Here is a 54,334-nt window from a genome sequence, read left to right as displayed (position 1 = left end):
AGCGCCGCCGCCGATGACGACCGAACGGTACGAAACCTTCCTGCCCTATGCCGTGGCGCTGGGCGTGGAAAAACCGTGGACGAAGCATTTCGAGCGGCTGATCCCGGAAGAGGCCGCCGCCTACAATCCCGGCTGGACAAACATGTCATCCGGCGGATTCCGCAATATCGGCGAGATGACCAGCGGCATGGTCAACACGATGAGTTCTGGCGTGTCGAGCGCCATGCCCCAGAGCTCCAGCTCGTCGGGGTCCGGCGGTGGCGGCTCCTCGGGTGGCGGCGGCGGCGGCGGGGGTGGCGGCGGCTGGTAGCGGCTTGACCCGCCTTGGCCTGCGGGCGTAGTTTCGCAAAAGAACAATTCCAGAACGGAAGGCCTGCTCGCCATGCGTGACGGCAACTCATTCGACCTTGATGCGAGCCTGCCGCAGACGCGGGCGGGCGAGATTGCGCGCGGCACGCTGCGGCTGCTGGCGGGACTCGGCTATTTCGGCGTGACGGAAATGACGCTGGCGAACAATCGCCGGGCGGACATTGCCGCCGTCGGCCCGGCCGGCGAGATCGCCATGGTGGAGATCAAGTCGTCGGTGGCCGATTTCCGGGCGGACTCGAAATGGCCTGACTACATGCCTTTCTGCGACCGGTTCTATTTCGCCGTGATGGCGGACTTCCCGCAGGACCTGATCCCCGAGACGGCGGGCCTGATCGTGGCCGATGCCTTTGGCGGGGCGGTGATACGCGAGGCCCTGGTCGACAAGCTGGCGGGGGCACGCCGCAAGGCCGTGATGCTGCGCTTTGCCCGTCTTGCCGCCGGCCGCCTGCAGGCCGGGCAGGATGCGGGCTGGACGGCGGCACAAGTCTCGCATACCTGACGCCCCAGATGAGCCACGCCTATCCCCTTGCCCGTACTGTCACCGAAGCGCTGGATCCCGGCGCCAGGGCCGCGCGCACGCGCGCCGATGCCGAGGCGATCGCAGGCGGCATGAAGGTGGAATCGCTGCATACCGAATGGCTGAACCTGAGCGAGGCCGACGCCGACGCCCAGATAGCGGCCAATGCGGGCGGCATCGCGCACGGCTTCCTGCAGCGCTACGAGGACGACAAGGGCGCCCCTGTCGTGGCCGTGACCTATTGGCGGCTGGTGGAAGAAGTGAAGGCGAAGAAGGCCGCAAAAGCGCCCAAGCCTGAACCGGAGCCCAAACCAAAAGAGGCCGACCATACCGACGACCTCTATTTCCGCTCGGGCCGGACCAAGCCGTCACGGCGCAAGCGCTGGGTCGACCCGCGCCAGATGGACCTGTTCATCGAGGCAGAGTCCTAGGCCTCGACGAGGCTCCAGCCGCCCTTGCCGGCGAGCTTGCGGACGATCAGGTAGAGTAGCAGGCCGACCGGGCCGAACATCAGCGTGAAAAAGAGGCAGGCCACGAGCGCGAGGTGGGGCACGTTGCGACGTGCCGCATCGCGCGCTTGCCAGGCACCGACGAAAAGATCGAACACGAGATAATGCGACCAGCCGACGAGGATGCCGAGCGGATGGGAGAAGAGCTGGGACACGCCGGCGGCGCTGGTGAAACTGCCGCCCTCGGCGCCCATGCCGAAGAAAAGCGTCATCGACAGGGTGACGATATAAAACACGCCGAGCGCAAGCGGGTAAAGGCCGGAATGCACGAGCATCTTCGTAATGTTCGAGCGCGGCAGCACAGCGAGCAACAGCCACGCCGGCATGACGCTGAGATTGATGAGCGTGTACAGGGTTTCGTATGTCATGCCTGTCCCCTCCCTTTTGAGCCATCCTGACCCGGCCGCGACGCGGGCGCAAGGCATTCGCGCCTGCACGTGCGGCGCCTCTGGCGGGCGCTTTCGGGGGGGGACGGATTTTCAGGGCTGGGGGATGGGTCAGGTATACGGCAGGGGGAGGCATTCAACGCGTCCGCAGTCCCGGCGCATGCCGGGACCTCGTGCGGCAAGACCGGACCGAAGGGAGAGAGGCCCCGGCCTACGCCGGGGACACGGATTTATTGCCTCATCGCCGCTGAGGGCGCGCGCCAGCCGAACCGAGACCCGCGCACGAACATGCGACGCACCGGGCGCATCCTCGACCCAGCGGACATGGACATTGCCATATCGGTCTGCACCGATCAGCAGGCCCCGGCCCGTCGCCTGGCGCCAGCGCTCGATGGCGCGCAACTGCCACCACAGCCACGGCCAGAACAGGACCATGACATGGGCATAGAGGGGCGCGTGAAGCGGGTTCATGCCGCCCATTATACTCCGGGACCGGAGGGGTGGGACAAGTTTTCGGGAAAGCGCGTGGGGGCAATGGTTTCCGGGCGACCTAGGCCCGGACAAGCAACCGGGACTAGACCAGCCCCGGCGCGAACTGGACAAACACGTAGGCGCCATAAGCTAGGAGCATTGCGGCTGCCGGTATTCGGCCGATGTTCCGGGCAAACACGAGGGCGACACCAAACAGGACGGCGATGGCCAGCATGACCGGAATGTCAAAGCGCAGGAACTGGTCGGCCACCGGTATTGGCGTGATCAGGCTGGCAATCCCCAGAATGCCGAGAATGTTGAAAATATTGGAGCCGACGATGTTTCCGAGCGCGACATCGGTCTTGCCGCGGTAAGCTGCCAGGACGGATGTCGCGAGCTCGGGCAGGCTGGTGCCCACGGCAACGATCGTCAGGCCGATAACGGCTTCTGATATGCCCGATTGCCGGGCGATGGCGCTGGCGCCGTCGACCAGCCAGCCGGCCCCGAGGAACAGGACCACGAAACCGCCGAGCAAGCTCGCGGCCGCGAGTGCGATGTTGCCTGCCGGGCGGCCTGTCTCCTGCTCGGTGCTGGCGCTCGGCGCGGCACGTTCCTGAAGAAAGGCGAACACGAGATAGGCGATCAGGGCAATGACGAGGGCGCCACCGGCCAGGCGGGATACAAGGCCAAAGGCGGCCAGCGCAAACAGCGCCACAGACGCCGCGATCATGACGAGCGCATCCCGCTTGACCGACGGGCTCCAGCCTGCCGGCGGGCGCACGAACGCCGCCAGTGCCACGATCAGGATCACATTGGCGATGTTCGATCCGACGACATTACCGATGGCGATTCCCGGCTGCCCGCCAAGGGCTGCTTTCACGGACACGAGCAGTTCGGGCAGCGACGTGCCGAACCCGACAATCGTCAGGCCGATCAGCAGTTCCGATATGCCGATGTTGCGCGAAATCGTTACGGCACCGCGCAGCAGAAGCTCGCCGCCGAAAAACAGCCCGCACAAGCCTGCGGCAATCAATAATAGCTCGAAACCCATGGTCGACCCCGTTCTGGACGGCCTTCATGTCCTTCCGGATCTTGTTCGAATTGTGATTTTGGACTCCGCACACTGAGAGTATTTTTTTGCAGGCCGGCCTTGAAACCGTGCTGCCGGATACATGCCCGTCCCCCGGAGCCTGCCGCATTGGATGGTGCCGCATGGCATTGGCGGCCCTCAGCCTGCGGCGGCTTGCCTCGTGGTGATGGCTTGCGCCGGGCGGGCAATCGGGCTGGAGTGAGGGATGGACACGCCTCCCGAAACCGCCCCGATACCTGAACCAACACCGCCGAAACACCTTTCCAACCGGGACCTTTATGTCCTGTCGGTGGCGACGGCCGTGGTGACGGCGAACGCCTATTACATCCACCCGATTATCTCACGTGTGGCTGACGATTTCGGCATCAGCCATGCGATGATCGGCATGGTGCCTGCCTTTAACCAGATCGCGCTGGCGCTGGGCATATTGCTGTTGCTGCCGCTGGGCGACTGGGTCAGCAACCGGCGGCTGGTCTCGGTGTTCGTGGCCGGCCAGTTCCTGTCTGTGGCCCTGATGGCCTTCGCGCGGGACTATTGGCTGTTCGTGGCAGGCTCGACCGTGCTCGGCTTTTTCACCATCGCGCCCTATTTGTTGCCGACCTATGTGTCGAAACGCGTGGCGCCCGGAGACCTTGGCCGGGCAACCGCGATCCTGACGACCGGGATTATCGGCGGCATATTGCTGGCGCGGGCGGGGGCGGGCGTGCTGGGCCAGTATCTCGGCTGGCGCAGCGTGTATTTCGTCGCCGCCACGCTGATGCTGGCCGTGAGCATTGCCCTGCCCCTGATCATGGAGAAGCGCGATTCCCGCACCGTGGCCGCGCCGGGACAGAGCTATGCCGGGCTGCTCCTGTCGATCGGGCCGATCGTGCGCCGGAACCCTGAAATCCTGCTGTCGGGCACGATCCAGGCGCTGGGCTTCGGCATCTTCCTGTCGGTCTGGATGGGTCTTGGCCTGCACCTGACCAGCCCGGCCATGGGATACGGCGTCGATGTGGTCGGCTATCTTGCGCTGTTTTCGGTGTTCAACCTGCTCACAACCCCACGCCTTGGCGCCTGGGCCGACCGGGTGGGGCCGAAGCGCGCGCGCCTGACCGTGGCGACCACACAGCTGGCCGGCGTGGCACTGCTGTTCTTTTTCGGGCACAGCCTGTGGCTGTTGATGATCCCCATCGTGATCATGAATGTTGGCGGGCCGCTGATCGATATCTGCAACCGCATGACCTTCCTGAACAAGGCACCGGAGATCCGCACGCGCCTGATGACCGTCTATATCGTGATGATGTTCATTGGCGGCGGCGCGGCCAGCTGGGCCGGGACAGCGGCCTATGACCGGGCCGGCTGGCACGGCAACGCCCTGCTGGCGCTGGGCATGGCGGTGTGCCTGTGGGCGCTGTGCGCGCTGAGCGCGCGGGGGACGAAGAAGGACGCGAAGGCGTGACGCCGCTGGCGGGCCGCTTGCTGGCGCTTGCCACTGAGGCGGTCGATTCGGGCGCGCGGGTCATCTTCATTGCCGGGCCGCAGGGTGTCGGCAAGTCGACCGCCATGGCGGCGCTGACAGAGGCGATCTCCGGATCGGTCGCGCTCGCGCTGGACGACTTTTACCTGACACGCGCCGAACGGGAGGCGCTTGCCCGCGACGTGCATCCCCTGTTCGCAACGCGCGGGCCGCCGGGCACGCATGACATTGCCTTGCTGAGGGAGACGCTGACGCGCCTGATGGCGGCCGGGCCGGATGAGCGCATTCGCGTGCCGGTCTTTGACAAGGCCGCTGATGACAGGCGCGCGCCGGACGACTGGACCGTGGTGCAGGGCGCGCCGCGCGTGATCTTCTTGGAGGGCTGGCTACTCGGCGTGACCGCAGACCCGGCAGCGGCAGAGGCGCCGCCGCTCAACGCGGTGGAGGCGGAAGATCCGGATGGCACATGGCGAGCGTACCAGGAGGCACAACTGGCCGGGCCGTATGCGCGCCTCTGGGACATGGCGGATGCGTTTCTCTATCTCGATGCGCCCGGCTTTGCGGCGGTGCAGGACTGGCGGATCGAACAGGAAGAAACGACGCGGGGCCTTGCGCCCGGCACGCTGGACGATGCCCGACGCGACTGGGTGGCCCGTTTCATTCTGCACTACCAGCGGCTGACCGAGCGCCTGCTGGCGGGGGAGCGACGGCCCGGCGCGGCGATTGCCGTGGACCGCTTCCGGCAGCCGGTGTGAAAGCAACCGTTAGCCCTTGCAAGGGGTGCGTCTACCCATCCGGATTGAGATCGTTCTTTATCCAGTGCGCCCTCGATGGTTCGCCAAGAATATCATAGCTGCATTCAGCGCTGATCATCCGGATATGCCTGATTTCCGGCCGGTCCCGCCCTCGCCACTCCGGCAGCTGCTCTTTCCAGGGTGATGCGATTATTTCCAGCAGGGGGAAGAAGCTCGGTTTGCCCTCTTCAAATCGCGGTGCATCCGACCAGTTGGCATGCAATCCGCCAAAAAGATCAACGTCCACGTCGGCGTCAACGGCGACCCCAAGCAGGTGGTCAAATTCGATCCGCAGGGCTGAGAGCCCTTCAACTACCGGCCGAGCGTCGGTCAATACTTTCCGAAGCCGCGGGTTGGTTTCGTCAATTTGCACCGAGCCGGGCTCAAGCAGTTTCTCGGGCACAAGGTCGAAAAAGCCCTGCTTGCCATCAATGCTAGCGCGGATATTGCGCAGCGGCGCCGGAATGTCCCCGAACTCTGTAACGCGAATGATCTTCATGACATTGCCTCCGGGCCATGATCGAAGAGCATTCCAACCAGAAATCTAGACCCGCGCTTTTACGGCCTCGGCAACCGCGTCGGCGGTGATGCCGAAATGCTTGTAGAGTTCCTTGTAGGGGGCGCTTGCGCCGAAACTATTCATGCCGACAAAGCCGCCATCATGGCCGATCCAGCGGTCCCAGCCGAAGCGGACGCCGGCTTCGACCGCCACGCGGGGCACGTCGCCGCCGAGGGTGGCCTGCTGGTATTTCGCGTCCTGCGCTTCGAAGAGTTCCATGCACGGCATTGAGACGACGCGGACCTTCACGCCATCTTTCGCCAGCTGGTCCTGCGCGGCGAGGGCGATCTCGACTTCCGAGCCGGTGGCGATGATCACGGCCTGGGCCTTGCCCTTGCAGTCTGACAGGACGTAGCCGCCCTTGGCGGAAAGGTTTTCGTCGTCATGCGTGGTGCGGGCAGGCTTCAGGCCCTGGCGGGTGAGCGCCATCGTGGCGGGGCCTATGTCATTCTCGAGGGCGAGTTCCCAGCACTCGGCCGTCTCGACGCCGTCCGCCGGGCGGAAGACGTGCATGTTGGGCATGGCGCGCAGGCTGGCGACATGTTCGACCGGCTGGTGCGTGGGGCCGTCTTCGCCGAGGCCGATGGAATCATGGGTCATCACATGGATGACGCGCGTGCCCATCAGGGCGCCGAGACGGATCGCGGCGCGGCTGTAATCGGCGAATACAAGGAAGGTGCCCGAATAGGGAATGATGCCGCCATGCAGGGCCATGCCGTTCATCGCGGCGGCCATGGCATGTTCGCGCACGCCGTAATGGATATAGCGGCCGCCCCAAGTGTCGGGGGTGAGGGCCGTGGTGTGCGAGGTCTGGGTATTGTTCGAGCCGGTAAGGTCTGCCGAGCCGCCGATCATTTCGGGCACGAGGCCGGTAATGACTTCCAGCGCGGCGCCGCTCCACTGGCGGGTGGCCTTGGTCTCGCCGCCTTCGACGACGGCCTTCTTGTGCTTGACCAGCGCCTTGCCGAGATTCTTGGGCAGGCGGCCGGCGATGGCGGCATTGAACTCGCCCTTTTTCGGGGAGGCGGTGAGGCGCTTTTTCCAGGCGTCGCGCTCCGGCTTGCCGCGGGCACCGGCTTTCGCCCATGCCTCTTCAATGGCCGCAGGCACTTCGAACGGCGCATGCGGCCAGCCGATATTCTCGCGGATGCCGGCAATCTCGTCGGGGCCATAGGGGCCGCCATGCGCCTTGCCGGTGCCGGCGAGCTTGGGCGCGCCGAAGCCGATGATGGTTTTCACGGCGAGGAAGACGGGCTTTTTCTGGGTCTGGGCCCATTTCAGCGCGGCGGCGACGTCTTTCTCGTCATGGCCGTCGACCTTGCGGGTGACCCAGCCGGAGGCCTCGAATCGGGCGCACTGGTCTGTATTGTCGGTCAGGCCGATGCCGCCATCAATGGTGACGGCATTGTCGTCGAACAGGACGATCAGGCGGTTGAGCTTCAGGTGCCCGGCCAGCGTGATCGCTTCCTGGCTGATGCCTTCCATGAGGCAGCCGTCGCCAGCGATGACATAGGTCTTGTGGTCGACAAGGTCGTCGCCGAAGCGGGCATTGAGGTGGCGTTCGGCGATGGCCATGCCGACGGCGGTGGCAATGCCCTGGCCGAGCGGGCCGGTCGTGGTTTCAACGCCGACAGTGTGGAAATTCTCCGGGTGGCCGGGCGTGGAGGCGCCCATCTGGCGGAAATTGCGGATATCGTCGCGGCTGACCGATTTGTAACCGGTAAGGTGGAGCAGCGAATAGACCAGCATCGAGCCGTGCCCGGCGGACAGGACGAAGCGGTCGCGGTCGGCCCAGGTCGGATCGGTGGGATCGTATTTCAGGAATTTGCGGAACAGGACCGTGGCCGCATCGGCCATGCCAAGCGGCAATCCGACATGGCCAGACTTGGCCGCCTCTACCGCATCCATCGACAGGGCGCGTATGGCGTTCGCCATATCCCGGTTCGTCACAGCCATTCTGCTATCTCCAAAAGCCTTCAAACGTCGTAGGCCAGACTCCTGCCACAACGTCAAGCCGCTTGGCGGATGGCTGCAATACCGTTAGTTCATTGATGATATGACCGATCTCGACCCATCTGCCCGCCGCCTTGATGCGGCCCTGTCGCGCCTCGAGGGCGCGCTCGACTCGCTGATGTCGCGAACAGGCGACCCGGCGGTGATGCGCGCGGAACTGGCCGCACTGGCCGAAGACCGCGCCCGCATGGCCGAAGAGCTGGACGGCTCACTCGCCCGCGAGGAGGAATTGCAGGCCCTGGCCGACGAAGCGAGCGAGGCCCTTGGCGCCGCCATCGAAGAGGTCCGCGCAGCCCTCGGCAAGGATGGCGGACACGTGCAGGAAGAGCCGGAATAGATGGCGAAAGCGGACATTACCCTGCGCGGCCGGGCCTATTCCGTCGCCTGCGCGCCCGGGCAGGAGACCCGTATCCAGAAGCTGTCGGAACAGCTGAACGCGCGGGTGGACCAGATTGCCGGGGCGGTGGGCGACATTGGCGAGGAACGCCTGCTGCTGATTGCGGCGCTGGCCCTGCTGGACGAGCTGGACGCCTCGCGGCGCGCCGTTCCCGGCATTGCCGACACAGAGAAAAAAGTAGCTCAAATGCTGTCGAAAGCCGCCGAACGGATCGAGGCGCTGGCGGCGCGGATCGAGGGCGGGCACTGAGGCCGGGCGCGCCGCGACCCTTTGCGCATGGCCGTTTGCGGATTCCGGGCCCATATTGGCCGCTGACACAGCCGGAAAGGCGCCAAACATGCAACTCTTCCTGTCCATCGCCTTCTATATCGGTATCGCGGCCCTCGTGATCGTCCTCGGCTTCGGCATCGCCAACCTCGCCCGGACGGACGAGAACCAGGCCAGCCGCTCGAACAAACTGATGCGCCTGCGCATTTTCGTGCAGGCCATCGTGATCGCCATTCTCGTGGCGCTCGGCCTGTTTGCCGGGGCATTCAAGATCGGCTTCTAGGAGACCCCATGGTCAAGCTCGACAAGATTTACACCAAGGCTGGCGACAAGGGCAAAACCCGCCTGTCGACCGGGGAGCCGCTCGACAAGTGGCACCCGCGCGTGGCCGCCTATGGCACCGTGGACGAGGTGAACGCGGCGCTGGGCGTGGCGGCGCTGCATGCCGAGGGCGAGATGCTGGCGGCGCTGCGCCGGGTGCAGAACGACCTGTTCGACCTTGGCGCGGACCTCGCGACGCCCGACCGCGGCGACAAGCTGGAATGGACGCCGCTGCGCATTGTCGAGGCGCAGGTCAAGCGCCTCGAGACCGAGATCGACGCGATGAACGTGAATATCGCGCCGCTGGACAGTTTCATCCTGCCGGGGGGCAGCCCGCTCGCCGCGCAGCTGCATGTCGCCCGCACCCTTTGCCGCCGGGCCGAGCGCCAGATCGCCGAACTGTTCGGTCTGGAGGATGAAGTGGTGAGCGCCGAGGCGCTGGCCTATGCCAACCGCCTGTCGGACTGGCTGTTCGTGATCGGCCGCGTGGCGAACAATAATGGCAGGGATGATATCAAGTGGGTGCCGGGGGCGAACCGGTAGCGGAGCACGCAATACGCGCCAACATACCTGTTTTCGGCGTCAGAGCGGGACGCGCAACCACCAGACCCGCGCGCGGGCTTCAGATTCAGCAGTTTCCGCAGAATCGTAGATACCGCAACTCGGCCCGAGCAAACCCCAATCACCATTCTTGGCGCTCTGGTGCTTGTATGTATAGGACCCATCCGATCGTTTAACGATGTGGATTCTATTGCTCCCTCGTTCCAACAGTTTCACTGATCGGTCTTCCATGAAGTGAAGTATCAACGATCACAGACCTATGGCTAGCCAGAACAGGCCAGAAACAAATGCCGCTCTTGGCTAAAGCGCCCAAATTCCTACTTCCGCATCGCGTCGCGTGTGTCGGCCATCAGGGCGAAGAGGCCGAGGACGGGGGTGACGACGCCGTCGTCACGATACTCCCGGTAGAGAGAATCGACATTGACGGCGATGCGCTCGGCGTCGCCCCAGCTGGCATAATCGCCGAGCGCAATATCGAGCGCGGCTTCGCGCACTTCCATCCCGGCATCGAAGCGCTTGCGAGCCTCGGCATCTATATAGGCGAGGTATTCGGCGACGCGGCGCACGCCTGCCTTGTCCGTGATCGGACCATGCCCGGGCACGATGACATCGACATCCATGTCGCAGATCCTGTCACAGGCGCGGATCCAGTTCGATACCGGCCCGGCCCACATCAGCGGCGTGCCGTCGATGAACAGGATGTCGCCGGTGAACACGGCGCGGTCTGACGGCACATGCACGAGCACGTCGCCTGCCGTATGCGCCGGGCCGACCTCGATCAGCTCCACCGCCTTGTCGCCGACCTTGAGGTCGAGCTGGCCGGAAAAGGTGCGTGTGGGGGCGCGTTCCCTGACTCCGGCAAAATCGAACATGCCGAAAATCTCGGAGAAATAGGCGCCCGCCGCACCCATGTTGGGGGCCATTTGCAGCAATTGGGCGAGCAAGGCCGGATTGACGTCTTCCATCTCGCGGGCGCTGGCCTCCGACGCGATGATCTCGGCATGCTGGCAGCAGCCATTGCCGTGCGTATGGTCGCCATTGGCATGCGTGTTGACGATCACGCCGATATCGTCCGGCGCGAGGCCGGTGGCGTCGCCCATGGCCTTCAGCATGTCGGCAGTCAGCTTCATGTCGAACAATGTGTCGACCAGCAGCGACTGGTCGCCATCGACGATCAGGCCCGCATTCGACCAGCCCCAGCCGCCATCCGGCTGCAGCCAGGCATAGAGGCCATTGCCGATGTCTTTCAGGCCGTGTGAATAGTTCCAGCGCCCTGCCATCGCGCGTCCTCCTGATTTTTCCAGTATCAAGGCAGGCTTGGCGCCTGCGCGCAAGGTCAGAAGCGTTCGAGCAGGCGGCGCAGGTATTCGCGCTCTTCCTCATCCTCGGCGTCATTGTAGCGGCGGCGCAACTCGTCGAGAATGTCCTTGGCGCGCTGGCGTTCGCCGGCGTCGGGGATGTCGACATTCTCGCCATTGCTGCCGCCGCCCGAGGCATTGCGGCCAAACGGATCGGTCGCATTGCCGGGGTCGCCTTCGCCCGTGCGCGCCGCGCGGACTTCGTCGAGCGCCTTGGCAAGGCTGCTGGACTGTTCCGACAGGAGTTGGGTGGCAAGTTCCTGGTTGCGGGCGGCGCGGCGCTCATTGCCCTGCGCCAGCGCATCCTCGGCGCGGCGCTGGGCGCGGCGGATATCTTCGAGCGCATCCGGGTCGATACGGCCTTCGAGCGCGTTCTCGCCGGACTCGCCGCCCTGGCCGAGGCCTTTCTCGCGGGCGAGCTTCTCGACGAGTTCGCCGAGGCGGGCCTGGCGTTCGGCAAGCGTTTGTTCGGACGGGCGCCTGCCGGGGCCGGAGCCGGTTTCGGTATTCTCCGCCGAGTCGGTTTCACCCGACCCCGTGCCGGGCGTCTCGCCGGCCTGCGAGCCGTTGCCCGCCTGCTGGCTGCCCGATGCGTCGTCGCCGCCCGGCTGGCCTTGCTGCTGGCCCGGCTGGGTGCCTGCCTGCTGGCCGGGCTCCGTGCCCTCGCCCGGTTGTTCGCCGGGGCGTTCGCCGCGCTCCTGCGCCAGCGTGTCGTCGTTCAACTGGCGCTGTTCGCGCAGGATATCCGACAAGCGTTTCATCGCATCGGTGAGTTCCTGCTCTTCCGGCGGCAGGTCTTCGTTCTCGGCCTGCTCTCCGGGCATGCCCGGCATGCCCTTGCCCGCGCCGCCGCCCTTCTGGAATTCGAGGTTCTGCAACATGTTGGTGATGTCGGAAAGCAGCTGGCGGGCCTGGTCGGTGGCACCGGTCTCGGTCAGGTCCTGCAGGGCCTGCAGCATGTCCTCGAAATCCTGTCCGCCGAGATTCGGCCCGCTGGCGGAAGCCTGCCCGTCTTCGTTCGAGGGCGGCGCTTCCCCGCCATTGGCCATGGCTTCGGCCATCTTGGCGGCAAGGTAATTGTTCGCTGCGTCGCGGAACGCTTCCATGCGGCGCTTGATTTCATCTTCCGAAGCGCCGTCGCGCAGGGCCTGTTCGAGCGCCCGGCGGGCCGCTTCGAGGCGGCGCAGGGCATCGGCGGCACTGCCATATTCCGATTTCAGCGCGAGCGCCCAGAGCAACGGATCGATCGCGTCTGCCTCTTCCTTGGTACTGGCGGCAGACAGGACGCCCTGCGCCGTGCGGAAGGTCAGGAAGGCCGCGATGTTCGGCATGTAGCGCTCACCCTGCAGGGTGACCGCATCCAGCATCAGGGCGGCCTTCTGGACACCCGGCGGGGCGGCGGCGAGCCGGTTGGCGGCATTGGTGTTGAGGGCGTCCTGCTGCAGGGTCTGGTCGTTCTTCGGCAGCGCGGCATAGGCGCCGGGCTCGCGCAGGACGGTGACGCGCACTTCCTGCGCCACCCTTGCGATGGGTTCGAGGAAGAGTTTTTCCGGCAGGATGAAGGGCACGGTCTCGCTGGTGCCCTCCTGCCCGGCCCCATCGGTGGCGACCAGACGGACATTGACCGGAAGGCCTGCCCAGCGGTGGCGGGTGAGGTCAAGCTGGACCGTATCGGACCCTTGCGTCGGCGACACGCCCGGCAGCGGCACGGGGACACGGTCTTCAGCGTCCGGTGCGGCGGGGTTGGGGTCGCGCAGAGAGATGGCGAGCTCCAGCCGGGTCACGCCATAATCGTCGGTAGCGCCCCAAGTGAACACGATCCGGTCCTGCGTCCCGATTGACGGGATCGCGACGAATTTCACGGTCGGCGGATCGTCCGGCGAAGCCAGCAGGCGCCATGCGGCGCGCTCGCCCCACCATCGCACGGAAAGGCGCGTGTCTTCCATCACCTTCGCCTTGGCCTCATACGCGCCGTCCGGCGTTGCCAGGAAAGCTTGGGCACGGGTCTTGCGGCCCTTCATGACGAGGCGCGGGGCGGAGTGGGCCTGGGTGCGCAGGGTGACTTCCGAGCCCTTGGGCACGCGCACGCCATCAAGGCCGGGCTTCAGGAAGATCGGCGCACGGCCGGTATGTTCGGGCGGTGTGATCCAGGCTTCGACCACCATGTCGTCGGCGCCCATCAGCGCGCCATAATCCGGCGAGAAGGCCCGCAGAACGCGGCCCGGCGCATCGCTCCACGCGATGATCGCAATGGCGGCCAGCGCGGCGGGCAGGATGACGCGGAGGACATAGGGGTCAAGCGCTTTCCAGGCGGCACGCAGAGAGGGCGGGCGCAGGTTGCCAAGTTCGGCCAGCAGGCGGTCGCGATGGTGGCGCCACAGGCGCTGGGCACCGCGCGACGGGTCGGCAGGCCGGTCCGTCAGCGAGGTCAGCGGGCGCAGGTCCGACTGGCGGTCGAGCGCGTCGCGCGCAAAGGTGCGGCTGACCGGCCGGTAGCGCCGGAGGCCCCGGATCAGCAGGAGGGCGCCGCCGAGGAAGAAGACCAGCGTCATGACGGCGCCGATGGCCGGCTGGAGCCGGTCGAACACGCCCGCCAGCGCCATGGCGAAGAACAGGCTGACAAAGACGAATAGCGGCCAGAATGCGCGGCCAAGCGCCAACAGCGTCAGTTTCCGCCATGTCGCGGAAACCTTGGCGTCGATCGCCTTCATGCCGTTCGGGTCAGCCAATCGGGTACCTGCTCCAACTCTACCATTTCATCGAAGGTCGGACGCCTCCGCACGATGTCGAACTTTTCGCCGTGCACCAGCACTTCCGGCACAAGCGGCCTGGCATTGTAAGCCGAAGACAGGACCGCGCCATAGGCCCCCGCTGACATGAATGCGAGCCGGTCGCCGGGCGCGACGGCCGGCAACTGGCGCCCGACGGCGAACTTGTCGGTCGACTCGCAGATCGGGCCGACCACGTCATAGGTGGCCTGTCCGGCATCCGGGCCCGGCTCGGCCAGCGGCAGGATGTCATGGTGGGCATCATAGAGCGCCGGGCGCATCAGGTCGTTCATGCCGGCATCGAGGATCAGGAAGGTGCGGTCAGGCGCCGGCTTTTCGTAGAGGGCCGTGGTCAGCAGGACACCGGCATTTCCCGCGATCACGCGGCCGGGCTCGAGGATGACCTGAACGCCGAGACCATCCGTGACTTCGGCGATCATCCGGGCATAGGCCGAGGGCGGGGCGGGCGTATCGCCCGCCTTGTAGGGGATGCCGAGACCGCCGCCGACATCGATGCGGCTGATCGTGTGGCCGGATGCGCGCAGGCGCTGGGTGAGGCCGACAATCTTTTCGAAGGCCGCGCGCATCGGCACGAGGTCGCCGATCTGGCTGCCGATATGCACGTCGACGCCGACAACGGCGATGCCGGGCAGGGTCGCTGCTTCCGCATAGAGGGCTTCGGCCTCGCTCCACGGGATGCCGAACTTGTCGCCCTTCTTGCCGGTGGAGATGTTGGGGTGTCCGCCGGCGGCGACGTCCGGGTTCACGCGCAGGGCAATCGGTGCGGTCTTGCCGAGCGCGCTGGCAACGGCTGAGAGAAGGCGAAGCTCGCCGGCGCTTTCGACATTGAACTGGTGGATGCCCTTGGCGAGCGCCAGGTCCATTTCGGGCGCGGTCTTGCCGACACCGGAAAACACGATCCGGCTGGCTGGAATGCCCGCCTTCAGGGCGCGCTGCAGTTCACCGCCGCTGACCACGTCGGCACCGCAGCCCTCTTTCGCCAGTGTCGACAGGACGGCGAGATTGCCATTGGCCTTGACCGAATAAGCGATCAGGCAGTCCTGGCCCTCGAAGGCCTCGGCAATGACGCGCGCGTGGCGGGTGAGCGTGGCGGAGGAATAGACATAGCAGGGCGTTCCGACCGTGTCCGCGATGGCAGCGAGGTCGACGCCTTCGCAATGGAGGCTTCCGCCCTGGTAGGTAAAATGATGCATGCGAGTTCGTTCTATTCCACTTCACCGAGGCCGCCATCATCGACGGGAATGGTGGGCAGGGTATCCGGCACGATGCCGCCCCATTGATTGATACGCTCGCCATCCGGGTTCTCCGGCACTACCGGTACCGCGAGCGGCAGAACCGGCGAGGCGGGCGCGGTGACCCTGTAGGGACCTGACTGGCAGGCCGCGAGCAGGAACGCGCCTGCCCCGATCCGCCAGGAACGCGCGAGCGGCCTCAGCACGATCAGTTTCCGTCGGCCCCGCCGAGCAATTCGTCGTCGGCATCGTCGGTTCCGGCGGATTCGCGCTCAGGCAGCGGCGGCAGGTCGGATTCGGCTTCGCCCGGCAAGTCAGCCGGTTCCGCTGCCGAGTCCGGTTCACCCCACAGGGGCGCCGGGCGCTTCAGGTCGCCGGTCAGGCCACAGGCTGAGAGGGTGCTCGCGGCCAGCAGCGCCGCAGCGAGCAAAAGGGGACGTTTCATCGTGTTACTCCAGTCGCAGTCTCTGTTTCCACTGTGCCACTTGTTCGGCGACGCGAACAGGGCTTGTGGCCCCATAAGATGTCCGGGATGAGGCAGACGCCTCAACTGTCAGCACATCATAGACCGCCTTCGAAATACCTGCATGCACGCCCTGCATGTCGACCAGGGCAAGATCGGCGAGATCGCAGGATTTCGCCTCGGCTTCCGCCACCAGCGCGCCCGTGATGTGGTGCGCCTCGCGGAAAGGCAGGCCGAGCTCGCGCACGAGCCAGTCGGCGAGGTCTGTGGCCGTGGAAAAGCCCTTTGCCGCAGCCGCCCGCATGGCGTCCGGCTTGAACCGGATCGTCTCGATCATGCCGGTCATGGCGCGAACACAGAGATTGAACGTGTCGAAGGCTTCGAAAGTGAGGCGCTTGTCGTCCTGCAGGTCCTTGGCATAGGCGAGCGGCAGGGCCTTGATGGCGCCCTGAAGCGCGCTGTAATTCGCGGTGACCAGCGCCGCCTTGGCGCGCACGAGTTCAGCCGCGTCGGGATTGCGTTTCTGCGGCATGATCGAACTGCCGGTCGACCATGCGTCGGTCAGGGTCGCAAAGCCGAATTGCGGGCTGGTCCAGAGCACGATTTCCTCGGCAAGGCGCGAGAGATGTGTCGCGGCGATCGAGAGACCGGCGAGGGCTTCGAGGGCGAAATCGCGCGAGGCGACGGCGTCGAGCGAATTCGCCATGGGCCGGGCAAAACCGAGGGCTTCAGCCGTCATGTCGCGGTCGATGGGAAACCCGGTGCCGGCAAGTGCGGCAGCGCCGAGCGGGCTTTCATTCAGGCGCACGGCGCAGTCTGCGAGCCGCGAGCGGTCGCGCGAGGCCATTTCGACATAGGCGAGCAGGTGGTGGCCGAGAGTGACCGGCTGGGCAGTCTGGAGATGGGTAAAGCCCGGCATGATGGTGGCGGCATGCTCGTCAGCGCGCCTGACCAGCGCAGCCTGCAGGCCAGCGACCAGCGCCCCTGCCCCGTCGAGCGCGCTGCGCGTCCAGAGCCGGAAGTCGGTGACAACCTGGTCGTTGCGCGAACGGGCCGTGTGCAGGCGCCCTGCGGGCGCTCCGATCAGCTCCTTCAGGCGCGCCTCGACATTCATGTGAATGTCTTCCAGTTCGCGGCGATACGGGAAGCTGCCATCGCGCAGCTCGCCCAGCACGCCGTCGAGTCCGGACTGGATCGCCTCGTTATCGTCCTGGGAGATGATGCCCATTTCGGCCAGCATGTCAGCATGGGCGCGGCTTCCGGCGATGTCTTCCTCGGCCATGCGCCGGTCCACATCCAGCGAGCAATTGATCTCGTCCATGATCTCGGACGGGGTCGCGGCAAAGCGTCCTCCCCACATTGTCTGGCCTTTGCCCTGGTTCATTGCCATATCCTTTTTCCGACGCGAGGAGACCGTCCCTGATGACCCGCCTAGCTTTTATCGGCCTCTTCTTGGTCGCCCTTGTCGCAATTGTCTATGTGCTGATCAGCGCAGCGGGCGGAAAGCCGCCGTCCAATCCGCTTGAACGCTACGCCACGGGCGACATGACGAAGCTGAGTTTCGCGTCCGCTGGCGAGCCGCAACCGACCGACAACCTGTTCGCCGCCGATGGCACACCGGTGACGCTGGCAGCCTGGAAGGGCAAGACCGTGCTGGTGAATTTCTGGGCGACATGGTGCGCGCCGTGCGAACGTGAAATGCCGTCGCTAGGCGCCCTGCAGGCGGCACGCGGCGGCGACCGGTTCGAAGTGGTCGCCATCAGCGTCGATGGCAGCGAGGACAAGGACTATGCCGTCAAACGGCTTGGTGAGCTTGGCGCGGCCAATATTTCCTTCCATATCGCACCGCCGGAAGACTACGAGATCGTCTATGGCGCGGGGGTCAAAGGCTTCCCCACCAGCATCCTTTACGGGCCGGACGGCAAGGAAATCGCCCGGCTGGCGGGCGATGCCGACTGGTCGTCCCTCGAAGCGATCAGCTTTATCGATGCGGTCCTAGCGAAGGTCGGATAATTCCAGTTTCACGCGGGAGACCTGTGCGGCAATCTCGCTGACGGGTGCCGGCGTGCTGTCCGCGAGGGGGCCAGTCGCTGGCCACATGCGCACCAGCAGTTCGAGTTCCATGACCAGAGGCTCTGATTCCGGCGTGCCGAGGCGTTTGGCAATGTCGCGGGCGACGACGGAGAAGCCATAGGCGTCCTGGTATTCCCCGGCATTGTCGATCACGCCGTTCACGACGCCGACCTTGTATTCCTCGATACACGTATCCATCAGGAAATCGATCTGGCCGACCGGATCGGCATTGGCGTTTTCCTGCAGCAGCTTGATATTGGCTTCAGCAGCGTCGAGCTGGGGCGCAATCTCTTCAGCCGATTTTCCTGCTTCGAGTTCGGCAGACACTTTCTCGAAGATCGCCGCGTCGAATCCGAGGGCGTCGATGCCGGCGCGTTCGGCGGCATGGGTTTCGGACACGGGGTGGAGCAGGTGACGCGCGGCCTGTTCGGGCGCGCCAGCACGGTAGAGCGCGAGGCCTGCCTCGACATGGCCGGACATGAAGGCGATCCGCTTGTCGACAGGCAGGGTGGCCATGTCGGCATGGCCTGCCATCGCACCGCCTTCACCGCCGCCCTCACCGCCTTCACCAGCAGGAGACGCCTGGGGCGATGATACACTGGCCACAGGCGCGCCGGCCTCACCAGCTTCGCCGCCAGGTCCGCCACAGGCGACGAGGCCCGTTGTCCCGAGCAGGGCGGCGCCGAGGCCGAGACCGATCCAGCGTTTTGGGGTGTATGTCATTGTCGCAGCTCCGGAGTTTCGATTGCGCCCGGAACCTACGCCCGATACGCTGGTTACTGCAAGTCATTCTCAATAGGATTTCGGGATTTTTACAGTTCATGTTCCTCACGATTGCCAGCCTGCTGAGCCCGCGCGACCTGGCGCGTATCCGGACGAAAGCCGAGGCGCTGGACTGGGTCGACGGCACACGGACAGCCGGGGGCCGGGCGAGGAGCGTGAAGCACAACCAGCAGGCCAATCTCAGGTCAGTGCCGGGAGAGGCCCTTCATGACTTCCTGATGCAGGCGATTTCAGGCCATCCGGTTCTCAATGCCGCGGCCCAGCCCGCCCGGTTTTCACGCCTCATGCTCAGCCGCACAGGGCCCGGCGACTATTACGGGCGGCATGTCGACAATGCCCGCGTGGGATCAGGCGAGGACCGGGTGCGCACGGACATGTCGTTCACGCTCTTCCTCAGCGACCCGGAGAGCTATGACGGTGGCGAACTCGTGGTGGAATCGCACGGCGGCGCCCATGCGGCCAAGCCTGCGGCGGGCGATCTCGTGCTCTATCCGTCGGGTGACATCCATGAAGTGCGCCCGGTGACACGCGGCGAGCGGCTTGCCTGTGTCGGCTGGATCGAATGCGCCGTGCGCGACCCGCAGGCGCGCGAAACCCTGTTCGAGCTAGAGAATTTGCGCGCTGCGCTGGCGGCGAAACTGGCCGCCGACGATCCGGAGCACCTCGTCCTCGACAAGGTGATCGCCAACCTTGTCAGGCGCTGGTCGGACGACTGAGACTCAGAATGCGACAGGCGCTTTTGCCTGACGGGCGCACCAGTCAGGCTTGCGGTCGCCGCCGTCATAATCCCAGGCCCTGTGGGTGCCTTGAGCGATCAGTGTGAGCGCAACGTCCATGCCGTCAACTTCAAGATCAACCACCATGCGGCCATAACGGTCCGGCCCGTATTCCTGCGCAACCCTGACCGTCTTGCCGCGCGTCAGATCAACGGCGGCTTGCTTGGCTTCATAGCCCTGGATCCGCTCGGATTCGCACTTGGCACCGCCACGCTGCTTCATGCTGCCGGTTTCCGGGGAATCGACATCGTGGAGGCGGAATTTCGTGCCGTCCGGCAGGCGGCCACTGTCGCCGTCAGACCAGTAGACGGCCGCCGGCCCGTCGGTTGCCGCCTGCGCAGCGAGGGCCACAATGCCGGCGCCGGACGCCAGGACGAGCGCTGCAACCAGCCAGGGCGGAGCCGTGAACTTGCGTGCCATGAAAGCCTCCTCGAATGAGGGGGCGAATCTGGGCCGCAGGGGTTAAGCAGGGATTAAGGCCGGGCGCGCCAGCCGGCATTCACCCGGCGTGGCATGGAGGTGATTTGGAGGTGGCACGACCGCCTAGCGTGTCGGGACGGGGAATTCGCCGGAATAGTCGTAGAAGCCCTTGCCGACTTTCTTGCCGACCCAGCCGGCCTCGACATATTTCACCAGAAGCGGACACGGCCGGTACTTGGTATCGGCAAGGCCGTCATGCAGGACCTGCATGATCGAGAGGCAGGTATCGAGGCCGATGAAGTCTGCCAGCGTCAGCGGGCCCATCGGATGGTTGGCGCCGAGGCGCATGGCCGTGTCGATCGATTCCACCGTGCCGACGCCTTCGTACAGCGTGTAGACGGCTTCGTTGATCATCGGCACGAGGATGCGGTTGACGATGAAAGCCGGATAATCCTCGGCATTGGTCGTGGTCTTGTCGAGACGGCCGGCAAAGGTGATGGCGGTTTCGTACGTGTCCTGGCTGGTGGCGAGGCCGCGGATCACTTCCATCAGTTTCATCAGCGGCACCGGGTTCATGAAGTGCATGCCGATGAACTTGTCGGGCCGGTCGGTGACCGAGGCGAGGCGTGTGACCGAAATGGACGACGTATTGGTGGCGAGATAGGTGTGGGCCGGAACGATCTCGCAGATCGAGCGGAAGATATGTTCCTTGATTTCGCGCTTTTCCGTGGCCGCTTCGATGACGATATCAGCCGCCTCGTGAGCCTTGATGGAGGCGGAGGTCTTGATCCGCTTGAGGCCGGACTTCATGGCCTCGTCGGTGATCATGTTGCGCAGGACCTGGCGATGCATGTTGCCTTCGATCGTGGCGACGCCCTTGGTGAGCGCCTCGTCGGAAATATCGGTCATGATCACGTCATAGCCGGCCAGGGCCGCGACATGCGCGATGCCATTGCCCATCTGGCCTGCGCCAATAATGCCTACCGTTTTCAGCTCTGCCATGTGCGTTTCGTCCTGAACGTGCAAGTTTTGTTACATCACGCTCTTATCCTTTTTGTGCAGTGCGTCAAAGCGCAAGCTTAATTGCGCAGATCGGCCTGCGTTGCGCGGCGTGTGTGGCGTGCGGGGCACAGGCGCAAAAAAGCCCGGCGCACGGGCCGGGCTTTTCGAAATGCGTTGTGTATCAGGCGCCTAGAGGGCGTCTGTCAGTTCCGGAACGGCGACGAAGAGGTCTGCCACGAGACCATAGTCGGACACCTGGAAGATCGGGGCTTCCTCGTCCTTGTTGATGGCAACAATGATCTTGGAATCCTTCATGCCGGCCAGGTGCTGGATCGCGCCGGAAATGCCGACGGCGATGTAGAGCTCCGGCGCAACGATCTTGCCGGTCTGGCCGACCTGGTAATCGTTGGGCGCGTAACCGGCGTCGACGGCGGCGCGCGAAGCGCCGACAGCGGCACCGAGCTTGTCAGCGAGTGGCACGATGAGGCGGTTGAATTCCTCAGCCGAACCGAGGGCCCGGCCGCCGGAAACGACGCGCTTGGCACCGGTAAGTTCGGGACGATCCGATTTCACCATTTCTTCCGAGACGAATTCCGACTTGAACGGGCCGGACGGCGCGGCGGCGTCTTCAATCGACGCCGAACCATCATTGCCGGCGGCCGCGAAGGCCGTGCCGCGCACGGTGATGACTTTCTTGGCGTCGGCCGATTTGACCGTCATGATCGCGTTGCCGGCATAGATCGGACGCACGAACGTGCTCTGGTCGACAACATCGATGATCTCGGACAGTTGCATCACGTCGAGCTTGGCGGCGATGCGCGGCGCGATGTTCTTGCCGGTGGTCGAGGCGGCGATGAAGACGGCGTCATAGTTTGCCATCAGCGGCACGACGAGCGCTTCCATGGCTTCAGCGGTCTGCTTGCGCAGGGTCTCGCCTTCGGCCTTCAGGACCTTGCGGACACCGGACACCTTGGCCGCTTCCGGGGCCACAGCGCCGGCGTTTTCGCCCGCGACGAGAAGATCGATGTCGCCGCCGAATTTCGCAGCAGCGGTGACAACCTTGTGGGTCGCGTCCGACAGGCCGCCATGATGATGTTCAGCAATTACGAGTACGGCCATTACACAGCTCCTGCGGTCTTGAGTTTGGCAACCAGCGTCGCGACGTCTTCGACCTTCTCGCCCGCTTCGCGCACGGCGGGCTCGGTGACGGAGACAACGGTGAGACGCGGCGAGATGTCGACGCCATAATCTTCCGGCGATTTCTCGTCGATCGGCTTCTTCTTCGCCTTCATGATGTTCGGCAGCGAGGCGTAGCGCGGCTCGTTGAGGCGAAGGTCGACCGTGACAACGGCTGGCAGCGCCAGCGAGACGGTCTGCAGGCCGCCATCGACTTCGCGCGTGACTGTCAGCTTGTCGCCCTCTTTTTCCAGCTTGTAGGCGAACGTGCCCTGCGGCCAGTCGAGCAATGCCGCCAGCATCTGGCCGGTCTGGTTCGAATCGTCGTCAATGGCCTGCTTGCCGAGGATGACCAGGTCGGGCTTCTCTTCGGCGACGACCTTGGCGAGCAGCTTGGCGACAGCCAGCGGCTCGACGGTGGCGTCGGTCTTGATCAGGATGCCGCGATCAGCGCCCATGGCGAGCGAGGTGCGCAGCGTTTCCTGGGCCTGCTGGGGCCCGATCGAGACAACCACGATCTCGGTGACCGTGCCGGCCTCTTTCATCCGAACGGCCTCTTCGACGGAAATCTCGTCGAACGGGTTCATGGACATCTTGACGTTGGCGAGGTCGACCCCGGTCTTGTCCGGCTTGACGCGGACCTTCACGTTATAGTCGATCACGCGTTTGACGGGCACGAGGACCTTCATGCGGTGCTCCCTTATGGTTTCGGAGGTTTGACGTATTGGCCGCGTGACTAAACGTCCGCCGCGAAAGACGCAAGGTTTACGTTGACGTTCAGGTCAATTTGGCGCGCTTTTCCTTTCGCGCCTAGCCGTCGGCCCCCTTCGCCATCAGCTCGGCAAGGGCCTTGCCGGTGGCGGCGCCTTTCAGGAAGCCGAGCGTTCCTGTAGCCATGAGTTCCTCGCCAGCCGCCACCAGAGCGCCATAGGCCGTGTTGGACAAGGCCGAGCCCATGCTGACGCGTTTCACTCCCAGCGTCTCAAGCTCCGCCATCGGCACGAAGCCGCTGCGCGGGCCCATCAGCACATTGACCGGACGGTCGACGGACGCGAGGACGGACCTGATATCGTCCATGGTCTTCAGGCCGGGCGCGTAGAGCACATGGGCGCCAGCTTCCTGATAGGCCTGCAGGCGGGCAATCGCGTCGGCGAGATCCCCGTTCCCGGTGAAGAAGTTTTCGGCCCGGGCGGTGACGAGGAAGGGAAATGGCAGCGCATTGGCGGCCTCGACAGCGGCGCGGACGCGATCAACAGCCGCTGCAATCTCGTACTGCGGATTGCCCGCATCGCCGGTGAAATCCTCGATCGAGCCGCCAACAAGGCCGGCTTCCGCGCCCAGCCGGATCGTCTCGGCGCAGGTATCCGGCCCGTCGCCGAAGCCGTTCTCGAGGTCAGCCGTCAGCGGCAGGGGCGTGGCTGCACAGAGCTGGCGGACATGGGCGAGCTTGAGATCGCGGGTGATATGATAGTCGGCAACGCCTGTGCTGGCGGCAAAGCCCGCGCTGGTCGAAGCAAGCGCCTTGAAGCCGAGCCCGGCAAGGATTCGAGCCGAACCCACGTCCCAGGGGTTTGGCAACACAAACATGCCCGGGCGGTCATGCAGGGCCTTGAAGGCAAAAGCCTTGTCTTTTTGCGGTGTCATTCGCGTCCCTCCATCTGCGAACCCATTTGTTCACATGGACGCCAACGCGCAAGCCACCCGAAACTTGCGATTCCGGACGGCGCCTATTCCGGCGGTTCGAGATTGCGCGCCAGCACGTCACCGGAGAGGTAGAGCGAGCCACAGATCAGGATACGATCCGCACCGGTGGCCGCCGCTGCCGTGATGGCCGAATTGAGACTGTCGCAGACGGAGACATTCAGCCCGGCCGTGCGGGCCGCTTCGGCCAGGTCATGCGGCTCGGCGCCGCGATGGCCGGGCGCATTGGGCAACGTGAAGACGTCAGGCTTCAGGTGCCGGAACGGCAGGAAGAATCCGGTCGCGTCTTTCGAGGCGAGCATGGCCGTGACGAGGACCGTCTTGCCGGGCAGGTGCTTGAGGTGGCGCGCAATCGCCCTCGCCGCATGCGGATTGTGGCCGCCATCCAGCCAGACTTCCGCGTCGGGGGCGAGCGCCGTGACCGGGCCGGGCTTGAGGCGCTGCATGCGCGCGGGCCATGTCGCCGTGCGCGCGCCTTTGAAGATTGCGGCCTGGTCGATCCGGGTCGAGTCGCCGAACAGCTGCATCGCCATCGCAGCGAGGGCGGCATTGCCGCGCTGGTGCTCGCCGATCAGGGAAATGTCCTGCGGCATGGCATCGATGAAATGCGCCTTCAGGCGGTAGAGCGGGGCGTCGAGCCGGGCGGCCTCTTTCGCGATCACCTCGTCGCAGACCTTGCGCTGGATGGCGGTGAGGACCGGTCGGTGCGGGCGGATGATGCCGGCCTTTTCGCCCGCGATCTTGCGGATATCGGAGCCGAGGAAGGCCTTGTGGTCGAAGTCCACCGGCGTGATCACGCAGAGCGCCGGTTCCTCGATCACATTGGTCGCGTCATAGCGCCCGCCAAGGCCGACTTCGAGGATCAGCAGGTCTGCCGGGACTTCGCTGAAGGCCAGCAAGGCCGCTGCCGTGGTCGCCTCGAAATGCGTGATCTGGAGGCCCGTCAGGGCTTCGAACGTGCGGTCGAGCCAGGCGATCAGGCGCGCGTCGTCGACTATCTCGCCGGCCAGCCGGATGCGCTCGTTGAAGCGCACCAGATGCGGCGAGGTGAAGACATGGACCTTGAGACCTGCCGCTTCGGCCATGGCGCGCATGAAGGCCGAGGTCGACCCCTTGCCATTGGTGCCTGCAACATGGATGACCGGCGGCAGCCGGTCCTGCGGACGGCCAAGCGCCTCGAGCGCCGCCTCGACCCGCCCGAGCGAAAGCTCGATTGTTTCTGGATAGAGCCCTTCGAAACGCTTCAGCGCTGCGGCAAGGGCCGCACTGTCTCCGATCAAGCAGACTTGCCCTTGGACACCGGCGGTTTAGGCGCGTGGGTTTTCGGCTGGCTGAGCGGCGTTATGGAGAAATCCTCCCGCCGTCGGGAATTGGGCATGAGATGTGTCAGTATCCGCGCGAGCGTCGCCTTCAGCTTGCGCCGGTCGACAACGATATCGACCTGGCCTTTTTCACGCAGGAATTCCGACCGCTGGAAGCCCTTGGGCAGGCTTTCGCGGATCGTCTGCTCGATCACGCGCGGACCGGAGAAGGCGATCATGGCGCCCGGCTCGGCGACGTGAATGTCGCCCAGCATCGCGTAGGAGGCCGAGACGCCGCCCGATGTCGGGTCGGTCAGCACGACAATATAGGGCAGCTTGGCATCGGCCAGCTCATTCACGGCCAGCGTGGTGCGCGGCATCTGCATCAGGCTGAGCGTGCCTTCCTGCATGCGGGCGCCGCCGGACGCGGTGCAGACGACAAAAGCCGCCTTGCGGGCGAGTGCCATCTGGGCCGCCGTGACGAAGCCTTCGCCAGCGGCCATGCCGAGCGAGCCGCCCATGAAGTCGAAATCCTGGACAAGGACGACGGTCGGCACGCCGCCGATCTTGCCATAGGCGGCAACCATGCAATCGTCCTGGATCAGGGGCGCGCCGCCATGCTCGGTCTCGCGCTTTTCGCGGGCGGCGATCTTGGCCTTGGCCGCCTTGATGCGTGCCGGATAAGGCTTGTCGTCCTTGAATTTCAGAGGGTCCGTCGGCACAGCCGGCAGGGCCAGCGGCTCCCAGCGCTCGTCGTCGAACAGGAGGCGGCAGCGGGTGCGCGGGCTGATGCGCATGTGTGCGCCGGCGGGCGTGACCCACCAGCTTTCTTCCAGATCGGCCCTGTAGACGAGTTCACCGGACGCCGGGCATTTGACCCAGAGGTCGTCGGGCGTTTCTTTCTTGGCGAGCATGGTTTTCAGGCCCGGCGGGGTGACCTTGGTAATCCAGTTCATGCCTCAACTCCTTAAGACCGTAACAGTCCCTACGCTTTGGCGACTGCAGCCATCGCTGCGGTCAATTCCCCTGCAAGTGCGCCCATTCCCCGCGGCGCTTCAGAATGATCACCCGATTCGTGGGCTGACCGGGCATGCTCCACGAAAGCGGAGCCAACGACAACCCCGTCGGCGATTTTAGCCATTTCTACAGCCTGTGCACCATTTTTCACCCCGAATCCAACACATACCGGCAGTCCTGATACACGCCGCACCATTTCGACATTCCCGGCAATCGCCTTCGGATCGGCAGAACCGGCACCTGTAACACCGGTTACAGCAACGAAATAGATGAATCCCGAGGCGCCTTCGGCCACCTTGGCCATGCGGGCCTCATGCGTAGTCGGCGTGGCGAGGCGGATGACGGAAAGATCATGCTTGGCATACTCGTCGCGCAGGACCTGGTCTTCTTCCGGCGGCAGGTCGACAAGGATCGTGCCGTCGATGCCAGCCGCATGGGCGGCCTCGGCAAAGGCGCCGTAGCCGAGCGAATGGACCGGGTTGGCATAGCCCATCAGGATCAGCGGCGTGTCCTGGTCGGTCTCGCGGAAACGGGCGGCCAGCGCCAGCACATCGACCAGCTTCGTATGATTGGCAAGCGAGCGGAGGCCCGCAAGCTGGATGGCCGGACCATCGGCCATCGGGTCGGTAAAAGGCGCACCGAGTTCGATAATGTCAGCGCCATTGTCGCGCAGCGCGCACATGGACTGGAAGCTTGTTTCCAGGTCCGGGTCGCCGGCCATCAGGTAGGCGACGAGCGCTGCGCGGTGTTCGGCCTTAACCTTGTCAAAGCGCGCGGTTATTCGGGAAGTGGGCATTCAGGTATCCGTATTCTCGTTGACCCAGGCCGCGTAGGAGGCTGAGGCATGGGCACAGGGCAGGGCGACGATGGCCGGCACGTCATAGGGATGGATGTCGCCTACCAGCGCCTCGATATCATTCCAGCGCGATTCCGGCGCCTTCATCCAGAGAACGAACTCGAAGGCATGTTCGACGACGCCCTTCCAGCGATAGGTCGAGGTCACCGGTCCTTCCAGGTTGGCGCAAGCCGCGAAACGTTTTTCGACAGCGGCGTCGGCAATCTCTTCGGCAACGCGGCGCGAGGGGCAGGTAATGCGGATGAGGAGGAGATTGGTCATTGTGTGAATCCGCAACTGGTTGATCGATCGAGATTGAAGGTGATCATATCTATTTCGTCGGATTCCGGAGTGCCACAGGCACCGGACGTGTCAAACAGCACTCCGCGTTGGCTACTTGCCTCAATATTGCTGTCGCATATGTTTTGATCCGGGTCGGCCAGAGCCACAAGACGCTCGAACTCCGCGTCCAGGCCGTCAGCCTTTCCGTCGGTCCGCAGGAGGCAACCGTCGAATAGGCTCGCCGAAGGCCCCGATTTTGGGTCGAAACTCCCTGCCCGGCAGGGTGAACGAAATGCGAAACCCTCGCTCGGAGAGAACCGGACGGCATTTTCGGCCGCGTTTTCTGCTCCTGCAAATTCCGGCAGGAACGAGATGGCTAACATGATTGCGCCTAGTCGCAGCCTCACATGTCCACTCCCAGCGCCTTGGCCACGCTGAACACGTCCTTGTCGCCGCGGCCGCAGAGATTCATGATCAGGAGGCCGTCCTTGTCCATGCCGTCGATTACATCACCGAGGCGGGCAATGGCGTGGGCGGGTTCGAGCGCCGGGATGATTCCCTCAAGCTGAGTACATAACTGGAATGCAGCGAGCGCCTCGTCGTCAGTACAAGATAGATACTCAGCCCGGCCCGTATCGCGCAAGAAGGCATGCTCCGGCCCGATGCCCGGATAGTCCAGCCCGGCGCTGATCGAGTGTGCGTCAAGGATCTGGCCGTCATCGGTCTGCAGCAGGTAGGTGCGGTTACCGTGCAGGATGCCGGGCTTACCGCCATTGAGGGCCGCGGCATGTTCGCCGGTCTCGATGCCATGACCGGCAGCCTCGACGCCAATCAGGCGGACGCCCTCGTCATCGATGAAGGGATGGAACAGGCCGATCGCATTCGAGCCGCCGCCGATACAGGCCATGACCGCGTCCGGCAGGCGGCCCTCGCGCTCAAGGATCTGCGCGCGGGCCTCGATGCCGATGATGCTCTGGAAGTCGCGGACCATTTCCGGATAGGGGTGCGGGCCCGCCGCCGTGCCAATACAGTAGAACGTGTCGTCGACATTCGTCACCCAGTCGCGCAGGGCCTCGTTCATGGCGTCCTTCAGCGTGCCCGTGCCCGAGGATACCGGCACGATCTCGGCGCCGAGCAGGCGCATGCGGAATACGTTCGGCTTCTGGCGCTCAACGTCTGTCTCGCCCATGAAGACCACGCATTTCAGGCCGAAGCGGGCGCAGATCGTCGCCGTCGCCACGCCGTGCTGGCCGGCGCCGGTCTCGGCAATGATGCGCGTCTTGCCCATGCGCATGGCGAGCAGCACTTGCCCGAGGCAATTATTGATCTTGTGCGCGCCGGTATGGTTGAGCTCGTCGCGCTTGAAATAGATTTTCGCACCGCCGAAATGGTTGGTCAGGCGTTCGGCGAAATAGAGCGGCGACGGGCGACCGACATAGTGGGCCCACATGTCATCCATCTGCGCCTTGAAGGCCGGGTCGAGCTTGGCGGCGCGGTATTCCTTTTCGAGGTCGAGGATCAGCGGCATCAGCGTTTCGGCGACATAGCGTCCGCCGAACTCACCGAAACGGCCATTGGCGTCCGGCCATTTGTCCCAGGTATTGCGCAAGTCCATTTCTCAAGCCTCTTTGGCGGCGCGGAGAAAGGCCCGCACCAGCTCCCTGTCCTTTAACCCCCGTACCCGCTCGACGCCAGAGGCGACATCGACGGCTGTCGCACCTGTCGCGGCAATGGCTGCAGCGACATTGTCCGGGGTGAGGCCGCCGGCCAGCATCCAGGGCTTCGGCGCCTGCCAGCCTTCAAGGATCGCCCAGTCGAACGTCTGGCCATGACCGCCCGTGCGATTGGCGCCCTCGGGCGGCTTGGCGTCGATCAGCAACCGGTCAGCGGCCGTGTAGGCACGGGCATTGTCAAGGTGAACACGGGCCGAGACGCCGAGCGCCTTCCAGACCTCAAGACCAGTACGCGCCTTGATGCCGGCCAACCGTTCGGGCGTCTCGGCGCCGTGTAATTGCAGCACGGGAAAGCCTACAGCCGCGACCGCGTCGATCTCGGCATCGCTCGCATCCACCAGAAGCGCCACGGGCACCGCTTTGCCGACCTGCATAAGAAGGCTGGCCGCTGCCTCGGGCGTCACCTGTCGGGGGCTGCCTGAAGCGAAATTAAAGCCGATCCAATCGGCGCCTTCGCGGGCCGCAAAGCCGACAAGGTCCGGGTCGGTCAGTCCGCAGATCTTCACACTCACCATGGACGGGCAGGTGCGGGATAGCAGCGCCCGCGTCAAGCCAAGCTTGCCGACGCCCGGGCTTGCCTAGTCGTTGGAGGCGCGCTTGTACGCAACCGGCAGGTCTGGATCGGGACTGGCATGGCCTTGCGCCAACTCGATGAGTTTCCTGAGTTTTTGCAATTGCGGCCCGAGGGAGGTGTTTTCCGCAGGCGGTCTTGCCAGCCTGCATCCGCTGTATGGCCACAGGTTTTCACACGTCTCATGGCACGCCGGTTGCGCCAGATATCAACATCCGGTCAATTGCGATGCGGATTATCTGCCAACGCGCACATCAGGCTATTTAACAACAACTCCAATGCGAAGATCAGAAGCCTTGCTGGAACGGACAACTAGCGACAGAATAGTTCATGCAATCATTTTGTTGATGAAGCCAATAACAAGCTCAACCGCCTGTAATTCTGAATCGCCATAGATTTTTGAATTGAAAGTACCGTCTGAGCCCTCAATGCTGAATGTGCATTCCCACATTGACTTGTCGGGCATTAAAACCGGTGCGCTGATACTGACCTCCGCGCCTTCCGCTGCTCCGATATTCATCATGTCTTTGCTTTGTGGCTCCAGCTTGAATTTTAGCATGCGGCGCTCTCTTGTATCGGTTCCCGATCGGCTGGATGCATCCCGCTAGAGAGCGACTCTAAAATGGGCTGCAATCTCTCAAACATCGGGCAAAATCCTCCATAGCCTCGGAATAACATGGCCTTCTCAGGCCGTACGGTAAGCCAGCGCAAGCGCTTGACAGCATTTGATATGTTCTTTCACAATTTCGCTTGCATGCTTCATATGGACTTGGGCAGGAGCCTTGGAAACTGTTATCGCACGCTGCCGGACCGCCGAATTCATTCTGTAGCAATCGAACGTAAGCGTCGTACTCGCTTTGCAAGTTGGTCCCGTTGCCACCGAAGGATGGATTTTCGCAATCCTCAGCATTCACCGACAGGCAACCAACGGACTGCGCTTGCGCGGTGCCGCCTAAGATTAAGCAGCCCAACAACAGAAGAGAAAATAAGCGAAGCAATTTGCATTTCCCCTAAAATCAACCACGCATCGTATATCGAAATATACCTTAAGACGATTTTTTTCTAATTTAAAGGGTTTTTTAATTCACGTTTTGCCGAAATACATCGACGCACCGGGCTTGCACGTTTTTTACCATTCGGCTGCCGGTTTCCATGCTGCGGCCAGGCTGGCGGTGAGACAGGGATTCGAACCCTGGAGACTATTGCTAGCCTACACACTTTCCAGGCGTGCGCCTTCGACCACTCGGCCACCTCACCATCGCTCGCGCGAAGCCAAGCCCCTTAGCGGAACGCACACGCGCTCGCAAGACTGTGATTGCCGTTAACGGGATACGACCCCATATTCGGCGCTGATGAAGGAGCCCGCTCATGTTGTTCTCGAAAAAGCCCGCCACGATCCCCGATGCCGCCAGCGCCCTGCCGGGCCGCCCGGTCGCCATCCCGACAGCGCGCGAGCATTTCGTGTTCCACCGCGACATCCAGGGCCCGGTGCCCGACGGATTCGAGACCGCCATTTTCGGCTTGGGCTGTTTCTGGGGCGCCGAACGCAAGTTCTGGCAGCAGGATGGCGTCTGGATGACAGCGGTGGGCTATGCCGGCGGCCCGACCCCGAATCCGACCTATGAAGAAGTCTGCAGCGGCCGGACCGGGCATACGGAAGTCGTACGCGTCGTCTTCGATCCGGCGATAGTCAGCTTTGGCGACCTCGTGAAACTGTTCCTGGAGAGCCACGACCCGACACAGGGCATGCGCCAGGGCAATGATATCGGCACGCAATACCGGTCGGCGATCTACACGACCTCTGACGCACAGGCCGAAACGGCCCGCGACATGGCGGCGGCCTATCAGGGCGCCCTCGCCAAGGCCGGGCACAGCGGCGCGATCACGACCGAGATCGGGCCTCTGGGGCCATTCTATTATGCCGAGGATTATCACCAGCAATACCTCGCCAAGAATCCGGCAGGCTATTGCGGCATTGGCGGCACGGGCGTGTCCTGCCCAACCGGACTGGCAGTCTGAGGGATTAGGATCCGAAATTCATCGAAAACCGCTTGCGGGTCTCGATCATGGTTTGCGCCTTGAACATGGCGTCAGACGCCGTCTGGGCCTTCTGGATCGATGGATCGCCACGCAGGGCTTCGACGACCTGCGACAGGTGCGAGATGGCTTCCTGCACGATCTTCTGGTCGAACTTCTTTTCGGCCCGCGCCAGCAGGGCCCGGCCGAGGTCCATGCGCGCCTGCGAAACGCGCATCGGGTCGGACGTATTGGTCACCGCGCCAAGATGTGTCCGGCGCAGCGAAATCACACGGTCCAGTGTTTCCAGGTCGCCGGTTGTTTCGGCGACATGCACGCCCGAGGCACAGAAATCGGCTTCGATCTCGCTGCGCACGATCTGGGAGACATTCGCGCTGTCGGCCAGCATCCGGTCGAGCGCCTCGGCCAGCAATTTCATCTTTTCCGGCCTGAACGCCTGCGGATTCGCCAGCGCCGGCTGCAGCTGCTTGGCCAGGAGATAGGCCGCGACCTGTGGCACCTGGCCGGCGCGCGATGCGGGGCGTCCGGGCAGGCCGATGCTGAAGGCGCGCGCTTCGTCGGGCCTGAGACCACCGCCGCGCGACAGGCCCTGCACGACGAGGCCGCCATCACCCTTGTCGACACGGCTGGCCCAGACCAGCATGTCCGCATCGGCTGCGGCCAGCCGGCGGCGCGCCTGCGCCAGGATTTTCTGATCATTGTTGCCCGCGATCCGGCCGGTCGCCGCGATGCGGAAAGGGGCGCCGAAATTGAACTCGGCCAGATGCTCGCCCAGGGCCGACATCAGCCATTTGCCGGTGCGCCCTGCCCCCGGGCCGGCCGACCGGGCGAGCAGGATGCGATAGCCCGGCTCCTTGCTGCGCCGGAACGCGCGTGCGCCGGCTGCATTGTGCAGCCGCGTCATCAGTGCGCGGACGCCCGAAAGGAAAAGGAACAGGAGACCGAGGCAAAGCAGCATCGCCATCGCGAACCCGAAAGTCGCGAATTCATGGGCGCTGAGCACATGCGTCTCGACCCAGTCTTCTGCCGTCGTGAACCAGCCAGTTTCCAGCATGGCATTTGACCTCTCTTGCGCATTGGCGATACGAGCCTTGAAGATCGCTGGCAACAGGGAATGACTGTTATTACGGGTGATCCCGCGCTAGCATTGGTCATTCGGCTGGCATGGGAGGGCAGGTGACATGACAGGTTTTGTCACGCGGTTCGCGCCGTCTCCGACCGGTCACCTGCATCTTGGACATGCCGCTTCAGCCTTTCATGTATGGGACGCATCACGGGCAGCAGGCGGTAAGGTCCTGCTGCGCATCGAGGATATCGACCAGACACGCTGCCGCCCCGAATACGAAGCCTCGATCCTGTCAGACCTTGCATGGCTCGGGCTCGACTGGTCCGGCCCGGTGCGCCGCCAGTCGGAACATTTCGATGACTATGCCCGCGTCCTCGACGATCTGGATGCGCGCGGCCTGGTCTATCGCTGCTTCAAGACACGGCGGGAGATTGCCGCCGCCCTGCCGGCAGGCTCAGATCCGGACGATGCCCCCTATATTGGCAAGCCCGTCTCGCCCGAAGTGGAAAGGGAACGCCTTGCGCGCGGCCACGCGTTTGCCTGGCGCCTGTCGCTGTGCGCGGCACGTGACGCGCTCGGGCCACGTTACAAGACCCTGGCCTTCACCGAGGAGACACCGAACGGTGCCCGCACGGTGCAGGCGAACCCATGTGCCTTCGGCGATGTTGTCCTCGCGCGCAAGGACACACCGGCCAGCTATCACCTGGCCTGCTGCCATGACGATGCGTTGCAGGGTGTCAGCCATGTCATCCGCGGCGAGGACATACGCGAAATGACGAGCGTGCACGTCCTGCTCCAGGCCCTGATGGACTGGCCGACCCCGCTTTACCGTTTCCATCCGCTCCTGCTCGGACCCGACGGGAAAAAGCTGTCGAAACGGGCCGGCGACAAGGGGCTCCGCGCCTATCGCGAAGAGGGCATGACGCCAGACGACGTTCGCGCCATGACGACCGCCGCCTGACGCTGCGCGCTGAAAACCTGTCCCCATCGACTGAATTCGCACCGACTGAATCGAAACTGCCACAAAACTCGTCTATCAACGCGGCAAATGAATCGTTCGGGAATCCACGCCATGCGCACATCCATCGCCGCCCTGCTGACGGGCCTCGCCCTCGTTTCCACAGCCTGCACCACCACCCAGCCGGCCATGCCGGACGTGGTCGACGCGCCGACGGCGCCGCAGCGCGCCGGCCTCCTGCCGCAGCAATCCGGCGACAGCTATTACCAGTCTGCCGCCGCTGCCGTGCAGGCACGGATCGACCAGCGTGGCCTGAAACCGGCGAAGAACGTGATCCTGTTCATTGGCGACGGCATGAGCATCCCGACCATCACCGCCGCCCGCATCCATGCCGGCCAGAAGCGCGGTGTGGACGGAGAATCCTTCCATCTGACGATGGAAACGCTGCCGAACGTGGCGCTGTCGAAAACTTATAGCCATGACTTCCAGGTCTCCGACTCGGCCTCGACGGCCACCGCGATGGTCACTGGCGCCAAGGTCAATTCACGGACACTCGGTGTGCTGAAGGAGGCCAGCTATAACAATTGCGCCAGCGTTGAAGGCAATCGTACCGATTCTCTGTTCGACCTTGCCGAACGCGAAGGCCTCGCGACCGGTATCGTCTCGACCGCCCGCCTCACCCATGCCACGCCCGCCGCGACCTATTCGGAAACGCCGAACCGCGACTGGGAAGACGATGCCGACCTCAAGGGCGGCGATGCCGGCGACTGCAGGGACATTGCCCGCCAGCTGATCGAGTGGCCCGAGGGCGACGGATTCGAAGTGGCCCTCGGCGGCGGCAGGATGCCGTTCACCACGGTCGACGAAGCCGACGCGGAAGACGAAGGCCATACTGGCGGGCGCAAGGACGGCCGAGACCTGACCGCCGAATGGGTCGCCAAAGGTCCCGATCACAAATACATCACCGACCAGGCCGGATTCGATGCCGTGGACTTCGCATCCGATGTCAAAGTGCTCGGCCTGTTCGAGGCCTCGCACATGGAGTTCGACATGGATCGCGGCGCCGACACCGGCAAGGAGCCGTCGATCACTGACCTGACACGGGCCGCAATTACCCGCTTGTCGCGAGACCCTGACGGCTATGTCCTGATGGTCGAAGGCGGCCGGATCGACCACGCCCACCACGGCGTCAATGCCGCTCGCGCCTTGGACGAGACCGATGCGTTCGACCAGGCCGTCGCTGCCGCGCTCGACATGACCTGCCGGGACGACACGCTGATCATCGTCACGGCCGACCATTCCCACACGATGACAATTTCCGGCTACCCCAAGCGCGGCAATCCGATCCTCGGCAAGGTGGATGCCGGCCTCGACGACAGCCACATGAACGCGCAGGACGGCAAGCCCTACAGCACGCTCTCCTATGCCAACGGGCCGACGGCCTGCCGCATGAAGGACGGTGAACCCGATTGCACCCGCGAAGACCTGTCCGACGTCGACACGACCGCCCAGGATTTCCGCCAGCCTTCCCTCGTTTTCATGGGCTCCGAAACCCATGGCGGCGACGATGTGGCCATCTTCGCCACAGGCCCCGGATCGGAACTCATCTCCGGCGTGATGGAGCAGAACGAGATCTTCCATGTCATGGGCCGCGCCTCCGGTCTTGTCGCAACGGAGTAGACGCGCGTGCCCAAGATCGATCCTGCGAAGGTTCCCGTCCGTACCGGCACGAACTATCCCGCCCCCCATGCCGCCGCCGTTCAGGCCCGCCAATGGCAGGGGGTCGGCGATGCCGGGCTGCTGACAGCGCTCGGCGTCAATCTCTGCACGATCCCGCCCGGCGTGTGGTCCAGCCAGATGCACGTCCACACGCATGAGGACGAGTTCGTCATCGTGCTGTCAGGCATGGCGCGGGTGGTCACCGATTGCGGCGAGTATACGCTGGGGCCGGGCGAGATGGCGGCCTTCCCGGCGGATGGCGAGGCGCACCACCTGCGCAATGAGGGGCCTGAGCCGCTTGTCTTCCTTGTCGCCAGCAGCCGTGATTCCCAGGATGGCTGCCTCTATCCCGGCATCGACATGAAAGTCGGACCGGACAACATCTATCTCCACGAAGACGGCACGCCCTATTGATCCGTTCCGCCAGCCTTACGTAGCGGCCGGGCTGTTCAAGACCCGGTCTCTGCGCAATGGTAGCAGTTGAGACCGCAGCGCCAGCGAACGAGCGCGCGGCCAACCCGGAGGAAGTCCCATGAAAGCTGCTGTCATGCGCGCGCCGAATGCGCCGCTCTCGATCGAAGAGGTCACAATCTCCAAGCCCGGCCCGCGCGAAGTGCTGGTCCGCCTTGGCGCTGTCGGCGTCTGCCATTCCGACGTGCACTTCTGGGATGGCGCCTTCCCGACCGAGATGCCGGTCATCCTCGGCCATGAGAGCGCAGGCGTGGTCGAGCAGGTCGGCTCCATGGTCAGCGCCGTGAAGCCAGGCGACCATGTCGTCTCGATCTTGTCGCCCTTCTGCGGCACCTGCGAATATTGCCTGACCGGGCACATGTCTGTCTGCCACACCGTCAACGGCGAACAGTTCAAGCGCACGCCAACGGAGGCCCCGCGCCTGTCCATCGGCAAGGAAAAGGTCTCCCAGTTCCTCAACCTCTCCTCCTTTGCCGAGCAAATCCTCGTGCACGAAAACACGCTCTGCGTGATCGACAAGGAGATGCCGATGGACCGCGCCTGCCTGATCGGCTGCGGCGTGATCACCGGCGTCGGCTCTGTCTTCCATGCCGCGCAGGTCGAGCCCGGCTCGACCGTGGCCGTTCTCGGCTGCGGCGGGGTTGGCCTGTCGGCGATCAATGGCGCGGCAATTGCCGGGGCGTCGCGCATCATCGCGGTCGACCTGTCGGACGAGAAACTCGCCATGGCGAAGAAATTCGGCGCCACCGATTTCGTGAACCCGAAAAACGGCGATCCTGTGGAACAGGTAAAAGAGCTGACCAAGGGCGGCGTGCATTATGCTTTTGAATGCGTCGGCCTGAAGCAGACGGCCGAACAGGGCTACATGATGATGCGCCCGCGCGGCGTGATGACCGTGATCGGCATGATCCCGCCGGGCGTGAATATCGAGATTCCCGGCATCGAACTTCTGGTCACGGAAAAGCGCCTTCAGGGCGCGGTCATGGGGTCAAACCGGTTCCGGGTCGATTTCCCACGCCTCGTCGAACTCTACAAGCAGGGCCGCCTGCACCTCGATGATCTCGTCTCCGACCGGATCGGCCTCGACGGCCTGACCGGCGCGCTGCAGAACCTGAAGGACAACAAGGGGTCTGTCGCCCGGCAGGTGGTCGTGTTCGACTAGGCAAGCCCGAACCGGGCCGGTTCCCGACCGATCAGGTCTTCCAGCAAGGGCATGCCCTCTCGCAGGCCCTTGGCCAGCTGCTTTGAGACGACCCCGCCGAAGAACAGGGGCGCGCTCGCTTTGCCTGCCCAGTGAAGCTCGCAGCCGTCGGCGGTATCAATAACGTGGTAGTCTTCCACCGCAGCCGATACCGGCAGGGTCGATTTCTCGAAGCGGAAGGCCATGCGCTTGCCCTCTTCCCAAAGGAAGAAGGTCTCCTCGACAATTTGGTCGCCGATCTCGACCGTGCGGGTCGTGCCGACGCCGAAGGGCTTGGGGCTCGTCCAGGTCACATTGGTGATTGGCAACCATTCAGTCCAGGCGTTCGCATCGCGCAGTGCGGCCCAGACAGCCGAGGAGGGGAAGGGAAATGCGTGCACCACATGCAGCTTTGGACTGACCGTCGCGAGATAGTCTTCGCCGACCTGTTTGTGCGGTTTCAATGTTTTGGCCATTCCGCCATCCTCGCTGAGCTGTGATGTTCAACTCAGGAGAACGGACTTTTCCATATCGTGAAACCCCTCACGCCACGGCAGTCGGAGGGTTCCGCTCGTCCGGGGCTGCTGTCGCGGCCCTAGTCCCTGAGCAGCTCGTTCACGCCGGTCTTCGAGCGGGTCTGGGCATCGACCGTTTTCACGATGACGGCGCAGGCGAGGCTTGGCCCGCCATTCTTGTCCGGCAGCGTGCCTGGCACGACGACCGAGTAAGGCGGCACATGGCCATAGGTGATGGCGCCGGTCTTGCGGTCGACGATCTTGGTCGACTGGGTGATGAACACGCCCATGGCGATCACCGAGCCTTCGCCCACGACCACGCCCTCGACCACTTCCGAGCGCGCGCCGATGAAGCAATTGTCCTCGATGATGGTCGGGTTGGCCTGCAGCGGTTCCAGCACGCCGCCAATGCCGGTGCCGGCCGAGATATGGCAGTTGGCACCGACCTGCGCACACGAGCCGACAGACGCCCACGTGTCGATCATCGTGCCTTCGCCGACATAGGCGCCAATGTTCACGTAGGACGGCATCAGCACGGCATTCTTCGCGATGAAGGCGCCCCGGCGCACGGCCGCAGGCGGCACGGCGCGGAAACCGGCTTCGCGGAATTCGGTCTCGCCCCAGCCTTCGAACTTCGATGGCACCTTGTCCCACCAGTTGCCGCCGCCCGGCACGCCGGCAATCATGCCATTGGCATTCAGGCGGAACGACAGGAGCACGGCCTTTTTCAGCCACTGGTGCACGGTCCAGCTGCCATCGGCCCCTTTGCTGGCGACGCGTGCCTCGCCCCGGTCGAGCAGGTCGAGCGCGGCATCGACAACTTCGCGTACTTCGCCCTTCGTATCGGTCGAAAGCGTGTCGCGGCTTTCCCAGGCGCGGTCGATTACGTCGGCAAGGGCGTGGGTCATGTCTGGGTCTCCGGGGGGCAGGCAGGCTTGAGTGTGTCCAGCGCCGCTTCAAGGAAGGCAGCGAGGTCGCCCGTCACATAGTCGATGTGGCCGAGCCCGTCATCCCCCAACAGGTCCTGCAGGTTCGCAGGGCGCGCCTCGATCGGCTCGTGGCTCCAGTCTTTTTCCGAATGCACGAGCACCGTGGTAAAACCGGCTTCCTTGGCGGGGGCGAGGTTGCGGGCGATATCCTCGAAGAAGATCGCCTCGGTCGGCTCGACATCGTGCAGCTTGCTGAACGCGGCATAGGAAGCGGGCCGGGGCTTGGGCGCATAGGACGCGTCGTCAATCCCGAAGCTGCCATTGAAGACATGGGCCAGGCCCATTTTCTCTGTGACGCGTTCGGCATGGCGCCGCGACCCGTTCGTGTAGACGAACTTGCGGCCGGGTAGCGCCTCGAGGACCCTGCGAAGCAGCGGCAGATCCGGAAGGGGTGATAAGTCTATTTCATGAACGTAGTGCAGGAAGTCAGATGGGTCTATTTTGTGTACTTCCATAAGGCCTGACAGTGTCGTGCCATGCTCGGCATAGTATTTTTTCTGGATGACGCGGGCATCTCCGCGCGGCAGGTTGAGCAGCCGCGACACAAAGTCCGTCATCCGCGTGTCGATCTCGGCGAAGAGGTCGCATTCGGCTGGATACAGCGTGTTGTCGAGATCGAACACCCAATCGCGGACGTGCCCGAAACTGCCGAACGGCGTCAAATGAACGCCTGCATGCCTATCGCTCATTCGCGCTGGCCTTTGCGAAGTCGCGCTCGAAGAATTCGAACACCAGCTTGCGGTCGACAGGCGCCGGCGTCGCGGCGAACAGGGCCGTGCGATAGGCCGATGCTTCGCAATCGTCACGGCCGACAATCGCGAACTTGGAGCGCCCGACACAAAACGCATCAGACGCCTTGGCCAGCGTCCGCAGCTTGTCGCCATCTTCCATCTCGCCATACACGAAATGGTCCGACCCGCTCAGCGGCCGGTCGATCACACGCGAACAGCCCCCCGCCTCGAGCAGCCACCAGCCCCGGCTTTCCCAGCCTTCCGAGCCGCGCCGCGCAATCGCGCTCCAGATCCGGTTCTTGGTGCGATTGCACACGGTGAATCCGACAGCACGGCCACGATCCTTGGCGACCTGCTCCAGGAAATCGATCAGGTCGGATTCCGATGTTGTCGCGGGCAGGCCATTCTTTTTCAGGAATTCGCTGATCGCGGCGCGGGTCTTGTGGCCGATATTGCCATCGATCACGCCGGACACGACGCCAGCTTCCTCCAGCAGGCGCTGGATCCCGGCGGCCCTTGCCCGCTTGGAATCGTAATTGTCGATCTCGGTGAACGGCGTGACCCAGCGGGTCCGCCGTGTGATTTCAACCGCCCTGAAACCGCGCGCCTCGAGCCCCATGGCCGCGCATTCCGGCGGGCTCTCCAGCGAAAAACTGCCTGTTGGATCGACGCAAAGATCGGTATTGCCGCCCCATTCACGTACGCCGCCGCGGTGGGCCGAAGACGTGCGGGCATAAACAAAGTGGAATTTCGGCTCCAGCGGGCCCGGCAAGGCGAGCTTGCAATTGCCCGGTTGCAGCTTGATCCAGCCTTCGACCGTGATGCCGGCGCCTTCGGGCCGGCCGATCGCCGCCTCGATGACAAAGCTGGTCCGATTGCACAGTGACCAGCCGTCCGCGCCTTCCTGCGCCTGGGCCGTGCTGCCGAATGCGATGAAGGCGCCAAGCGCGCCGAGAATTTTAAGAAACGAGCGTACCTGCGCCATGTTCTGTGAATAGCTCCATGAGGAGAGCGTGCGGCGCACGCCCATCAAGTATCACAGCCGCCCCGACACCATGATTTACGGAATGCGCGGCCGTTTCAAGCTTGGGAATCATACCACCTGCAGCTGTGCCATCTGCGATCAGCTCCGGAATGCGCCCCACGGGGATCTCGCGGATCAGGTTTTTCTGCTTGTCGAGCACGCCAGCCACGTCCGTCAGCAACAGCAGGCGGCTCGCGCCCAGCGCCGCTGCCAGCGCCCCGGCGGCCGTATCGGCATTGATATTGTAGCGCGCGCCGTCATGGCCGACACCGACGGGTGCCACGACCGGGATCAGCTGCGCGTCATTACGCAGGATCGCGTCCAGCACAGTCGTATCGATCGCACATGGTTCGCCGACAAAGCCGAGATCGAGAACCTGTTCGATATGGCTGTCAGGATCCTTGGTGGTCTTGGTCGCCTTTTCGGCGCGGATCAGGTTTCCGTCTGAGCCCGACAGGCCAACTGCCTTGCCGCCCGCCTGGTTGATCGCCCGCACGATGGATTTGTTGATCGGGCCGGACAGGACCATTTCAACGACTTCCATCGTATCTTCGTCGGTGACGCGCAGGCCGCCCTTGAATTCGGACACGATACCCAGCTTTTCCAGCAGCTTGCCGATCTGCGGTCCGCCGCCATGCACGATAACCGGATGGATGCCGAGCGCCTTCAGCAGCACGACATCGCGCGCAAAACCTGCGGCGAGCGCAGGGTCGACCATGGCATGGCCGCCATATTTCACGACAATCGTCTGGCCGGCATAACGCTGGATATAGGGCAGGGCCTCCGACAGCGTCTTCGCCGTGAACCGGGCTTGTGCAACAGGGTCTGTCATCGGGACTGGCGCCATCCTTCGCGATCAATGCGTGTGGGCCAGCCTCATAAGGCGGTTTTCAGTCCAGCGAAACCCTTCCCTTCGGTCCCGCGCCTTCATTCATATTTGGAATAGTGCTTGGCGGTCGACAGGATTCCACACTGTCCGGTCAGGTAGATCGTATCATATCCGTGCTCTCCATCCCTGAGGTTCGCCATTGTCAGGTTGCCGTCCTTGTTGCCGACGCAGCCCGACGTGGTCTTGAACTTCACGTGATAGGTACAGGTGTTCAGCACCCGCATTTTCACCTTCTGGCCACTTTGCCCGATTGCCAGCATATCCTTCTTGTGCGTCTTCTTGACGGCTTGGCAGCCATTGTCGTTAGCCCTCTGCTTCACGTTGACCTTCGTGACAATGACGCTGGCATCATTGTAAAAATACGCATCGACGCAATGCGGAGTCCCGGGTTCGCAAAAATTCATCTCGTCCGCATACGCCGCAGCCGTCATTGATGCACATGCCATGGCCGTTGCCGCGATCAGGTTTTTGTATCCGTTCATCATGAGAATCCTTGTCTTGAACAGGGGCCGGACAGGCCCGTTATGAGCCCATCCGGCAGCTATCGCGACCGAGGGTGAGTGGCACGACAGCGTACCCGAACCGTACAACCGGCCGGCGGCCCGTTCCATTACATGGAAGGTAATGCCGAAATACGGACAGTGACGGCAGGCCGGCTACCCGCTAGGCTGGCGAAAAGTCACTCTGGCGGGGAAGACACCATGAAACGTATCCTGACGGGCGCTGGCGCGCTCCTGCTTGTCGTGCTGGTTGGCGCCGGCATATTCCTGTGGGATCCGCTGCCCGCCAATCCGCCCGCCAGCGAACTGGCCGCCGGGGCTGCCAACTATGACGCCGAGGTGATCCGCGACGAGTTCGGCGTGCCGCATGTGCATGGGGCCCGCGACACGGACGCCGCCTTCGGCCTCGCCTATGCCCATGCCGAGGATGATTTCGAAACGATCCAGGAAACCGTCGCGGCGGGCAGGGGCGTGATGGCGCATTATCGCGGCAAGGATGCGGCCCCGCTCGACTATATCGTCGCCCTGCTCGGCGTCTGGGACACGATGGACGCCCGCTATGCCACCGACGTACCTGACGACGTCAAAGCCATGGCCGAGGCCTATGCCACCGGCCTCAACCTCTATGCGTCCGAACACCCTGAGGCGACATGGCGCGGCCTCGCCCCGTTCACCGCCGAGGATGTCGTCGCTGGTTTCATCTTCAAGACGCCCTTCTTCTACGGCCTTGACGAAACGCTGCTTCACCTCTTCGGCGAAGACTATACCCAGGCCATCGCGCTCGACCCTGCAGCGGGCCGCAAGGCTTTCCTGGTCGGCCCGAAGACAATGGCAGAGCGCGGCTCGAACGGCATCGCCGTCTCGGCCAGCCGGGCGGGCGACCATGTCACCCGGCTCGTGATCAATTCCCACCAGCCGCTGACCGGCCCCGTCGCCTGGTACGAAGCGCAGATATCCTCCGACGAGGGCCTCGACATTACCGGCGGCATCTTCCCCGGCACGCCGGTCATCCTGCACGGGTTCAACAAGGATCTTGGCTGGGCCAACACGGTGAGCGCGCAGGACCTCGCCGACACTTATGTCCTTACCGTCAACCCGGACAATGCGAACCAGTACAAGCTGGACGGCGAATGGGTCGAGTTCGACGAGACGACTGCCACACTCCACGTCAGGCTGCTGGGCCCCTTTGCCCTCAAGGTGAAACGCAAGGTGCTCCGTTCGGCCCACGGCCCGGTTATCGAAGCGAAACACGGCACCTACGCCATCCGCTTCGCCGGCATGGGCGAGATCCGCCAACTCGAACAATATTACCGCCTGAACAAGGCCGCCGACATGGACGGGTTCATGACCGCCATGTCGCTCAACGCCCTTCCCAGCATCAATTATATCTATGCCGACAGGCAAGCCAACGTCGCCTTCATCCACAATGCGCAATACCCCGCCCGCGATGATGCATGGGACTGGTCGGGCGACATGCCCGGCGACCGCTCCGACCTGATCTGGCAGGGTTATCGTCCATGGAGTGACGTGCCGAAACTGGTCAATCCCGTGTCCGGCCTCGTCTTCAATTCCAACAATACGCCCTACAGCGCTACGGACGGCCCGGACAACCTCCGCCCCGAAGACTTCCCCCAGTCCATGGGCCTGCAGACCAACCAGTCGAACCGCTCGCTGCGCATGATCGAACTGACTGACGGCAAGACCCCGATCAATCAACCGGACCTCCTCGCCCTGAAATTCGACACCGCCTATGCCAAGGGCTCCGAAGCGGCAGATCTGATCGCCCGGGTGCTCGAGATCGACTGGAGCCAGGAGCCGGAAATGGCCGAGGCCGCCAGACGCCTCGCTGCCTGGGACCGGAAGATGAATGCCGACAGCCGCTATGCAGCCCTCGGCGGCCTGACCGTGCTGCGCGAGGTCACCGCGAAATACACCCACCTGCCCGCCCCGAAGGCGGAAACTGCTTTCCGCGAGGCGGTCGAATGGCTGACCGTCCACCATGGCCGGATCGACCCGGAATGGGGCGAGGTCAACCGGCTGGTGCGCGGCAAGACCAGCCTGCCGATCAGCGGCGGCCCAGACACGCTGCGCGCCGTCTACCCGGCCGGCATGGGCGATGATGGCGAACTGCACATGACCGCTGGCGATACATGGATCGCGCTGGTCGAATGGGACGCAGCCGGCCACCAGAAAGCCCGCGTCATCAGCCCCTATGGCAGCGCCACGCTCGACAAGGCCTCACCCCACTATGCCGACCAGGCGCCCCTCTTCGCCGCTGAAGAATGGCGCAAAGCCCACCTGACGCGCGAGGATGTGGTCGCCAACGCGACGCGGACCTATCATCCGGGGAGGGATTAATCTGATCCGGTTTGGTTGAGAGGTAGCGTCCACTTGCGGCGTCGGATGAGACCTGAGGTTAGTCACCGCCCTGCCGGGAGTAGCGAGGAAAGGACAGGATTCGAACCTGCGGTCGGGTTTCCCACGACGAGCGCCCCAGTTAAGGGTGCGCCCACCTTCAGCCACTCAGTCACCGATCCTCTAGAATAATTGTAGTTTAAATCAGAAATGTCTGCAATCGGCGTCGTAGGGGACGTAAACGAGCGGCTTAAGTCGCCGTGAAACGGACATTGGAAAGTGAATCGGTTCTGCTAATGAACGCAGGTCGGCGATGAGCTGTAGACCTAGATGATGTTAGGAATGAGCATTTGCGTAACGAATCGAAAAAGAACCAATTGGCGGCAGCGATTGCGTCTGGAACGAAGTCGATTTGGCAAGGCGCGCAAGCAAGATTTTCTCATGAGGAAATTTATGCTTTTGTTCTAACGACTTGGTCCGACGCAAGCTCAATTGGAGCATCAGTCAGCACGGTCGAAAATTTTGAACGACTATACAAAGAACATCGATACTCAATTCCCAATAGTCGAGCCGCAGCTGGACTTAAATGGGGATGGAATGAGTGGCGTGATCGGGAATTGATCAGCGGCGCATTGGGGTTCCATGAAGCTGACCAAATGTTAGATGAATTTAGAAATGGAGCGTCAGGAGCTACGCGTTCATTGACCGATCAATTCCAGCCTTGGTTCGGTGGGTACAGAAAACTCGTTACATCCGCCATGTACGATGCTCTGCAATCGCTCGTGCAAACGGGATTGTTTGAGGAACGCTCGTCAAAGCCGATTCTCGTGTACATGGGCATCTATGACGACTACGGAAAAACAACCCTGAAGTCTGCAAAGTCCTTAAACGCAAAAGCAACATGGAATCTGTATGAGGCCGAGTTCAGGAGAGCATTCGGATTTTAACCTTGCTTCGACCGGTTGAAGCCGTCAATAGAACGCAGCCATCCACTCTGCGACCTTTTATCGCCGCATCTAAGTCGCTCGCTTTACGTCTGCTCCTGACCCACGAGAGACACCCGGACCGAGGACACACAGTCCCGTCCTCACCGCCCCCTTGCCACACCCCTGCCGCCCCGCGCCCGGTCCGCATCTGCCCCCCTATGCGTACCTTTCCTTTCTTTCGCCCGGCATTCACGCTGCTAAGCTTGAAAGAAAATGTTCTGGGAGGGACGCATGGAGCCGACGACAAGGCATCTGCCGGCCGTCAACACGGTTGGCCTGACCGCGCCGTTTGGCTGGCTCGCTGGCGGCTGGGCCGACTTTCGCAAGGCGCTCTGGCCGTGCCTGCCTAGAAACGCGTGCGGAGCGTAAACCGCGCATTCAGCGGCGCACCGGGGGAAATGTTGTTGTCATTGTGTGCGGCCGGGAAATAGTCCTCGTCCAGCACATTCTCGATATTCAGCTGCAGCGCCGTGCCATTGCGCATCGTGTAGAAAATGCCCGCATCCACCCTTGTGTATTCCGGCACAGTTACGGCGTTGCTGGCGGATGCGAACTGTTCGTCCTGATAGGTGACGCCAAGGCCGAACCCGAGTTGCGACGACACGTCATAGCGGTTCCAGACCGAGAACATATGCGCCGGGACCTGGCCGCGAGTTGATCCGTCTTCAAGCTCCGCATCGAGATAACTATACCCGATATCCACACGCCAGCGATCGGTTGCCTGGCCGCCAAGCTGGATTTCGAACCCTTGTGTTTCCGACGTCGTTACAAAACTGTCTTCACCATCCGCCGTGCGCTCGGTTGTATCCCGGTCAAGCTTGAACACGGCCGTCGTCAGGCTGAGGTTGGGCCGTATATCCCACTTGATGCCGATCTCCTGATTGTTGAACGCCTCTGGCGCGAGCTGCGAACTGGCATCCGTCAATTCCAGGAACTGGTCGCCTGACCGCGGCAGGAATGATTTGCTATAGCTCGCATAGGCCGACACGTTGTCCATCGGCTTGTAGATGATGCCAATACGCGGCGAAATCTCTTCATCGGTCCGGCTGAACCGCGCCGTGTTCTGAATGTCATTCACATCAATGTCGAACTGGTCGAACCGAACCCCGGCAATCAATTTGAAATGCTGGCCAATATCGACCTGGTCCTGGGCATAGAGGGACAGGACCTGGACATCGGACCGGCGGTTGCGAACCGCGCTCGAAAACGCAAAGGCCGGCAAGGCCAGCGGCCGGGTCAGTGCGATGGTGGTCTGATCATCATTGGTGTCGGAAAACACATTGTCGTTCCGCGCATTGGCGGACTGCTGGTCGGCATATTCGGCGCCGATCAGCAGCGTGTGGACAAGGCCGCCCGTCGCAAATTCAGAGACCAGGTTGGTCTGCAGGATCAGGTTCTCACGCGCCGTTTTATCCTGGTACCCGTCCAGGGTCACTGTATCGGCAACAGCGTCGAAGCTCGCCGCATAGATGTTCTGGTACATCTTGTCATAGTCGGCATATTGAAGCGTCGTATTGATCGACAGCGAGTCCGAAAAACGGTGGTCCAGGCGCGCCTTGGCGATATTGGCCTGCAGGGTTGTCCGGTTCCGGTCCGGGCTGCCGAAGAAGAAAGTGTCATAGTCCGCAAGCGGCGCGCCCGATCCGTCCGATGGCACGCCCCGGTCGACAACCCGGTCATCGTCCACAAACTCGTAGGACAGGAGCAGGCTTGTATCCGGGCTCAACCGGGTGGCAAATGTCGGATTGATTGCAAACCGGTCGCCACCGAACTGGTCGCGGTGATTGTTCAGCAATTCGGCGAACGCATTCAGGCGAACGGCCGAGGCCGCACCAATCGCCGTATTGTAATCAATGGCGCCTGACATCTCTCCAAACGTATCGGCACTGACGGACAGGCTGGTAATATCGGCATCAAAATCGGGCCGCTTGGTCGCGCGGTTCACGACGCCGCCGCCGCCGCCACGGCCGAAGATCATCGCATTCGATCCGCGCAGGATTTCGACCTGCTCGACATTATACAGTGGCCGGAAATACTGCACATCGTCACGCAAGCCATCGATAAAAAAGTCTGCCGTCGAATTCTGGCCGCGTATCGTGATCTGGTCACGGTGGCCTTCACCCTGTCCAATCGACGCGCCGGGAGTATAACGCAAAACATCGCCCATATCGGTGAAGGCCTGCTCGGCAATCTGATCGCTCGTCACAACGGAGAGGCTTTGCGGCACATCGACAATCGGTGTTTGCGTCTTGGTGCCACTGAATTTCTCATTGGACAGGTAGGTGCCATGAACAGCAATCGTGTCCATCACCCGGGTTTCATCCACCTCCCTGCCGCCTTCATCTGCCAGGGCAGGAGACGCTGTGAGGGCAGACAGGGCCAGGGCACTGGCAGTTAGGAAACGCATGAGATGGCAAACCTTGCAATTGAGAATGAGTTACATGCGCGCTCATGTCACGATGGCGAATGGCTTGCAAGGTTGATGAGAATGGTTTGCAACAATGTCGCAGGGCCCGTCCCGGTGCCCGCCGCCATCGGACCGTCTATGCGTAACTTCCCTTACTTTCGCGCCGGGTTCACACTGCTAGGCTTGAATAAAAATGTTCTGGGAGGGACGCATGGAGCCGACGACAACGACAACTCTGCCGGCCGTCAACACGATTGGCCTGACCGCGCCGTTCGGCTGGCTGGCGGGCGGCTGGTCAGACTTTACCAGGGCCCTGTGGCCGTGCCTGGTCTACGGCGCTATCCTTGTGGCGCTCAGCGTCGGCCTGACGGCCGCGCTCTATTCCGTGGGCGCGCTGAAATGGCTGTTCGTGCTGGCAGCCGGTTTCATGCTCGTCGCTCCGATGCTTGCGATGGGACTGTACAATACCGGGCGCATGCTGGAGCGGGGCGAACGTCCGCGTGTCGGCAGCATCCTGTTCGTGCGCTCCGCCTTCCGGCAAGACCTGATGTATCTCGGGCTCGCGCTGTTCCTCGTTTACTCCTTCTGGGTCGAGGCATCGCAGATCGTCTATGGCCTGTCGACTTACCGGGTCCACAAGACGCTGCCCGAGTTCGTGAACTTCATGCTGACCAGCCCTGAGGGCCACAACATGGTCATGGTCGGCACCGCCATCGGCGGCGTGATCGCCTTCATGGCCTATTCCCTCGTCGTCGTGTCCGCCCCGATGCTGCTGAACGAAAAGACCAATGTCTTCATCGCGACGATCACCAGCGTACGCACGATCGCGCAGAACTTCCTGCCCATGCTGGTCTGGGCCATGCTGATCGTGATCCTGACCGTGCTCGGCATCGCCACCGGCTTTCTCGGCCTGATCGTCACCTTCCCCGTCATCGGCCTCGCCAGCTGGCGCGCCTATCGCGAACTCGTGCCATCGTCACACGGCGACATGGCCGAGGCGGAATAGGCGCTCCGCTTGCGGCGCCAAAGCGGACGTCACCGCGCGATGGATAACCAAGGCCACCGCGATTGATAGTCCAACGCCTTTACCCGAAAAAGATCCGGCTTCGGGTTTGCGGGGTTCATTCGCAGCACGCCGTCCGACAATTCGGACAGGCCATATGGCGCATAGAGTTCACGCGTGCTCACTTCGATGCCGACACAGGTGCATGAAATGAGAAACTGATCGATGCCGTCGCGGGAATGCTTGAGCGGCGCTATCGGGCTTCCAAAGCGCTGTTCATACCAAAGGTGGACACGTGCTTGATTTCTGATTTCTACGCGGTCCGCCAGCGGGCCGAGAGGCTTTGCAGCGCTTTCAATCACGCAATTTTCTGCCTCCCATGATACGTCACCATCATAGTAGAAAACATCGAAATCCCGGACGTTCTGAAGATCAGGTTGGTTGGATTTCCGGTTCCAGATCGGCTGAAACAAACATCCAGCCGTCAGATAGCAGTCGGGGAGCTTCAACTGCTCCATCGCCGCAAGGATCTCTGCATTTTCCGGGATAGACGTGACAATATCTCGAAAAGTGTTCTCGGTGAGCATCCCGGACAATCGCACATTTCACTCCAGTCTGCGATGTCCGCTGCTGACGAAAGACAGACGTCCGGAATGGGGGGCAGGCTCGCGCGCTTCCACCCCCTCCCGGCCTGCGCGTATAATGTGCCGCGATGCCCAGCGTCTCCCTCCTCGCCCCCATGCCCGGCCTGCCCTGGTACCTGCTGCCCCTCTGGCCGCTGGTCTTCTGGCGCATCCAGCGCCTGAAGGCATGGTTCCGCGCGGCAGGCGGACCGGGCAGCCAGATGCTCTGGGGCGTGATGCGGAATGGGCGGGTCGTGGTCATCCGGCTGTCGGATGATTTATCCGGGCATCGTCCGTGTACTTTTCGGGCGCCTGTGTCCAGGCGGTTGAAACGCGTCCTCATTCCCGAAACAAATCTCCCGTGTCCCCTGCGCAGGCAGGGGCGGCGATTCCCGGGTCCCGGCGCGCGCCCACCCGCGCCCCTGCCTGCGCAGGGGACACAGGTTCATCAGGTCCCGGTCCCCGACACCTGACACGTACCGCGACCGTACAACACCCCTACCGCCCCCTCAGGACAGCTGAACCCCCCCAAGCGCCCTCACAGGCGCCGCAGGCGCTGGATTAAAGCAGCGAAGCGATTTCGGCGCGCAGTTCGGGAATGCCCCAGCCCTTTTCGGATGAGGTCACCAGCACCAGCGGGTGCGCCGCGCCGTGCTTTTTCAGCCTGGTCTCGATATCCGCCTGCAGCGCATCGACCTCGCCCTTGTTGAGCTTGTCGACCTTGGTCAGCAGGACCTGGTAGGTCACCGCCGAGCCGTCCAGCATGGCCATGACCTCTTCGTCCGTGTCCATCAGGCCGCGGCGGCCATCGACCAGAAGGAACACCCGGCGCAGGCTTGGGCGACCGCGCAGGTAGGAGCGGGTCAGCTTCATCCAGGCCTCGGCCTGCGTCCGGCTGACCTTGGCATAGCCAAAGCCCGGCAGGTCGACGAGATAGAGCTGGCCGGGGCCGACATCGAAATAATTGAGTTCGCGCGTGCGGCCGGGCTCGGATGAGGAGCGCGCCAGCTTGTTGCGTCCGGTCAGGGCATTGATCAGGCTCGACTTGCCGACATTCGAGCGCCCGGCAAAACAGACTTCCGTGCGGTCGGCGGGCGGCAGGCCCTTGAGGTCGACCACGCCCATGACGAATTCCACCGGGCCGGCGAACAATAGCCGCCCGGTTTCGATCTGGTCTTCACTCGGGGCGGGACGCGTGTCCATGGATCAGTCCGCCGGCGCTTTCTCGCGGCCCAGAAGGCGCGAGATCGTCTTGCCAAGCTCGGTGTCGACCCCGTTGCGGCGCATGATGAAATATTGCTGCGCAAAGGACAGGATATTGCTCCACACCCAGTACATCACCAGGCCGGCCGCAAAGCCGCCGAACACGAACATGAATACGATCGGCATGGCCCGGATCACCATTTTCTGCGTCGCATCGGTCGGTGCCGGGCTGAGGCTCTGAAGGGCCGCCATCGTCACGCCGTAGAGCAGCGGCAGGATTCCGATGCCGATGATCATGCCGATCACGGGAATGGCCTTGATGTCGGACGCCGCCCAGGGCAGCAGGCCGAACAGGTTGCCGATCGCGGTCGGGTCCGGCGCCGAGAGGTCTTTCAGGAACATGAACGGCGTCTGGCGCATTTCCAGCGTCACATAGAGCGTCTTGTAGAGCGCGTAGAAGATCGGGATGGTGAACAGGATCGGGACACAGCCGCCAATCGGGTTGGCGCCTTCCTGCTTGTACAGCTTCATGATTTCCTGCTGCTTGCGCTGGGGATCGGCCGCAAAGCGCTCGTTCAGCTCCTTCATCGGCTCCTGCAGCTTCTTCATCTTGGCCATGGACTTGTAGCTCTGGTTGAACAGCGGCACGAGCGGCAGCTTGATCAGGACCGTGAAGGCAAGGATCGCCCAGCCGAACGAACCGACCACGCCGGACAGCCATTCCAGCGCATAAAAGAAGGGCTTGGTCAGGAAGAAGGCCCAGCCCCAGTCGATGGCATCAACCATGCGCGGGATACCGTCCTTGTTCTGGTAGTCCTGCAGGACTTCGAAACGCTTGGCGCCGGCGAAGAGGCGGTTCTGGGTCGTCTGGCTCGCGCCGGGCGCCAGCGTGAATGCCTCGCTCTCGGTGCGCACTTCCAGCGGGCCGTCGGTGGCAATCGACTTCTTGTTGACGATCCCGTTGAACGGGCGGTCCTGCTGCGGCACCAGCGCGCCCATCCAGTATTTGTCCGTCAGGCCCCACCAGCCGCCCTGCGTGGACGGGAATGTGCCCTCGCTGGTTTCCCCGTCAATTTTCTTGAGAGCCAGGAGCGGTTTGTATTTCTTCATGCGCAACTTGCCGTCGACGACCCCCATCAGGCCCATATGGGCAAGACCACCGGCGGCTGCAGAGCCGGGATCGGTCAATTCGAGGAAGCCCTTGAAGTCGCCGTGCCGCTCGACCGAGCCAATGGCGCGAACCGTGCGTTCGGCATCGCCGGTATTGGTCAGCGTATCGTCAAACGAGAACATGTAATTCTCGTCGACCGAAATCGTCCGGTCGATGGTCAGGCCCGGCGTTTCAAGCCGCAGCTTGATCGGCGAGGACGGCGTCAGGCTGCCCAGGCCGACCTGCACCCAGGGCGAATTGCGGCCCGCGATGAGCGACGATCCGTCGGCCCAATAATAGGTGGCGAAATATCCGTAATCCGTCGCTTCCGGACGGAACAGCCGTACTTCCTGCGTCTTTTCCACGGTCAGGTAGTGCTTGCGCAGGCTGAGATCGTCGATCCGCGAACCGGCGAGGCGGATCGACCCGTCAACGGAATCGCCGTCAAACTTCACGCGGCCCGGCCCGGAAATCGCTTCCTCGACGGTCTTGGTCGCGGCAATTGCCGGAATATTGCTCAGCTCGCTCGCGCTCACGCCGGGCTGTTCGTCGGCCTTGATCGCGGCCTGCTGGGCCTCGAAGCGTTTCTGCGCGGGCTCCATGAAGACTTTCTGGTAGCCGAACACGAAGGCAACCATCAAAGCCATCGCGATCAGGAAATTGCGCTGGTCTTGCTTTTCCATGGAATTTTGTCCCGGAGGTTTCTGGGCGCCACCTCGCAGATCGAGGGGGCACGGTCAATCAGCGGCGAGGCTTATCAGCGCGCTTTCCATATCGTCAAGCAAACGCGCCCACGCAATGTCAGCGGTGGCATCCCGCGCGATGAAAACATAGTCGGTTCCCGGGCGTCCCAGCCGGGGCAGCAGCAGGCGGGTGGCTTCCCGCAGCCGGCGCTTCGCCCGGTTGCGCACGACCGCATTGCCGACCTTCTTGGTCGCCGTGAAGCCCGCACCGATATGGCTGCCTGGCGCTTCGCCGGTGCGCTTGCGCGCCTGGACAACGAGGGATTTTCGCCGTTCGGCCTTGCCGCCACGCACAAAAAGGAATTGAGGCCGCTTCGCCAGGCGAACGACCTCAATCGGATTGTCTTGATTGTCTTGCGGCATGTGCAGTTCCCGGCCTTCCAGGCAGGGGGAACATGTGTCTCGCGCTAGGCGGACAGTTCCTTGCGGCCTTTTGCCCGGCGGCGTGCCAGAACCTTGCGGCCATTCTTGGTCGCCATGCGAAGGCGGAAACCATGGGTACGCTTGCGGCGCAGGTTGCTTGGCTGGAATGTACGTTTCATGGGTCTGCTCTAAGGCTGATGTGTCTCGGAAAGAGGGGCCAATACAGGCGACAGGTGTGAAGGTCAAGGCGGGCAAGCACAGTCTGGCTGGTCCGGACCGCATATTTTTCCGGCGCGCGGGTTCCGCTGGAAGCCCTGCCGCCTGCAATCTCTTTACAGGAAGCGAGAGTCTTGATCAATTTGGATCGATCCGGCAGCCAGATTCAAAGGATATTCATGCGTTTCCTGCGGCCTGCCCTTCTTTGCCTCTTCGCCGCGTCTGCCCTGCCTGCTGCCTTTGCCCAGGCCATTGACTATGACCGCCTTGACCAGCGCCTGACCCGGCTCGCCGCCGGAGAGGACATGGTCGGCCTCGCGGTGGCGGTCATCGAAGACGGCGAGATCCGCTTTGCGAAGGGGTATGGCTACACGGAAATCGGCGGCGCGCCCGTAACGGACGAAACGGTTTTCCGCTGGGCCTCCCTGTCAAAGGGCGTCGCGGCCAGCCAGATCGCCATCCTGGCCGGACAGGCCCGGCTCAACCTTTCTGACACGGTGGCGAAATTCAAGACCTCGCTGCGACTGCCCGGCGGCGGCGAGACACGGGCCACGCTGGAAGATGTCCTTTCGCATCGGCTGGGCATCGTTTCCAACGCCTATGACACGACGCTGGAAGACGGCCGCGACCCGGCCCAGATCCGCGAGAGCCTGCGCAGCCTGAAAACGATCTGCCAGATTGGCGAATGCCATACTTACCAAAACGTCGCCTTCGACACGGTCGCGGAAGTCGTCGAACAGGTGACGCAGTCAAAATATGCCGATGCCATCGATGAATCACTGTTCAAGCCTCTTGGCATGGTCACCGCCAGCATTGGCCGTGTTGGCCTTGAAGCTTCTTCCTCCTGGGCCCGCCCCTACACGAAACGCGAGAGGGATGCCGGCCCGCCCCGGCCCAAGACAGTGAATGACGATTACTACCGCGTGCCGGCGGCTGGCGGCGTCAATGGCTCAATCCGCGACCTCGCCCTCTATGCCCGCGCGCAGATGGGGCTGGCGCCCGACGTGCTCAGCGACACCGCACTGGAAATGATGCAGACTCCGCGCATCTATACCAGCCGCGAACAATCCGGCCTCACCCGGCGCTACAAGGGCCATATGAAAGATGCCCGCTACGCGCTTGGCTGGCGTGTCTACAAATATGGCGACACCGGAATCCGCGTTATCGGCCACCGCGGCGCGGTCGAAGGCTATCGTTCGCTGATCCTGTTCGATCCCGAACGCGACACCGGCGTCGTGGCGCTCTGGAATTCAAGTTCGCGCCTGCCTGTCGGCATCGAGTTCGAGGTCATGGACATGGCCTACAACCTGCCGCCGCAGGACTGGATGGAACTCGACACGGACCGCGCCGGCGGCGGCAAATAGGGCCCGCAAGTCAGGCCTCGTCTTCGGGCACCATCTTTTCCAGCCACCATCTGTTATACTGCCAGATCGCCTTTTCCAGCGGCGACAGCCGGCCCTGACGCGTGATCGGGGCGTTCAGGCCCTTCCAGACCGTATCATTCGCGCCAATGTCTTCCTGATGGATCGCGTCGACCATATGGCTGATCTCGTCTGCGATCTGATCGAACCCTTCAAAACCGGCATACACGCCAGGGACACAGATGTGGATCTTCAGCCTCAGCCTTCCGGCCGCTTCCGGGAAGACCTGGTACCAGGTGACAACGCTGCCCTGCACGCCCAGCAGGAAGTGCGGGTAAAGCACGCTGGCGAACAGGTCGCGCGCCTGCCAGTCCTCAAGTCCCTCGACCGGCGGCAATCCGGGCGGCAGCTCGGCATGGGCTGCCGGCATGTGAAGGATGGACCAGGGCCCGTCATTGTCGGGCACGCAGGAATCGCGCGCATGATAGGCAGGCTCGAACGTCTCCGGATGAACCGCAATGTGGTGGTAGGCTTCCATGAAGTTCTCGACGAGGACTTTCCAGTTCCAGTCGCTGTCATATTCCAGCGTGCGGACAACGGCCATGTCCTCAAGCCGGAAC

60 protein-coding genes and 1 tRNA gene (2 of these 61 only partly in view) are annotated in these 54,334 nt (G+C 63.3%); 21 read left to right on the top strand and 40 right to left on the bottom strand.

What is annotated here, in order from left to right; genetic code table 11:
* The 3 genes from AC0L7I_RS04645 to AC0L7I_RS04635 form a co-directional block, all read left to right on the top strand.
* On the top strand, positions 1-310 hold the 3' end of the coding sequence (locus tag AC0L7I_RS04645; RefSeq protein ID WP_473399111.1) for a DUF2207 domain-containing protein. It extends 1,400 nt beyond the left edge of the window; only the last 310 of its 1,710 coding nucleotides appear in the window; its start codon lies beyond the left edge, outside the window; it ends in the stop codon at positions 308-310.
* Between the two features lie 72 nt (positions 311-382).
* Positions 383-868: an MmcB family DNA repair protein gene (locus AC0L7I_RS04640; RefSeq protein WP_473398376.1), complete on the top strand. Its 486-nt coding sequence runs from the start codon at positions 383-385 to the stop codon at positions 866-868.
* 8 nt (positions 869-876) lie between these two features.
* A complete protein-coding gene (locus AC0L7I_RS04635; protein ID WP_473398375.1) occupies positions 877-1,317 on the top strand; it encodes a hypothetical protein in 441 nt (146 codons plus the stop codon).
* Here the strand turns inward: AC0L7I_RS04635 and AC0L7I_RS04630 are convergent.
* The 3 genes from AC0L7I_RS04630 to AC0L7I_RS04620 all read right to left on the bottom strand — a co-directional run bounded on the left by AC0L7I_RS04630 (position 1,314) and on the right by AC0L7I_RS04620 (position 3,303).
* Positions 1,314-1,763: an ABA4-like family protein gene (locus AC0L7I_RS04630; protein WP_473398374.1), complete on the bottom strand. Its 450-nt coding sequence runs from the start codon at positions 1,761-1,763 to the stop codon at positions 1,314-1,316. The genes AC0L7I_RS04635 and AC0L7I_RS04630 overlap by 4 nt on opposite strands.
* A 129-nt stretch (positions 1,764-1,892) precedes the next feature.
* Entirely contained in the window at positions 1,893-2,252 is a 360-nt protein-coding gene (locus tag AC0L7I_RS04625) for a hypothetical protein (protein WP_473398373.1), read from the bottom strand.
* 103 nt (positions 2,253-2,355) lie between these two features.
* Positions 2,356-3,303 (bottom strand): calcium/sodium antiporter, encoded by a 948-nt coding sequence (locus AC0L7I_RS04620; RefSeq protein ID WP_473398372.1) that lies wholly within the window; start codon positions 3,301-3,303, stop codon positions 2,356-2,358.
* A 244-nt stretch (positions 3,304-3,547) separates the two neighbouring features.
* Between AC0L7I_RS04620 and AC0L7I_RS04615 the strand changes: the two genes are divergently transcribed.
* Positions 3,548-4,783, top strand: a complete 1,236-nt coding sequence (locus tag AC0L7I_RS04615; protein ID WP_473398371.1) for an MFS transporter — start codon at positions 3,548-3,550, stop codon at positions 4,781-4,783.
* Positions 4,780-5,556 carry a hypothetical protein gene (locus tag AC0L7I_RS04610; protein WP_473398370.1) on the top strand — a complete coding sequence of 259 codons (777 nt, stop codon included), beginning with the start codon at positions 4,780-4,782 and terminating at the stop codon, positions 5,554-5,556. The genes AC0L7I_RS04615 and AC0L7I_RS04610 overlap by 4 nt, the downstream gene beginning before the upstream one ends.
* Before the next feature lie 31 nt (positions 5,557-5,587).
* On the opposite strand, the gene AC0L7I_RS04605 is transcribed toward AC0L7I_RS04610, so the two are convergent.
* Together AC0L7I_RS04605 and tkt are read right to left on the bottom strand one after the other, a co-directional pair.
* Positions 5,588-6,094 (bottom strand): hypothetical protein, encoded by a 507-nt coding sequence (locus tag AC0L7I_RS04605; protein ID WP_473398369.1) that lies wholly within the window; start codon positions 6,092-6,094, stop codon positions 5,588-5,590.
* Positions 6,095-6,139: 45 nt separating this feature from the next.
* Complete coding sequence (tkt, locus tag AC0L7I_RS04600) at positions 6,140-8,110, bottom strand: transketolase (protein ID WP_473398368.1); 1,971 nt, start codon at positions 8,108-8,110, stop codon at positions 6,140-6,142.
* 100 nt (positions 8,111-8,210) lie between these two features.
* On the opposite strand from tkt, the gene AC0L7I_RS04595 reads away from it, so the two are divergent.
* The 4 genes from AC0L7I_RS04595 to AC0L7I_RS04580 all read left to right on the top strand — a co-directional run bounded on the left by AC0L7I_RS04595 (position 8,211) and on the right by AC0L7I_RS04580 (position 9,695).
* Positions 8,211-8,504, top strand: a complete 294-nt coding sequence (locus AC0L7I_RS04595) for a DUF4164 family protein (protein ID WP_473398367.1) — start codon at positions 8,211-8,213, stop codon at positions 8,502-8,504.
* Entirely contained in the window at positions 8,505-8,813 is a 309-nt protein-coding gene (locus tag AC0L7I_RS04590) for a cell division protein ZapA (protein ID WP_473398366.1), read from the top strand. It begins immediately after the preceding gene.
* Positions 8,814-8,901: 88 nt separating this feature from the next.
* Complete coding sequence (locus AC0L7I_RS04585; protein WP_473398365.1) at positions 8,902-9,114, top strand: twin transmembrane helix small protein; 213 nt, start codon at positions 8,902-8,904, stop codon at positions 9,112-9,114.
* An 8-nt stretch (positions 9,115-9,122) separates the two neighbouring features.
* Positions 9,123-9,695 carry a cob(I)yrinic acid a,c-diamide adenosyltransferase gene (locus tag AC0L7I_RS04580; protein ID WP_473398364.1) on the top strand — a complete coding sequence of 191 codons (573 nt, stop codon included), beginning with the start codon at positions 9,123-9,125 and terminating at the stop codon, positions 9,693-9,695.
* Between the two features lie 335 nt (positions 9,696-10,030).
* On the opposite strand, the gene AC0L7I_RS04575 is transcribed toward AC0L7I_RS04580, so the two are convergent.
* Genes AC0L7I_RS04575 through argH form a run of 6 tightly spaced genes read right to left on the bottom strand, consistent with a single transcriptional unit; the run spans position 10,031 to position 16,939 of the window.
* Positions 10,031-10,993 (bottom strand): MBL fold metallo-hydrolase, encoded by a 963-nt coding sequence (locus AC0L7I_RS04575; protein WP_473398363.1) that lies wholly within the window; start codon positions 10,991-10,993, stop codon positions 10,031-10,033.
* A gap of 56 nt (positions 10,994-11,049) precedes the next feature.
* On the bottom strand, positions 11,050-13,800 hold the full coding sequence (locus AC0L7I_RS04570; RefSeq protein WP_473398362.1) for a DUF4175 domain-containing protein: 2,751 nt from the start codon (positions 13,798-13,800) through the stop codon (positions 11,050-11,052).
* Positions 13,779-15,053, bottom strand: a complete 1,275-nt coding sequence (gene lysA, locus AC0L7I_RS04565; protein WP_473398361.1) for a diaminopimelate decarboxylase — start codon at positions 15,051-15,053, stop codon at positions 13,779-13,781. Before lysA ends, AC0L7I_RS04570 begins: the two co-directional genes overlap by 22 nt.
* Before the next feature lie 11 nt (positions 15,054-15,064).
* Positions 15,065-15,298 carry a hypothetical protein gene (locus AC0L7I_RS04560; protein ID WP_473398360.1) on the bottom strand — a complete coding sequence of 78 codons (234 nt, stop codon included), beginning with the start codon at positions 15,296-15,298 and terminating at the stop codon, positions 15,065-15,067.
* A gap of 2 nt (positions 15,299-15,300) precedes the next feature.
* Positions 15,301-15,537, bottom strand: a complete 237-nt coding sequence (lptM, locus tag AC0L7I_RS04555) for an LPS translocon maturation chaperone LptM (protein WP_473398359.1) — start codon at positions 15,535-15,537, stop codon at positions 15,301-15,303.
* 4 nt (positions 15,538-15,541) lie between these two features.
* The gene (gene argH, locus AC0L7I_RS04550) at positions 15,542-16,939 is read right to left on the bottom strand and encodes an argininosuccinate lyase (RefSeq protein WP_473398358.1); all 1,398 of its coding nucleotides are present in this window, start codon (positions 16,937-16,939) and stop codon (positions 15,542-15,544) included.
* Positions 16,940-16,977: 38 nt separating this feature from the next.
* Between argH and AC0L7I_RS04545 the strand changes: the two genes are divergently transcribed.
* Positions 16,978-17,568, top strand: a complete 591-nt coding sequence (locus AC0L7I_RS04545; RefSeq protein ID WP_473398357.1) for a TlpA family protein disulfide reductase — start codon at positions 16,978-16,980, stop codon at positions 17,566-17,568.
* On the opposite strand, the gene AC0L7I_RS04540 is transcribed toward AC0L7I_RS04545, so the two are convergent.
* Positions 17,551-18,351, bottom strand: a complete 801-nt coding sequence (locus AC0L7I_RS04540; protein WP_473398356.1) for a hypothetical protein — start codon at positions 18,349-18,351, stop codon at positions 17,551-17,553. The genes AC0L7I_RS04545 and AC0L7I_RS04540 overlap by 18 nt on opposite strands.
* A 98-nt stretch (positions 18,352-18,449) precedes the next feature.
* Between AC0L7I_RS04540 and AC0L7I_RS04535 the strand changes: the two genes are divergently transcribed.
* Entirely contained in the window at positions 18,450-19,127 is a 678-nt protein-coding gene (locus AC0L7I_RS04535; RefSeq protein WP_473398355.1) for a Fe2+-dependent dioxygenase, read from the top strand.
* A gap of 3 nt (positions 19,128-19,130) precedes the next feature.
* Here AC0L7I_RS04535 and AC0L7I_RS04530 read toward each other — a convergent pair whose 3' ends face one another.
* From AC0L7I_RS04530 to AC0L7I_RS04465, 14 genes are all read right to left on the bottom strand, one after another.
* Positions 19,131-19,607, bottom strand: coding sequence for a thermonuclease family protein (locus AC0L7I_RS04530; protein WP_473398354.1), 477 nt, complete (start codon positions 19,605-19,607; stop codon positions 19,131-19,133).
* Between the two features lie 123 nt (positions 19,608-19,730).
* A complete protein-coding gene (locus tag AC0L7I_RS04525; protein ID WP_473398353.1) occupies positions 19,731-20,609 on the bottom strand; it encodes a 3-hydroxybutyryl-CoA dehydrogenase in 879 nt (292 codons plus the stop codon).
* A 189-nt stretch (positions 20,610-20,798) separates the two neighbouring features.
* Complete coding sequence (locus tag AC0L7I_RS04520) at positions 20,799-21,728, bottom strand: electron transfer flavoprotein subunit alpha/FixB family protein (RefSeq protein WP_473398352.1); 930 nt, start codon at positions 21,726-21,728, stop codon at positions 20,799-20,801.
* On the bottom strand, positions 21,728-22,474 hold the full coding sequence (locus AC0L7I_RS04515) for an electron transfer flavoprotein subunit beta/FixA family protein (protein WP_473398351.1): 747 nt from the start codon (positions 22,472-22,474) through the stop codon (positions 21,728-21,730). Before AC0L7I_RS04515 ends, AC0L7I_RS04520 begins: the two co-directional genes overlap by 1 nt.
* 121 nt (positions 22,475-22,595) lie before the next feature.
* Complete coding sequence (locus AC0L7I_RS04510; RefSeq protein ID WP_473398350.1) at positions 22,596-23,429, bottom strand: isocitrate lyase/PEP mutase family protein; 834 nt, start codon at positions 23,427-23,429, stop codon at positions 22,596-22,598.
* An 83-nt stretch (positions 23,430-23,512) separates the two neighbouring features.
* Positions 23,513-24,766 (bottom strand): bifunctional folylpolyglutamate synthase/dihydrofolate synthase, encoded by a 1,254-nt coding sequence (locus AC0L7I_RS04505; protein ID WP_473398349.1) that lies wholly within the window; start codon positions 24,764-24,766, stop codon positions 23,513-23,515.
* Positions 24,763-25,743: an acetyl-CoA carboxylase carboxyltransferase subunit beta gene (locus AC0L7I_RS04500; RefSeq protein WP_473398348.1), complete on the bottom strand. Its 981-nt coding sequence runs from the start codon at positions 25,741-25,743 to the stop codon at positions 24,763-24,765. The genes AC0L7I_RS04505 and AC0L7I_RS04500 overlap by 4 nt, the downstream gene beginning before the upstream one ends.
* Before the next feature lie 29 nt (positions 25,744-25,772).
* Positions 25,773-26,600, bottom strand: coding sequence for a tryptophan synthase subunit alpha (trpA, locus tag AC0L7I_RS04495; RefSeq protein ID WP_473398347.1), 828 nt, complete (start codon positions 26,598-26,600; stop codon positions 25,773-25,775).
* The gene (gene cutA / locus AC0L7I_RS04490; RefSeq protein WP_473398346.1) at positions 26,601-26,921 is read right to left on the bottom strand and encodes a divalent-cation tolerance protein CutA; all 321 of its coding nucleotides are present in this window, start codon (positions 26,919-26,921) and stop codon (positions 26,601-26,603) included.
* Positions 26,918-27,304 carry a hypothetical protein gene (locus tag AC0L7I_RS04485; protein ID WP_473398345.1) on the bottom strand — a complete coding sequence of 129 codons (387 nt, stop codon included), beginning with the start codon at positions 27,302-27,304 and terminating at the stop codon, positions 26,918-26,920. Before AC0L7I_RS04485 ends, cutA begins: the two co-directional genes overlap by 4 nt.
* 20 nt (positions 27,305-27,324) lie before the next feature.
* Positions 27,325-28,536, bottom strand: a complete 1,212-nt coding sequence (gene trpB, locus AC0L7I_RS04480) for a tryptophan synthase subunit beta (RefSeq protein WP_473398344.1) — start codon at positions 28,534-28,536, stop codon at positions 27,325-27,327.
* A 3-nt stretch (positions 28,537-28,539) separates the two neighbouring features.
* Positions 28,540-29,169: a phosphoribosylanthranilate isomerase gene (locus AC0L7I_RS04475; protein WP_473398343.1), complete on the bottom strand. Its 630-nt coding sequence runs from the start codon at positions 29,167-29,169 to the stop codon at positions 28,540-28,542.
* Positions 29,170-29,553: 384 nt separating this feature from the next.
* On the bottom strand, positions 29,554-29,784 hold the full coding sequence (locus AC0L7I_RS04470) for a DUF6968 family protein (protein WP_473398342.1): 231 nt from the start codon (positions 29,782-29,784) through the stop codon (positions 29,554-29,556).
* Positions 29,785-30,392: 608 nt separating this feature from the next.
* Positions 30,393-30,482 (bottom strand) — tRNA-Ser (locus tag AC0L7I_RS04465).
* A gap of 111 nt (positions 30,483-30,593) precedes the next feature.
* Between AC0L7I_RS04465 and msrA the strand changes: the two genes are divergently transcribed.
* Positions 30,594-31,244 (top strand): peptide-methionine (S)-S-oxide reductase MsrA, encoded by a 651-nt coding sequence (gene msrA / locus AC0L7I_RS04460; protein WP_473398341.1) that lies wholly within the window; start codon positions 30,594-30,596, stop codon positions 31,242-31,244.
* A gap of 4 nt (positions 31,245-31,248) precedes the next feature.
* On the opposite strand, the gene AC0L7I_RS04455 is transcribed toward msrA, so the two are convergent.
* Positions 31,249-32,370, bottom strand: coding sequence for a hypothetical protein (locus AC0L7I_RS04455; protein ID WP_473398340.1), 1,122 nt, complete (start codon positions 32,368-32,370; stop codon positions 31,249-31,251).
* A 73-nt stretch (positions 32,371-32,443) separates the two neighbouring features.
* On the opposite strand from AC0L7I_RS04455, the gene gluQRS reads away from it, so the two are divergent.
* From gluQRS to AC0L7I_RS04435, 4 genes are all read left to right on the top strand, one after another.
* Positions 32,444-33,289, top strand: coding sequence for a tRNA glutamyl-Q(34) synthetase GluQRS (gene gluQRS / locus AC0L7I_RS04450; protein WP_473398339.1), 846 nt, complete (start codon positions 32,444-32,446; stop codon positions 33,287-33,289).
* A gap of 87 nt (positions 33,290-33,376) precedes the next feature.
* On the top strand, positions 33,377-34,966 hold the full coding sequence (locus tag AC0L7I_RS04445; protein ID WP_473398338.1) for an alkaline phosphatase: 1,590 nt from the start codon (positions 33,377-33,379) through the stop codon (positions 34,964-34,966).
* A 6-nt stretch (positions 34,967-34,972) separates the two neighbouring features.
* Positions 34,973-35,419 carry a cupin domain-containing protein gene (locus AC0L7I_RS04440; RefSeq protein WP_473398337.1) on the top strand — a complete coding sequence of 149 codons (447 nt, stop codon included), beginning with the start codon at positions 34,973-34,975 and terminating at the stop codon, positions 35,417-35,419.
* Positions 35,420-35,537: 118 nt separating this feature from the next.
* The gene (locus tag AC0L7I_RS04435; protein WP_473398336.1) at positions 35,538-36,638 is read left to right on the top strand and encodes a Zn-dependent alcohol dehydrogenase; all 1,101 of its coding nucleotides are present in this window, start codon (positions 35,538-35,540) and stop codon (positions 36,636-36,638) included.
* On the opposite strand, the gene AC0L7I_RS04430 is transcribed toward AC0L7I_RS04435, so the two are convergent.
* From AC0L7I_RS04430 to AC0L7I_RS04405, 6 genes are all read right to left on the bottom strand, one after another.
* The gene (locus AC0L7I_RS04430) at positions 36,635-37,132 is read right to left on the bottom strand and encodes an SRPBCC family protein (protein ID WP_473398335.1); all 498 of its coding nucleotides are present in this window, start codon (positions 37,130-37,132) and stop codon (positions 36,635-36,637) included. The genes AC0L7I_RS04435 and AC0L7I_RS04430 overlap by 4 nt on opposite strands.
* A gap of 119 nt (positions 37,133-37,251) precedes the next feature.
* Complete coding sequence (dapD, locus tag AC0L7I_RS04425; RefSeq protein WP_473398334.1) at positions 37,252-38,079, bottom strand: 2,3,4,5-tetrahydropyridine-2,6-dicarboxylate N-succinyltransferase; 828 nt, start codon at positions 38,077-38,079, stop codon at positions 37,252-37,254.
* On the bottom strand, positions 38,076-38,849 hold the full coding sequence (locus AC0L7I_RS04420; protein WP_473398333.1) for a pyrimidine 5'-nucleotidase: 774 nt from the start codon (positions 38,847-38,849) through the stop codon (positions 38,076-38,078). Before AC0L7I_RS04420 ends, dapD begins: the two co-directional genes overlap by 4 nt.
* Positions 38,839-39,876, bottom strand: a complete 1,038-nt coding sequence (locus tag AC0L7I_RS04415; protein ID WP_473398332.1) for a DUF1036 domain-containing protein — start codon at positions 39,874-39,876, stop codon at positions 38,839-38,841. The genes AC0L7I_RS04420 and AC0L7I_RS04415 overlap by 11 nt, the downstream gene beginning before the upstream one ends.
* Complete coding sequence (argB, locus tag AC0L7I_RS04410; RefSeq protein ID WP_473398331.1) at positions 39,851-40,747, bottom strand: acetylglutamate kinase; 897 nt, start codon at positions 40,745-40,747, stop codon at positions 39,851-39,853. The genes AC0L7I_RS04415 and argB overlap by 26 nt, the downstream gene beginning before the upstream one ends.
* A gap of 95 nt (positions 40,748-40,842) precedes the next feature.
* Positions 40,843-41,415, bottom strand: coding sequence for a hypothetical protein (locus AC0L7I_RS04405; RefSeq protein WP_473398330.1), 573 nt, complete (start codon positions 41,413-41,415; stop codon positions 40,843-40,845).
* A gap of 90 nt (positions 41,416-41,505) precedes the next feature.
* Here AC0L7I_RS04405 and AC0L7I_RS04400 point away from each other — a divergent pair, with 90 nt between their 5' ends.
* Both AC0L7I_RS04400 and AC0L7I_RS04395 read left to right on the top strand, forming a co-directional pair.
* Entirely contained in the window at positions 41,506-43,662 is a 2,157-nt protein-coding gene (locus AC0L7I_RS04400) for a penicillin acylase family protein (RefSeq protein WP_473398329.1), read from the top strand.
* Between the two features lie 347 nt (positions 43,663-44,009).
* On the top strand, positions 44,010-44,606 hold the full coding sequence (locus tag AC0L7I_RS04395; RefSeq protein WP_473398328.1) for a DUF4303 domain-containing protein: 597 nt from the start codon (positions 44,010-44,012) through the stop codon (positions 44,604-44,606).
* A 385-nt stretch (positions 44,607-44,991) separates the two neighbouring features.
* Here AC0L7I_RS04395 and AC0L7I_RS04390 read toward each other — a convergent pair whose 3' ends face one another.
* Positions 44,992-47,052 (bottom strand): TonB-dependent receptor, encoded by a 2,061-nt coding sequence (locus tag AC0L7I_RS04390; RefSeq protein WP_473398327.1) that lies wholly within the window; start codon positions 47,050-47,052, stop codon positions 44,992-44,994.
* Positions 47,053-47,263: 211 nt separating this feature from the next.
* Here AC0L7I_RS04390 and AC0L7I_RS04385 point away from each other — a divergent pair, with 211 nt between their 5' ends.
* Positions 47,264-48,058 carry a DUF2189 domain-containing protein gene (locus tag AC0L7I_RS04385; protein WP_473398326.1) on the top strand — a complete coding sequence of 265 codons (795 nt, stop codon included), beginning with the start codon at positions 47,264-47,266 and terminating at the stop codon, positions 48,056-48,058.
* A 29-nt stretch (positions 48,059-48,087) separates the two neighbouring features.
* Here the strand turns inward: AC0L7I_RS04385 and AC0L7I_RS04380 are convergent, their stop codons facing one another.
* Positions 48,088-48,642, bottom strand: coding sequence for a nucleotidyltransferase family protein (locus AC0L7I_RS04380; protein WP_473398325.1), 555 nt, complete (start codon positions 48,640-48,642; stop codon positions 48,088-48,090).
* Between the two features lie 125 nt (positions 48,643-48,767).
* On the opposite strand from AC0L7I_RS04380, the gene AC0L7I_RS04375 reads away from it, so the two are divergent.
* Positions 48,768-49,151 (top strand): hypothetical protein, encoded by a 384-nt coding sequence (locus AC0L7I_RS04375; protein ID WP_473398324.1) that lies wholly within the window; start codon positions 48,768-48,770, stop codon positions 49,149-49,151.
* An 88-nt stretch (positions 49,152-49,239) separates the two neighbouring features.
* On the opposite strand, the gene yihA is transcribed toward AC0L7I_RS04375, so the two are convergent.
* From yihA to rpmH, 4 genes are read right to left on the bottom strand one after another with little or no spacing between them, the layout of a single operon-like run.
* Entirely contained in the window at positions 49,240-49,881 is a 642-nt protein-coding gene (gene yihA, locus AC0L7I_RS04370; RefSeq protein WP_473398323.1) for a ribosome biogenesis GTP-binding protein YihA/YsxC, read from the bottom strand.
* A 3-nt stretch (positions 49,882-49,884) separates the two neighbouring features.
* Positions 49,885-51,714 (bottom strand): membrane protein insertase YidC, encoded by a 1,830-nt coding sequence (gene yidC, locus AC0L7I_RS04365; protein WP_473398322.1) that lies wholly within the window; start codon positions 51,712-51,714, stop codon positions 49,885-49,887.
* Positions 51,715-51,768: 54 nt separating this feature from the next.
* Positions 51,769-52,137 carry a ribonuclease P protein component gene (gene rnpA / locus AC0L7I_RS04360; RefSeq protein WP_473398321.1) on the bottom strand — a complete coding sequence of 123 codons (369 nt, stop codon included), beginning with the start codon at positions 52,135-52,137 and terminating at the stop codon, positions 51,769-51,771.
* A 44-nt stretch (positions 52,138-52,181) separates the two neighbouring features.
* Positions 52,182-52,316, bottom strand: a complete 135-nt coding sequence (rpmH, locus tag AC0L7I_RS04355) for a 50S ribosomal protein L34 (protein WP_034738102.1) — start codon at positions 52,314-52,316, stop codon at positions 52,182-52,184.
* A gap of 216 nt (positions 52,317-52,532) precedes the next feature.
* Between rpmH and AC0L7I_RS04350 the strand changes: the two genes are divergently transcribed.
* The gene (locus AC0L7I_RS04350) at positions 52,533-53,717 is read left to right on the top strand and encodes a serine hydrolase domain-containing protein (RefSeq protein WP_473398320.1); all 1,185 of its coding nucleotides are present in this window, start codon (positions 52,533-52,535) and stop codon (positions 53,715-53,717) included.
* Positions 53,718-53,727: 10 nt separating this feature from the next.
* On the opposite strand, the gene AC0L7I_RS04345 is transcribed toward AC0L7I_RS04350, so the two are convergent.
* Positions 53,728-54,334 carry the 3' portion of an aromatic ring-hydroxylating oxygenase subunit alpha gene (locus AC0L7I_RS04345; protein ID WP_473398319.1) on the bottom strand. 533 nt of this gene lie beyond the right edge of the window, so the window shows 607 of its 1,140 coding nt (coding positions 534-1,140); its start codon lies beyond the right edge, outside the window; it ends in the stop codon at positions 53,728-53,730.

This window comes from Hyphomonas sp. J20-32 (assembly GCF_055808555.1).
The sequence above is the reverse complement of the archived record's forward strand: the minus strand, read 5'-3'. Positions and strand labels throughout refer to the sequence as shown.

What these genes read in the sequence shown, in the direction of transcription:
- AC0L7I_RS04640 (WP_473398376.1), top strand. Translation starts at nt 383, where the DNA reads ATGCGTGACGGCAACTCATTCGACCTTGATGCGAGCCTGCCGCAGACG.
- AC0L7I_RS04635 (WP_473398375.1), top strand. Translation starts at nt 877, where the DNA reads ATGAGCCACGCCTATCCCCTTGCCCGTACTGTCACCGAAGCGCTGGAT.
- AC0L7I_RS04630 (WP_473398374.1), bottom strand. Translation starts at nt 1,763, where the DNA reads ATGACATACGAAACCCTGTACACGCTCATCAATCTCAGCGTCATGCCG.
- AC0L7I_RS04625 (WP_473398373.1), bottom strand. Translation starts at nt 2,252, where the DNA reads ATGAACCCGCTTCACGCGCCCCTCTATGCCCATGTCATGGTCCTGTTC.
- AC0L7I_RS04620 (WP_473398372.1), bottom strand. Translation starts at nt 3,303, where the DNA reads ATGGGTTTCGAGCTATTATTGATTGCCGCAGGCTTGTGCGGGCTGTTT.
- AC0L7I_RS04615 (WP_473398371.1), top strand. Translation starts at nt 3,548, where the DNA reads ATGGACACGCCTCCCGAAACCGCCCCGATACCTGAACCAACACCGCCG.
- AC0L7I_RS04605 (WP_473398369.1), bottom strand. Translation starts at nt 6,094, where the DNA reads ATGAAGATCATTCGCGTTACAGAGTTCGGGGACATTCCGGCGCCGCTG.
- tkt (WP_473398368.1), bottom strand. Translation starts at nt 8,110, where the DNA reads ATGGCTGTGACGAACCGGGATATGGCGAACGCCATACGCGCCCTGTCG.
- AC0L7I_RS04595 (WP_473398367.1), top strand. Translation starts at nt 8,211, where the DNA reads ATGACCGATCTCGACCCATCTGCCCGCCGCCTTGATGCGGCCCTGTCG.
- AC0L7I_RS04590 (WP_473398366.1), top strand. Translation starts at nt 8,505, where the DNA reads ATGGCGAAAGCGGACATTACCCTGCGCGGCCGGGCCTATTCCGTCGCC.
- AC0L7I_RS04585 (WP_473398365.1), top strand. Translation starts at nt 8,902, where the DNA reads ATGCAACTCTTCCTGTCCATCGCCTTCTATATCGGTATCGCGGCCCTC.
- AC0L7I_RS04580 (WP_473398364.1), top strand. Translation starts at nt 9,123, where the DNA reads ATGGTCAAGCTCGACAAGATTTACACCAAGGCTGGCGACAAGGGCAAA.
- AC0L7I_RS04575 (WP_473398363.1), bottom strand. Translation starts at nt 10,993, where the DNA reads ATGGCAGGGCGCTGGAACTATTCACACGGCCTGAAAGACATCGGCAAT.
- lysA (WP_473398361.1), bottom strand. Translation starts at nt 15,053, where the DNA reads ATGCATCATTTTACCTACCAGGGCGGAAGCCTCCATTGCGAAGGCGTC.
- lptM (WP_473398359.1), bottom strand. Translation starts at nt 15,537, where the DNA reads ATGAAACGTCCCCTTTTGCTCGCTGCGGCGCTGCTGGCCGCGAGCACC.
- argH (WP_473398358.1), bottom strand. Translation starts at nt 16,939, where the DNA reads ATGAACCAGGGCAAAGGCCAGACAATGTGGGGAGGACGCTTTGCCGCG.
- AC0L7I_RS04545 (WP_473398357.1), top strand. Translation starts at nt 16,978, where the DNA reads ATGACCCGCCTAGCTTTTATCGGCCTCTTCTTGGTCGCCCTTGTCGCA.
- AC0L7I_RS04540 (WP_473398356.1), bottom strand. Translation starts at nt 18,351, where the DNA reads ATGACATACACCCCAAAACGCTGGATCGGTCTCGGCCTCGGCGCCGCC.
- AC0L7I_RS04535 (WP_473398355.1), top strand. Translation starts at nt 18,450, where the DNA reads ATGTTCCTCACGATTGCCAGCCTGCTGAGCCCGCGCGACCTGGCGCGT.
- AC0L7I_RS04530 (WP_473398354.1), bottom strand. Translation starts at nt 19,607, where the DNA reads ATGGCACGCAAGTTCACGGCTCCGCCCTGGCTGGTTGCAGCGCTCGTC.
- AC0L7I_RS04525 (WP_473398353.1), bottom strand. Translation starts at nt 20,609, where the DNA reads ATGGCAGAGCTGAAAACGGTAGGCATTATTGGCGCAGGCCAGATGGGC.
- AC0L7I_RS04520 (WP_473398352.1), bottom strand. Translation starts at nt 21,728, where the DNA reads ATGGCCGTACTCGTAATTGCTGAACATCATCATGGCGGCCTGTCGGAC.
- AC0L7I_RS04515 (WP_473398351.1), bottom strand. Translation starts at nt 22,474, where the DNA reads ATGAAGGTCCTCGTGCCCGTCAAACGCGTGATCGACTATAACGTGAAG.
- AC0L7I_RS04510 (WP_473398350.1), bottom strand. Translation starts at nt 23,429, where the DNA reads ATGACACCGCAAAAAGACAAGGCTTTTGCCTTCAAGGCCCTGCATGAC.
- AC0L7I_RS04500 (WP_473398348.1), bottom strand. Translation starts at nt 25,743, where the DNA reads ATGAACTGGATTACCAAGGTCACCCCGCCGGGCCTGAAAACCATGCTC.
- trpA (WP_473398347.1), bottom strand. Translation starts at nt 26,600, where the DNA reads ATGCCCACTTCCCGAATAACCGCGCGCTTTGACAAGGTTAAGGCCGAA.
- cutA (WP_473398346.1), bottom strand. Translation starts at nt 26,921, where the DNA reads ATGACCAATCTCCTCCTCATCCGCATTACCTGCCCCTCGCGCCGCGTT.
- AC0L7I_RS04485 (WP_473398345.1), bottom strand. Translation starts at nt 27,304, where the DNA reads ATGTTAGCCATCTCGTTCCTGCCGGAATTTGCAGGAGCAGAAAACGCG.
- trpB (WP_473398344.1), bottom strand. Translation starts at nt 28,536, where the DNA reads ATGGACTTGCGCAATACCTGGGACAAATGGCCGGACGCCAATGGCCGT.
- AC0L7I_RS04475 (WP_473398343.1), bottom strand. Translation starts at nt 29,169, where the DNA reads ATGGTGAGTGTGAAGATCTGCGGACTGACCGACCCGGACCTTGTCGGC.
- AC0L7I_RS04470 (WP_473398342.1), bottom strand. Translation starts at nt 29,784, where the DNA reads ATGCTAAAATTCAAGCTGGAGCCACAAAGCAAAGACATGATGAATATC.
- msrA (WP_473398341.1), top strand. Translation starts at nt 30,594, where the DNA reads ATGTTGTTCTCGAAAAAGCCCGCCACGATCCCCGATGCCGCCAGCGCC.
- gluQRS (WP_473398339.1), top strand. Translation starts at nt 32,444, where the DNA reads ATGACAGGTTTTGTCACGCGGTTCGCGCCGTCTCCGACCGGTCACCTG.
- AC0L7I_RS04445 (WP_473398338.1), top strand. Translation starts at nt 33,377, where the DNA reads ATGAATCGTTCGGGAATCCACGCCATGCGCACATCCATCGCCGCCCTG.
- AC0L7I_RS04435 (WP_473398336.1), top strand. Translation starts at nt 35,538, where the DNA reads ATGAAAGCTGCTGTCATGCGCGCGCCGAATGCGCCGCTCTCGATCGAA.
- AC0L7I_RS04430 (WP_473398335.1), bottom strand. Translation starts at nt 37,132, where the DNA reads ATGGCCAAAACATTGAAACCGCACAAACAGGTCGGCGAAGACTATCTC.
- dapD (WP_473398334.1), bottom strand. Translation starts at nt 38,079, where the DNA reads ATGACCCACGCCCTTGCCGACGTAATCGACCGCGCCTGGGAAAGCCGC.
- AC0L7I_RS04420 (WP_473398333.1), bottom strand. Translation starts at nt 38,849, where the DNA reads ATGAGCGATAGGCATGCAGGCGTTCATTTGACGCCGTTCGGCAGTTTC.
- AC0L7I_RS04415 (WP_473398332.1), bottom strand. Translation starts at nt 39,876, where the DNA reads ATGGCGCAGGTACGCTCGTTTCTTAAAATTCTCGGCGCGCTTGGCGCC.
- argB (WP_473398331.1), bottom strand. Translation starts at nt 40,747, where the DNA reads ATGACAGACCCTGTTGCACAAGCCCGGTTCACGGCGAAGACGCTGTCG.
- AC0L7I_RS04405 (WP_473398330.1), bottom strand. Translation starts at nt 41,415, where the DNA reads ATGGAACGGGCCGCCGGCCGGTTGTACGGTTCGGGTACGCTGTCGTGC.
- AC0L7I_RS04400 (WP_473398329.1), top strand. Translation starts at nt 41,506, where the DNA reads ATGAAACGTATCCTGACGGGCGCTGGCGCGCTCCTGCTTGTCGTGCTG.
- AC0L7I_RS04390 (WP_473398327.1), bottom strand. Translation starts at nt 47,052, where the DNA reads ATGCGTTTCCTAACTGCCAGTGCCCTGGCCCTGTCTGCCCTCACAGCG.
- AC0L7I_RS04385 (WP_473398326.1), top strand. Translation starts at nt 47,264, where the DNA reads ATGGAGCCGACGACAACGACAACTCTGCCGGCCGTCAACACGATTGGC.
- AC0L7I_RS04380 (WP_473398325.1), bottom strand. Translation starts at nt 48,642, where the DNA reads ATGCTCACCGAGAACACTTTTCGAGATATTGTCACGTCTATCCCGGAA.
- AC0L7I_RS04375 (WP_473398324.1), top strand. Translation starts at nt 48,768, where the DNA reads ATGCCCAGCGTCTCCCTCCTCGCCCCCATGCCCGGCCTGCCCTGGTAC.
- yihA (WP_473398323.1), bottom strand. Translation starts at nt 49,881, where the DNA reads ATGGACACGCGTCCCGCCCCGAGTGAAGACCAGATCGAAACCGGGCGG.
- yidC (WP_473398322.1), bottom strand. Translation starts at nt 51,714, where the DNA reads ATGGAAAAGCAAGACCAGCGCAATTTCCTGATCGCGATGGCTTTGATG.
- rnpA (WP_473398321.1), bottom strand. Translation starts at nt 52,137, where the DNA reads ATGCCGCAAGACAATCAAGACAATCCGATTGAGGTCGTTCGCCTGGCG.
- rpmH (WP_034738102.1), bottom strand. Translation starts at nt 52,316, where the DNA reads ATGAAACGTACATTCCAGCCAAGCAACCTGCGCCGCAAGCGTACCCAT.
- AC0L7I_RS04350 (WP_473398320.1), top strand. Translation starts at nt 52,533, where the DNA reads ATGCGTTTCCTGCGGCCTGCCCTTCTTTGCCTCTTCGCCGCGTCTGCC.